Origin of the sequence: Streptosporangium sp. NPDC048047 (assembly GCF_040653115.1) — a bacterium.
Taxonomy (GTDB): domain Bacteria; phylum Actinomycetota; class Actinomycetes; order Streptosporangiales; family Streptosporangiaceae; genus Streptosporangium.
The window spans coordinates 1-56415 of the sequence record NZ_JBEZNH010000025.1 but is presented as its reverse complement, the minus strand read 5'-3'; the positions used below and the strand labels follow the sequence as shown (position 1 = coordinate 56415).

The window sequence follows — 56415 nt, the reverse complement described above, 5'->3', positions numbered from 1 at the left end:
GCGCCAGATCGCGTCGAACAGTCGCACGACGTCTTCGAACTCCCCGGCGTCGCGCAGTTCGCGCACGTCGAGGCCGCCCTCCTCGCCCGTGCCGGAGACCTCCGTGGCCAGCGCGCTCACCCCCTCGAAGGAGGGTAGCGCGGGTCCGCGGCACGGGCCCCTACGCCGCCTCGGCCGTCCGCGCCGTCTCCGCCTACTCCGCCTCTGCCCGGTCCGGTGCGGCCTCCCGGTCCGGTGCGGCGCCGGGGTGGGCGGTGAGGAACCGTTCGAGCACCTCCTCCGGGACACGGCCCCTGACCGGCACCTCCAGCCCCTGCTCGCGGGCCCATTCGCGGACGTCGGTGGTGGTGTGCCCGCGCAGGCGGACGGGGGCGTCGGCGGGCCGCCGCGAACGCGACGCCTGCCTGACCTCCCGGGAGCTCTCCAGGACCTTCTCGATCAGGCCGAGGGCCTCGCGCAGCCGCCGCTGGTTGTCGTCGGACAGGTCGATGGCGAAGGTCCGGTTCAGCAGGGAGAACTCCCGCTTCGTCACATCCGCGCTCTCGGAGTGGTCGAGGTCGTCGACCAGGATCACCTTCTGCGCCACGGCCGGCCCCTTTCCGGTGAACTGCGTTCCGTCTCGGTCACGAGCGGGCATCATGCCGCGCCCCGAGGCGCCGTTCACGTCCTTGATGGGGTTTTTGCCACTCCATGACCTATTGCCGGGTAGCCTCCCTGGGCATCCCCCGCGACCGGGTGGGACCGCCGCGTGACCAGGGCGGAACCCGTACGGTCGGGCGCGTCGTGCGACGGGAGCGGGCGTGCCGTACCGAAGAGCGGCTCTGGACGGCCCCCGAGGAGCAATGAAGGAAAGTTACAGGATTCTCACAACGTCTGGAGATTATTGACGTCCCTCACGGGCCGAACATAGGGTCCGGTCAACCCCGGCTAACCCGGCCACGTAAGCCCCAACGGAGTGGTTCATGAAGCGACTAGCGGCCGTAGCGGCACTGCTCGGCCTCGCCGCCGTCACGGCGTGCAGCGGCAACACCGACGACAAGTCCGCCGCGGGCGGCACGGGTGGCGGCGGTGGTCTCTACACCACGATCGACGGCACCAAGCCGGGCCTCGACGTCAACGGCCCGATCAACCCGTGGAGCCCCAAGGGCAACGCGTTCTCCGGCTACAACGTCATGAAGCTCGGCTGGGCGAAGAACCACCTGACCGACCCGAACCAGTTCTACCCGGGCATCGCGGCGAGCTGGGACATCGCGCCGGACAACTCCTCGATCACGCTGCACCTGCAGCCGAACAACAAGTGGTCCGACGGAAAGCCGGTCACCGCCGAGGACGTCAAGTTCTCCATCGCCCTCGCCTACACCCAGGGCAGCACGGCCTTCGCGATCACCCCGGGCGCGGCCGGCGCCGCCTCCGAGGTCGAGGTGGTCGACGACAAGACCGTCAAGATCTCCCAGGACATGAAGAACCCCAGCGTCACGTTCGTGCGCGGCGTCATGGACAGCGCGGTCGTGCCCAAGCACGTCTGGGAGAGCGTGCTGCCCGCCGACTTCTGGGACAAGCTGAAGGCCGCCCGCGGCGAGGGCGCCGACGCCGACAAGGCCCGCGAGGAGATCACCGCGCTGGCGGAGAAGGTCATCGCCTTCGCTCCGCCCAAGGACGTCTCCGCCGGCCCCTACACGCTGGAGCGGATGAACCCCGGCGAGGCGCTGCTGGTCAAGAACAAGAACTTCTACAACGCCGCCAATGTCGGCCCCGACCAGGTCAAGCTGCTCAACTACACCGGCAACGAGCAGATCTGGAACTACCTCATCGCCGGCAAGCTCGACAACGCGCCGTTCACCGCGGTGCCCGCCGACGTGATGAAGCGCATCGCGGCCACCCCGGGCAACGCCGTCGTCAAGGGCTTCTCCCCGGTGGCGCTGGGCCTGGCGTTCAACCAGACCAAGAAGCCCTACGACAACGTGCACGTCCGCCGCGGCCTGGCCTACCTGATCGACCGCGCCGAGATCACCAAGATCGCCTCGCCCGAGGGCGGCGTCGCGTCGGTCACCACCACCGGCATCCACCAGCAGCCCGCCGCCGAGTGGCTCGGCGACGAGCTGGGCAAGCTGGAGCCGTACAAGCTCGACGCCGCCAAGGCCGAGCAGGAGTTCAAGGAGGCCGGCCTCAAGAAGGAGGGCGGCAAGTGGACGCTGCCCGACGGCACGCCGTGGAAGTTCTCCATCAACGTCCCGGCGCCGTTCTCCGACTGGGTCTCCGGCGCCAAGGCGATCACCAGCCAGCTCAACGCGGCCGGGATCGACGCCGAGGTGCTGACCGTCGCCGACTACCCGATCTACCTTGAGGAGATCGCGGCGGGCAAGTACGACGTCGGGTTCTGGCTGACCGCGCTCGGCCCCGCGCCGTACAACATCTACCAGCGCCTCTACGGCGCCTCCAACGGCTGGGCCAACCTGGGCGGCAAGGTCAAGCACTCCGCGCCCGGCAAGAACGGCAACTGGATGGGCGGCCCGGAGACCATCGAGGTCGACGGCCAGAAGATCAACCCCGGTGAGCTCACCGCCAAGCTCAACTCCGCCCCCGAGGACGAGCAGAAGGCCATCGTCGGCCAGCTCGCCAAGGCGGCCAACCAGGACCTCCCGGTCATCCAGCTCTGGGACTACGTGAACACCCAGTTCATCAACACCAGCCGCTTCACCGGATTCCCGCAGAACGACAGCGACCTGCTCCGCCAGACGTCGGGCGTGTGGATCCAGCTCGGCATGGTCAAGAAGAAGTAGCAGCGTATGACGATGATCGCAAGAAAGCTCGCGGGCCACCTGGCCCGCGGGCTCGTCATGGTTCTGATAGTCACCACGGTCAGCTTCTTCGTCATCAGGAGCATCCCCGGTGACCCCATGGCCGCCAAGTACGAGAAGCTCGTCGAGCAGGGCATGTCGCCCGAGGCGGCGCAGCAGTCCGTCGAGGTCCTCTACGGCTTCGCCCCGACCGGCGGCATGTGGCAGCAGTACGTCGACTACATGAGCGGCCTGCTCCGCCTGGACCTCGGCCAGTCGCTGACCGTGCCGGGCGTGGGCGTGTCGACCGTGCTGTTCTCCGCCGCCAAGTGGACCATTCTTCCCGTGCTGGTGGGCACGCTGCTGAGCTTCCTGATCGGCGTCATCATGGGGGTCTACGCCGCCATCAGGCGCTCGGGCAAGCTCGGCGACATCCTTGCGATCTCCGGGTCGCTGCTGCACGGCGTCCCCCAGTACGTGCTCGCGCTGCTGCTGGGCGCCGTGTTCACCACGCTCATCCCGATCCTGCCCGCGGGCGGCACGGCCGACATCATGTTCGAGCCGGGCTTCAACGCCGGGTACATCGGCTCGCTCGTCTCGCACGCCACGCTGCCGGTGCTGACCTACGCGCTGGCCAGCTACGGCGGCTGGATCCTGGCGATGAAGTCGAGCGTGGTCACCGTCCTCGGCGACGACTTCATCCTCGCCGCCGAGCTGCGCGGCCTCAAACGCGGGTTCATCTTCCGCTACGTGGCCCGCAACGCGATCCTGCCGCTGTTCACCATCCTGGCGCTGTCGCTGGGACTGCTGTTCGGCGGCGCGATCTTCATCGAGCGGATCTTCAACTACCCCGGCCTGGGGCTGATGCTCATCAACAGCATCACCGAGCGCGACTACGCCCTGATGGGCGGCGCGTTCCTGCTGATCACCGGGGCGATCATCATCGCGAACATCGCGGCCGACCTGTTCTACACCGTGATCGACCCGCGGGTGCGCAGCGGAGAGGGGGCCGCATGACGGCGCAGACCATCACCGCGGCCGGCGGCGCCACCGCCGGCGGCCCGGTGGGCGGCGGCAGAGCCGCCCTGCGGCGCAACTTCTGGCGCGGCGTCTGGCGCGTGCTCAAGCGCAAGCCCAGCCGCATGCTCGGCGCGGTCATCGTGGCCGGGTTCGCGTTCATGGGAATCTTCGGGCCGATGTTCTACCCCGAGCACCTGCCCCGCGACACCAGCGCCCTGTACGCGCCGCCGAGCTGGGCACACCCCTTCGGCACCGACTTCGAGGGCACCGACGTCCTGTCGCTGCTGGTCACCGGCTCCCGGTACGTCCTGCTGACCGCCCTGGTCACCGCCGTCATCACGGTGGTCCTCGGCACCGGCATCGGGCTGTTCGCCGGGTTCCGCCGCGGACGCTGGGACACCGTGCTCATGCGGATCACCGATATGAAGCTCACCATCCCCGGCCTGCCGCTGCTGCTGGTGCTGTCGACGATCTGGAAGTTCAACAGCGCCCTGGAGATGGGCCTGGTGCTCGGCCTGCTGGGCTGGGGCGGCGTGGCGCGGGCCGTGCGCGCGCAGACGCTGTCGCTGCGTGAGCGCGGCTTCATCGAGGCCGCCCGCGGTCTGGGGCTGTCCACGACGCACATCGTCGGCAGGGAACTGCTGCCCAGTATGGCCCCCTTCATCGCGATGAACATGCTCATCGCCGTCACCGGCGCGGTCTACGCGCAGGTGGGCCTGTTCTTCCTGGGCGTCCTGCCGTTCGAGGCCAACAACTGGGGCGTGATGCTCAACCTCGCCGTGTTCGGCGGAGGCGCGATGTCGTCGCCGGCCGCGCTGCCGTACCTCATGGCGCCGCTGCTGGCGATCCTGCTGCTCACCCTGGGCATCGTGCTCGTCGTCGACGCGATGGACGAGATCTTCAACCCCCGCCTGCGTGAGGAGTGACGGGTGCCCACCACCGACAAGAACACCGGCAGGGCGACGCCGGGGGTGCGCGTCAGCGGCCTGACCGTCGTCTACCGGACACCGTCCGGGGAACTGCCCGCCATCCGCGGGATCGACCTGGAGCTGCCGCCCGGCACCATCACCGGCGTGGTCGGCGAGTCGGGTTCCGGCAAGTCCACACTGGCGCTGTCGCTGCTCAACGCCGTCCAGCCGCCCGGCCGGATCAGCGAGGGCAGCGTGGAGATCGACGGTCTCGGCGACGTCGTGACGCTGCGCGGGGAGGACCTGCGCAAGGCGCGCGGCCGGCACATCGGCTACGTCTTCCAGGCCGCCCAGAACTCCCTCAACCCGCTCAAGACCGTCGGCAAGCAGTTGCTGGACCTGGGCCGCTCGCACGGCGTCGAGGATCTGCGCGGCCTCGTGGCGGACGCCAGGGAGCTGCTGGGCCGGATGGGCCTGGACGGCGCGCGGGTCCTCGACTCCCACCAGCACGAGCTGTCCGGCGGCATGCGCCAGCGGGTCGGCATCATGCTGGCGCTGGTGCTCAACGCCCACCTGGTGGTGCTGGACGAGCCCACCACCGCCCTCGACATGATCACGCAGGCGAACATCCTGCGGATCGTCCGCGAGGTCCACGCCGAGCGCGGCCTCACCACGATGATCATCACCCACGACCTCGGCGTGGTCGCCGAGGTCGCCGACCGGCTGGCCGTCATGTACGGCGGGCAGATCGTCGAGCAGGGCCCCACCATGGACGTGCTGAGGGCGGCACGCCACCCCTACACCCAGGGCCTGCTGCGGGCCATCCCGCGCCTGGTGGGCGACATCGACGAGGCCAGCGCCCTGCCGGGCCGCCCCCCGACGCTGGGCACCATCCCGAAGCAGGGATGCGTGTTCCGGGACCGCTGCCCACGGCGCATGGACGTCTGCGAGACGGTGGAGCCGCCGGTCGTCGTCCGGGGGACGTCCATCGTGGCCTGCCACGCGGTCGAGGCCGAGGACCGCGCCGCGGACCGGGTCGAGGTCCAGGCGGAGGACCGCGTCGAGGACCGGGCCGGGGAGACGGGAGAGGCCGCGGCGCGGCAGACCGTGGGAGCGCGGGAGACCGCCGCGACGCCGGGAGCATCGGGGGAGCAGGCATGATCACCGGAACGGGCATCACCAGGACCTTCAAGCAGCGGGGCGGCGTGCTCGCCGGCCGCGAGGTGAAGGCCCTGCGCGGCGTCGACTTCGCGATCCCCAAGGGGGGCGCGGCGTCCTTCATCGGCGAGTCCGGCTGCGGCAAGACGACGCTGGGACGGATCATCGCCGGACTGGAGGGCTACGACGCCGGTGAGATCGTCATCGACGGCACCGCCATGTCGTCGCTGCGGCACCGGCAGCGCCAGCCGTACTTCCGGCGGATCCAGATGATCCACCAGGACCCGTACTCGGCGCTCAACCCGACCCGCACGATCCACCAGACGCTGGACGCGCCGCTGTCCCTGCGGGCCAAGCAGACCGGCCGCTCCCGCGCGTGGACCGACGAACGGGCCGGGGAACTGCTCGCCCTCGTCGGGCTGGACCCGGGCTACGTGCTGCCGCGCTACCCCCACCAGCTGTCGGGCGGTATGCGCCAGCGCGTGGTCATCGCCCGCGCGCTCACCGTCGACCCGGAGATGCTCGTCGCCGACGAGGCCGTCTCCATGATCGACGTGTCGCTCCGGCTGGGCATCCTGGCGCTGCTGAAGGACCTGCGCGAGCGGCTCGGCGTCAGCGTGCTGTTCATCACGCACGACGTGGCGACCGCCCGCTACATCGGCGACGACGGTGAGCTGTACGTCATCTACCGCGGCCAGGTCGTCGAGCGGGGCCACGTGGAGACGATCATCGCCGACCCGGTGCACCCCTACACGCAGTCGCTGCTGTCGGCCATCCCGGTGCTGCACGGGCTGGAGAAGCCGGGCGAGCAGCCCGTGGTGCCGACCGAGGCGCTGAACGAGAGCCACCACGACGCGGGCTGCCTGTTCGCGCGGCGCTGCCCGTTCCGCACCGACCGCTGCGAGAACGAGCTGCCGCTGCTCGGCCGGGGAGAGGGCTTCCCCCAGGAGTACGCCTGCTTCCACCCCGAGCGACGCGACGTCATCGCCACCCCGATCGGATGAGGACGAACCCCATGGGACAGCACGCCGCCTCCGCCCCGGACGCCGGGAACGCTCCGGCCACCGGGGCCGGTGGGGCCGCAGGCATCGTGGTCCGTACGGCCGGCCCGGCGGACGCGGCGGCGCTGCGCGAGATCGCCGCCGCCGCCCTCACCCTGGACGCCCCCGAGGCCCCGGAGCTGGTGGCGAGCCTGTCGTCGCCTCCGGCGGGGCGCAGGTGGACCGCGCTGGTCACCGCCGACCTCGGCGGCGTCGTCTTCGCGTCCGTGTCCCAGCGCGACCCCTCCGTCGGGCACATCGACCTGCTCGCCGTACGCCCGGAGGCGCGGGACGCGGGGCGGGGCCGCGCGCTGGTCGCCGCCGCCGAGGACTGGCTGCGGGCCGAGGGCGCCGCCGAGGCGCGCTTCGCGGGAAACCCGCCCTGCTACGCCTGGCCCGGGATCGACGTCCGTTACACCGCGGCGGCGGCGCTGGCCGAGAGCCTCGGCTACGAGCGCCACGACGTCGCCTGGAACATGACCGCCTCCCTCGGCGCCGACACCGACCTGTCGACCGACGCCGACGTCGCACGGCTGGCGGAGGCGGGCGTCACCGTCCACGCCGCCGGCCCCGGCGACCGCGCGGGGCTCGACACGGTGCTCGCCTTCATCCGGGAGCACTGGAACGACAACTGGGCGTGGGAGGCCGAGCACGCCGGCGGCTGCCACTACGCCGCCCGCGGCTCGGAGATCCTCGGCTTCGCCGCCTGGGGCGCCAGGCCCGCCTGGTTCGGCCCGATGGGCACCGCCCCCGCCGCGCGCGGGCTGGGTGTCGGCCGGGTCCTGCTGCGCCGCTGCCTGGCCGACCAGCGGGCCGCGGGCCAGGAGAACGCGGAGATCGGCTGGGTGGGACCGCTCAGGTTCTACTCCCGGGCGGCGGGCGCGCGCGCCGAACGGGTCTTCTGGCTCTACCGGCGCGCCCTGCGGTGACGGCCGGATGCCGGCGTCCCGGGTGCCGATGAGCCGGCTGAGCCGGCGGCCCGCCTCCCGGGCCGGGGCCGCGGCGTACGCCGCGAGCCCGGACCCGGCGCGGTGCGCCGCGCACCCGGCCGGGTGCTCCGCCGCGTCGCGGGACCCGGCCGGTGCGGGGGGCTCAGCCGTACAGGAGCGGCTCGCCGCCCGTCCAGACCTCCGGGTGGGCCGGGGCCGGGCACAGCCCGCGCGGGTCCTGCCCGGCGTCCAGGGTCCGGCGCAGCGTGTCCGACCCCCACAGCAGGTCGGCGAAGTACGGCCGGGCGGTCCTCCGCTCCGGTGCGGCGCCGTCCCCGCCCTGCCCGGCCTCCTCCTCAGGCACGGCGTCCCCGCGGCGCCAGCCGAACTCCTCCGGGTGCAGCGAGCGCGCCAGGTGCAGCATCGAGACCCCCGTCAGCACCGGCCGGAACGCCTCGGCGTCGTGCACGTGGAGCTGCACGCCCCGTACGGCCTGCCCCGCGTGCTTGCGGAAGGCCGGGGTGAACCACGCGTCGCGGAACCGCACCCCCGGCAGGTCCAGGGCGTTCAGCCCGGCGGCGAACCGCTCGTCGAGGTAGGGGGCGCCGACGAGTTCGAAGGGGCGGGTCGTGCCGCGGCCCTCCGACAGGTTCGTGCCCTCGAACAGGCCGGTGCCGGGGTAGACCAGCGCGGTGTCCGGGGTCGGCATGTTCGCCGAGGGCATCACCCAGGGCAGGCCGGTGGCCGCGTACGGCATGTCGCGCCGCCACCCCTCGGCCTCGACGACCAGCAGGTCGGCGCCGATGGAACGGTTGACGTGCCGCGCCAGCTCGCCCGCGGTCAGCCCGTGCCGCAGCGGGATCGCCGCGCGGCCCACGAAGCTGGCGAAGGCGGGGTCGAGGAGCGGCCCCTCCGCGACGGTCCCGCCGAGCGGGTTGGGCCGGTCCAGTACGGCGAAGCGCACCCCGAGCCGGGCGGCGGAGGCCATGAGGTCGTACATCGTCCAGACGTAGGTGTAGAACCGCGTCCCGATGTCGGCGATGTCGAAGACGAGGGTGTCGGCCCCCGAGGCCGCCACCAGCTCGTCCAGGGCCTCGCCCGCGGCGCCGTAGGTGTCGAGGACCGGCAGGCCGGTGGCCGGGTCGGTGCCCGCCTCCTCGCCGTAACCGTCCTGGGCGGCGCCGCGCACCCCGTGCTCCGGGCTGAGCAGCGCGGTCACCGGAACACCCGCCGACAGCAGGGCGGTCACGCCCGGGGTGAGGTCGGGCAGCACTCCGGTGGGGTTGGTGACGAGGCCGATCCGTCCGCCGCCGAGGAGGGCGGGGTCGTGAACAACTCGTTCGATTCCGGTCCGCACGAGTGACATCGCTCCATTCATAGAAGATAATTTGCAGAATAGAAGACTTTGGTGAAAATTAGCGACATGGGGCGTCATGATTGATCCACTCGCCGACCTGCCAACCGAGCAGAGCGATCCGCGCTACGGCCAGATCGACAGGCTCTCGACCGAGCAGGTGGCCAGGCTGATGAACGCGGCCGACGCCACGGTGCCCGCCGCCGTGGCCACCGCCGTACCGGCGATCTCGGCCGCCATCGACGCCGTCGCCGACCGGATGCGGCAGGGCGGACGTCTGATCTACGTGGGCGCGGGGACCTCCGGCCGGCTGGCCGTGCTGGACGCCTCCGAGTGCCCGCCGACCTTCGGCACCGATCCCGAGCTGGTGCAGGGCGTCATCGCCGGGGGCGAGCCCGCGCTGACCCGCTCGGTCGAGGGCGCCGAGGACGACGAGGCCGCCGGCATCGCCGCCGTCGCCGGCCTGGAGGTGGGCCCGCTCGACGCGGTGATGGGGGTCTCCGCCAGCGGCCGGGCGCCGTTCGTGATCGGCGCGCTCGGCGAGGCGGAACGCCGCGGCGCGCTGACCGTCGGCATGTCGTGCAACGCCGGCACGCCCCTGTCCGCGGCCGCCGCCCACCCGATCGAGGTCGTCGTCGGCCCGGAGGTGGTGACCGGCTCGACCCGGCTCAAGGCCGGGACCGCGCAGAAGCTGGTCCTGAACATGGTGTCCACCATCACCATGGTCAAGCTGGGCCGCACCTACGGGAACACCATGATCGAGGTGTCGGCGATGAACTCCAAGCTGGAGGGCCGGGCCACCCGCATGGTCTCCGATCTCACCGGCGCCGACCACGCCGCCGCCCGCGCCGCGCTGGAGGAGGCGGAGTGGAACGTCAAGATCGCGGTGCTGGTGATTGAGCACGGGATCGGCGCCGACGCGGCCCGGGACCTGCTCGCCGCGCACGGTGACCGGCTGGAGGACGCCCGCGAGGCGCGCCCGGCCGCCGGGGATCCCCGGGGCGGCGGAGCCCGGGTGGACGGAGCGCGGGTGGACGGAGCACGGGTGGGCGGTGGCCGGGCCGACGGCGACCGGGCCGACGGAGCGCGGCTGGACGGCGTGCCGGCGGGGGAGCGGGCCACCGAGGACGTGCGGCGTGCCTGACCGGCTCGACGGCATCCTGACGGCGGCCGTACCGGACGCCTGCTCGGCGGCGGTCGCCGTGATCGCCGTCGGCGGCGACGTGGTGGCCGCCGCGGCGGCCGGGGAACTGGTCCGCTACGCCGACGCCTCCGGGAAGCTCGCCGACGACCGCCCGCCCGCCCGCCGCGACTCGATCTTCGACCTGGCGTCCGTCACCAAGCTCTTCGTCACGGCCGTCATCCTGTCCCTCGCCGAGGACGGTCTGCTCGGCCTGGACGAGCCGGTCGCCGCCCGGCTGCCCGGCGCACGCACCGGGCTCACCATGCGGCACCTGCTCACCCACACCGCGGGCTTCCCGCCCAGCCGGGCACCCGGCCACGAGGCCATCGGCATGGGAGCCGCCTTCCGCGCCGCGCACCTCGACCACGTCCTGACCACCCCGCCGCCGCACCCCCTCGGTCACGGCTACGTCTACTCCGACGTCGGCATGATCACGGCGGGCCGGATCGCGGAGATCGCCGGGGGAGCGCCCCTGGACGAGCTGCTCCGCGCCCGGGTCACCGGTCCGCTCGGCCTGGCCGACACCGGCTACCGGCCCGCGGCGTCACTGCGCGACCGGATCGCCGCCACCGAGGACACACCCGGCCGCCCCGGCGGCGGATGCGTGCGCGGCGAGGTCCACGACGAGACCGCCTACGACCTCGGCGGCGTCGCCGGGCACGCCGGGATCTTCGCCACCGCCGACGACGTGCTGCGGTTCGCCGAAACCCTGCGCACCGGCGGCGCTCCGATCCTGCGGCCCGAGTCGGTCGCCGAGATGACCCGCGACCAGGGGGTGCGCGGCGCGGCCTTCCGCCACGGGCTCGGGGTGCGCATCGGCGACCCGGCCATCGTCGGCCCGCTCGCCGACGCCTACGGTCACTCCGGCTTCACCGGCACGTCGGTGGTGGTGGATCCGGACAGGGCGCTGACGGCGGTCCTGCTGACCAACAACGTCCACCCGCTCCGGGGCCGCGCCGGCATCCGCGACCTGCGCCACGCCGTCGCCGCCGAGGCGCTGCGCCTGTCGGCGGCCTGAATCGCCCGGGCGGGCGTCCGGAGGGCCTCCGCCGGACGACCGCCGAGGCCGCCTCGCGGGGGAGCCCTCCGGACGTCCCCGCGGGGTGTCAGAGGCGGGCTCCCACGTCCGCTCCGCCACGGGGACGCAGGAAGTCCGAGGGCTGGATGCTCCCGTCGGCGCGGCGGGGACCGGTCAGCGTCGAGGAGTCGGTGCTGAGCAGGGCGGCGTCGTTCCAGGTGCCGCCGAGGTCCCAGGAGTTGCCGCTGCCGGTCGAGGAGGAGCCCAGGTCCGCCTGCCTGCCGTTGCCCACCGCGAGGTCGTGGGTGAGGGTGCCGTCGGCGTCGGCGAGGTCGAAGCCGGTGCCGCCGTTGCGCCAGGCGGTGCTGTGGTCCAGCGAGATGGCGCCCGGGTTGGCGTTGTCGATGAACCCGCCGACCTTGTTGTCGAAGGCGACGCTGTTGCGCACCACGTGGGCCGCGGGCAGGTCCACGTCCCCGCCGCCCAGCTTGAAGCCGTTTCCGTCGCCGGTGTAGTTCGGCAGGTTCCACCGGTTGAAGCCGTTGCCGTAGGCGACGCTGTCTTCGATCAGGATCGGCGACAGGAACTCCCAGGCGTCGAAGCCGTCGTCGGAGTTGTTCCACAGCCGGGCGCCCCGCACGACGTTGCCGGCGCCGCTGCCCTCCTTGATCCCCAGGCCGTCGGCGCTCTCCCCGTTCTTGCGGGGGTCGCGGTTGCCGTAACTGTCGAGGTTCAGGATCAGGTTGCCGCCCGAGGCGCCCTGGATCTGCACGCCGGTCTCGTAGTTGTCGTGGACCGAGAGCCGTTCGAAGACACTGTCGTTGCACGGCGCGCAGTAGATCCCGTAGGGCCCGTTGACGATCTCCAGGCCGGAGATCCTCCAGTGCGAGGCCTCCATGTGGAGGACGCCGCGCTGCGCGGCCGGGATGCTGCCGCCGACCGGGGCGGGGGTGGCGGGCAACTGCTCGCCGTCGACGACCACGCGCTCGCCGTTGTAGGCGGTCAGGGTGATGGGCTGGTCGGCGGTGCCGCTCTTGATGATCTGGACGTTGGCGGCCGGGGTATAGGTCCCGCCGCGGACGGCGATGACGCTCCCCGGCCGGGCCAGATCGACCGCCCGTTGCAGGGTGGCGAGCGGGCGGTCCAGGGTGCCGGGGGCGGTGTCGTCGCCGCCCGGCGCGACCACCAGTGTGCCGGAGACGGGCGGCGTCGGGGTCGCCGTCGGGGTGGGGGACACCGTGGGGGTGGCGGTCGGGGTGGCCGTGGGGGTGACGGTCGGCGTCGGGGAGGAGCCCGCGCCGGTCACCTCGACGTCGTCGAAGGAGGCGGTCGCCCGGAAGGTCTGCACGCCGACGCGACCCCGGCCGGACTGGCTGGTCCCCGAGCCCACCGCGATGCCGTTCACCCAGCCGCGCACCGTCGTCCCCGTCGCCTCCAGGCGCAGGGTGTACCAGGCGCCGGTCGTGACGGGCAGCGCCAGCGAGCCCAGCACGCGCACCGCGCCGCTGCGCACCGCCTGCAGCTCGGCCCGGCCGTCGTTGACCAGGACCAGGCGGTCGAAGCTGGTGGAGGAGGTCGAGCGGGCGGCCAGGCCGACCACGCGGGCGGCCCCGTCGAAGGCGAGCGGCCGCACCCGCGCCTGGACGGCGTAGTCGGCCCAGGCGGAGGAGCCGGCGAATGCGCGTGCCAGGTCGCTGTCGAGCTTGGCCTGTCGCAGGGCCCTGGACCCGTCGGACACCACCGACCAGCTTCCCCCGGACTTGGACCAGTCGCCTGCCTCGCCGTCCTCGAAGTCGTCGTTGAACATCGTGGCGGCCAGCGCCGCCGAGGCGGTCGCGAGGGCCGCCACGATCAACGCGGCGGCGGTCGTGGCCGACACCCAGCGGGCCGCGGCGCGGCGCCCCGGCGCGCTGGATCTCGATGTGATGAGGGGCATGTCTCTCCTCGTGTGGCGGGACGGTCGTGGGCCATCGGTACGGTGCACGGTGGCGCACCGCCCGTCGGGTACCACATGCGCATCAGGTGGGAGACCCTGACCATCAACCGCCGGCGCGCACATGAGCGGAGCCGGGCCGGCCCCGCTTGGAAAGCGCTTTCACGTGATCTGAGCCGATATTAACCTGACGGCGGTCATCATGCGAGAGCTGATCCAGGATCACCCGCTCCTCGGCTCACGAGGCTTCGGCACCCGGTCCGCGCTCCGGAGCCCGGAGAATCTGTGATCATGGCGGGATGACACAGAACCCCTCTGCCGCCGCCGGGAGACCGACCCGCCGGGAGATCTCCGACGCCGTCGGCGGCATCGGCTGGCGGTACGTCCTGGGCGCGCTCCGCACGTCGGTTCTCGTGCCGTCACTGGCGAGAGGGGCCGACGTCGCCGTCCGGGCCGCCGCCGCGGCCGGTGACCGGGCCGACGGAAGCCTCTGGATGGACGTCCGCCGCGACCGGGTGGTCCTCACGCTCCAGTCGCTCGCGGCGGCCGGGGTGACGCCGGAGGAGATCGAGCTCGCCCACCTGATCTCCGCCGCCGTGGGCGGGCTGGGCCTGCGCACCGGCCCGGAGATCGCCGGCTCGGAGGTCACCGGTCGGGAGTCGCAGCCGGACGGGACCACCGCCGCGGAGATAAAGGAGACAAAGGAGACAGCGGAGACGGCGGACCAGGGCCTCCGGCCGGACGCCGCCGATCCGGAGACCGCCGGCCGGGGGAGCCGGTCGGACCAGATCCTCGAGATCGCCGTCGACGCGCTCGACATCGCCGCGATCCGCCCGTTCTGGAAGGCCGTCATGGGCTACGTCGACGAGGCCGGCGCGAGCGGCCCCGAGGACCCGCTCGTCGACCCGGTGGGTCAGGGGCCGGCGATCTGGTTCCAGCAGATGGACGCCCCGCGGCTCCAGCGCAACCGGATCCATCTCGACGTCTCCGTCCCCCACGACGAGGCGCCGCACCGCATCCGGGCCGCGCTGGCCGCCGGGGGAGTGCTGGTGTACGACTCCGAGGCGCCCGCCTTCTGGGTCCTGGCCGACGCCGAGGGCAACGAGGCGTGCGTGACGACCTGGCAGGGCCGCGACTGACCCGCCGCCCCGGGGCCACCGCACGGCACGGCCACCCCAATACGGGCCGAAGTCGCGTTACGCGTGCGGCCTGTCCGGAAAGCTCCGCGGGCGGTACGGCACGAGCCGCCCCGGGACCGTACGGTGCTGCCGGAGCGCGACCGCTGGCGTGCTCTCGCCCCGCGATGTGGCGACGCTTTCCGCGCTGAGGAGGCCGAGGCGGCGGACCGGGTCTTCGAGACCGGATACGCAGCCAACGCCGCGGCGCGGCCGGAGGGTTCGGGGGAGGCAGCGGCCCCAGCGGGCGCCGCGGAGGGGGAGACCGGAGGCGCGGCGGACGCGGGGACGACGCGGAACGCCGTCAACGCCGGTGACCGGGAGCGCCTCCCGGGAGCGCCTCCCGGGAGCGCCTCCTGGGGGAGCCGACGCTCCGCAGGGCGAGCCCGACACGGAGACGCTGGAGATGATGTCGCGGATGGGACGGAACATGGAGCTCTTCATCGGCTACCTGAATGCGGGCCAGTGCTCCGGTCTTCAGGCCGGAGGTGAAGGCCCGTGCGCGAGCGTCCGCTAGATGATCTATTCCAAGGGGTCAGTGATCGTAGGCGATCAGTGAGCGTAGGACGGTTTGTCCGGTGGTGTAGTTGTGCCAGATCGCGGCGGTCAGCGCGAGGATGCGTTGCATGACGCGGGCTATGACATCTTGGACACCCTCGGTCTCGTCTCCGCAGGCACCCCTTGGACCACACCACCAGGAGGAACCAGTGTCATACCCGCAACTGCTCACCCCCGAAGAGAAACTCGCCGACGCGAAGAAGCTGTTGAACCTTCCGCGTATCGTCGTGATCTGCGGCTCCACCCGCTTCATGACCGAGATGAACGAGGCCGATCTGCAGGAGACCACAGCCGAAAAGATTGTCGTCAAACCGGGTTGCGACATGAAATCGCCGCACGAACTCTGGTCCGATCCTGTCGAGGCCGAGACGCTGAAGGTTCGACTCGACGATCTGCATCGGGCGAAGATCCGGCTCGCTGATGAGGTGCTCGTAGTCGGCGACTACATCGGAGACAGCACCCGAGCCGAAATCGCCTACGCCCGGTCGCTGGGCAAGCCCGTGCGTTTCACGCACCCCGCAGTCGATCCTGACGTCTGACCGCCCGCTGTCACCTCGACAACCAGGGTCGGCAGCCCGCCGCCTGACCGTCTCACGGTAGCTTCGGCTGCCGCCCACCCCACATTGGCGTGGTCGTCGATGTGTTCATGGATCGCTCGGATTCTCATACATTCAGTCATGATCGAATGGCACAATGAGGGCTGTGCAGCTTCGTTACCAGTACCGGCTCTACCCGGACGCCGCCCAGCGCCAGTCGCTGGCGCGGGCCTTCGGGTGTGTGCGGACGGTGTTCAACGACGGACTGCGCGCACGTACCGATGCCCGAGAGGCCGGGTTGCCGTACGTCTCCGACGGGGAGCTGTCCAAGCGGGTCATAACGCAGGCCAAGATGACGCCGGAACGCGCGTGGCTTTCCGAGGTGTCGGTCGTGGTGCTTCAGCAGGCACTGGCGGACCTGAACGCCGCCTACCGCAACTTCTTCGCCTCGATCACCGGCAAGCGCAAGGGACCGAAGATCGCCCCACCTCGGTTCCGGTCCAAGAAGGATAACCGGCAGGCCATCCGGTTCACCAAGAACGCCCGGTTCGTGATCACCCCGAGCGGGAAGCTGTGCCTGCCGAAGATCGGGGACGTGGTCGTGCGCTGGTCTCGTAATCTACCCTCCGAACCGTCGTCCGTGGCGATCATCAAGGACGCGGCTGGACGGTACTTCGCATCGTTCGTGGTCGAGGTGAGTGATGAGCCGCTGTCGGAAACTGTATCCGAGGTGGGTGTCGACCTGGGTCTGACGCATTTCGCAGTGCTGTCGGACGGCCGGAAGATCGACAATCCGCGTTTCCTGCGCCGCGCCGAACGACGCCTGAAGAAAGCCCAGCAGAACCTCAGCCGGAAGGCGAAGGGGTCGAACAACCGTAAGAAGGCCGTCGTGAAGGTCGCGCGGGCGCACGCCCGGGTGGTCTATGCGCGCCGCGACTTCGCCCACAAGCTCTCCACGGGCATCATTCGCGACAACCAAGCGGTGTACGTGGAGAATCTGTCGGTGAAGGGCCTAGCGCGCACGAGACTGGCCAAGAGCGTCCATGATGCGGGTTGGTCGGTCTTTGTCGAGATGCTGGAGTACAAGGCTGCTCGGTACGGGCGGGCCTTCGCGAAGATCGATCGCTGGTTCCCCTCCTCGAAGCTCTGTTCTGCGTGTGGCAACCTCGCAGACCAGATGCCGTTGAACGTCCGGTCGTGGATCTGCGCCTGCGGCGTGGCCCACGACCGGGACGTCAACGCGGCGATCAATATCCTGGCCGCCGGGCGGGCGGACAGGCTAAACGCCTGTGGAGACCTGGTAAGACCACCGCTTGAGGTGGCGCGGGTCGACGAAGCAGGAAGCCTCAGGGGTGCCGCATGACGCGGTACGGGCTGAATCTCCAGCCTTGGGCAGGGGAGCGCGTCAAGAGGTCCCGTCGTTCTCCGGATACACCCCCGACCTCGACGCGCTCCACGCGTCCGGGACGCGGGTGGTGACGGCCGTGGGCGAGGCGTCGGAGGGCGAGCCGCCCCACCGGGCGGCCCTCACCCTGGCCGAGCGGCTGGGCGGGCGGTCCGAGACGTTCCCCGGCGACCACGGGGGCTTCGGCGCGGTCCCCGAGGCGTTCGCCGCCCGGCTGCGCGAGGTGCTCCAGGACTGACGGCGCCCCCCCGGCAAGAGCCTCGGCCTCGTCGCGGGGCTCAGGCCGGTGGCGTGCCGAGGAAGCGGCGCAGCTCGGCGGCCAGCTCCGCCGGGGCGTCCTCGGCCATGTGGTGGCCGGAGTCGATCGATGTGCCGCGGACGTCGCCGGCCCAGTCGCGCCAGATCGCCAGCGGGTCGCCGTAGAGGTCCTCCATGTCGTCCCGTTCGGCCCACAGGAACAGGACCGGGCAGGTGATCCTGCGGCCCGCCCGGCGGTCGGCGTCGTCGGTCGCCCGGTCGACGCCGAGTCCCGCGCGGTAGTCCTCGCACATCGCGTGGACGACGGCCGGGTCGTGGATCGCCCGCCGGTAGTCCTCGTACGCCTCGGCGCCCATCTGCTCGGGCGTCGCGCGGTACCAGGCGTCGGGGTCGGCGTTGATCACCCGCTCGGCGGGCTTGGCGGTCTGCCCGAGGAAGAACCAGTGCCACCACGCGGCGGCGAACCGGGCGTCGGCCCGGTCGAGCGCCTCGCCGATCGGCACCGCGTCCATCACGACGAGGCGGGTCGCGGCGTCCGGGTGGTCCATCGCCACCCGCTGCGCCACGTAGGCGCCCCGGTCGTGGCCCGCGACGGCGAACCGCTCGTGGCCCAGCGCGCGCATCAGCGCCACGCAGTCGCGGGCCATCGCCCGCTTGGAGTACGGCTCGTGGTCGGGGGTGGTCGGCGGCTTCGACGAGCGGCCGTAGCCGCGCAGGTCGGGGCAGACCACGGTGAAGCCGTCCGCGAGCAGCGGCGCGACCCGGTGCTAGGTCGCGTGGGTGCGGGGATGGCCGTGCAGGAGCAGCAGCGGCGGCCCGGAGCCGCCGTGCCGGACGAACAGCTCCGCCTCACCGGTGCCGATCCGCTCCTCGGCGAACCCCTCGAACATCCCGTGTCTCCCTCCGTCGCGGATCCGGCCGGACGAAAATGCCCCTTCCTGCCCACACGAACCTCAAACCGCCGCCCCGGCCGCACCTCCCGGATCCCATCGAGCGCGCGGCGGGCGATGGCTGTCCGACAACGGATGCCCGGCGGTAACATCGATGTCTGCCTGGGCGAACGGGAGGAGAAGATGGGTTACCGTCCGATGGCACTCGCCGACCTCGCCGCGCGCCTGGAGGCCAGCAGCGATGAGAGAATCCGCTGGAAGCTCGTTTGGGAGTTTCTGGAGGAGTATCGCTGGGAGGACCCTGACGCCCAGCCGGCGTTGTTCCTGGAGGAGCCGGAACCGGTGGGCGACGAACGGTGGGACGCGTTGCTGGCCGCTGTCGCCGAGCATCTCGCCGCCAAGCACGATCTCGCTCCGCCTGACTGGACGGCGCCGCGGGTTCTGCGGTCACCGTGGTTCCCTGCCGAACTGGCCAGCCAGCGCGCGGATGCGCTCGTCTGGGCGCCCGCCGCGTTCCGCAAGCACGGTGTCTACCTTTCACGCAAGGACCTTGAGGCCGCATGAACAGCGCAGATGACGGGCTGCTCGGCCGGGCGGAGCTTGAACGGGCTTTCACCGCACTCGGGGAGCGCCTGATGCGACGGGGAGTCGTCGCCGACCTCTTCGTCGTGGGCGGAGCCGCGATGGCGCTCGCCTACGACGCCGTCCGGGTGACCCGTGATGTGGATGCGCTTTTCGTGCCGCACGGAGTGGTTCTGGAGGAGGCGCGTCAGGTGGCCGAGGATCTCAGCCTGCCGCCCTGGTGGTTGAACGAGCAGGCCAGTCTACATCTCGGGGAAAGACGATCCCGGCAAGCGGAGAGTCTTCGACCATCCAGGGCTGCGTGTGATGGCGGCGTCACCGGAGCACATCTTCGCAATGAAAGCGATGGCCGCCCGTATCCGCGATGTGGACGATCTCCGGCACCTGGCCGGACTCGCCGACGTCACCTCCGTCGAGGACGCACTCCGCCTCTGCGAACGGTTCTTCCCCGGGGAGGAACCCTCCCCGAGAGCACAGGCGGTACTGGCTGATCTGTTCGGCTGAGGCTGCGGCGAACGATCCTCGTCCTACCCTTCAAGGGCGGCGGGGTGGTGCCTGGGGGCATGAGCCACCTGTGGACCGCGCGGTCGGGACCGCCGTTCTGTTGCGCGAGGTCGTGTCATCGCCGCGTCGCGGGACCGTTCCAAGCTGTTTTCCTGCCCTTCGGCTTGAAGATCTTTATGTGCAATTTCACATATGACATCTTTTTCTTGCGGGCGCTCGGCACGGGGCCGGGCACCGTTCCATGGGAGGAAATCGATGAACCAGATCGCCAAGCGTGGTCTCGCGTTCCTGACGGCGGGGACGGTCGTGGCCGGGGGGCTCGCCACGACCGCCCCCGCGTCGGCCGCGACCCTCACGACGACGACCACGTGCAGCGTCTCGGGACCGATCCAGGGCCTGAACGTCAAGGCGTGCGCGGACGTCACCGGCGACCAGGTACGTGTGTACGGGATCGTCGGCGCCCTCGGCATCTCCGAGCCGCCGGTCAACCCCCGCGACGTCGGCGCGGAGGTCTCCGGCGCGATCGTCGGCGGTCCCCTTCTCGGCTCCGGACGCCGGGCGCTGAGCATCTGGAACAACGTCTTCACCGTCGAGGGCGTCACCGCGACCGTGGCCTCCGGGTCCACGGTCCGCGCCACGGTGACGATCACCCCCGGCCCCACGGGGCCCGGCGGCGGAGGCGGCACGCCCCTGCCCGGTCCGACGTCCGTCTCCGTGGACGTGCCGGTCGTCTACTGACCGGCGGGGCGACCGGCCCGGGTGATCAGCTCGGGTGATCAGTCCGGATGACCGGCTGACGACCGGCCGGGGCACCGGGCCGGAGGGAGCGCGCGACCGCGGTCGCGCGCTCCCGCGCGTTCCGGGACCCAAGCGTTCCGGAACGCGCGTTCGGCTCCCACGCGTTCGACCCCACACGTTCCGGGTCCCGTGTGTCCGGGCCCTACGTGCTGCGGGGCCCACACGTTCCGGGTCCGAGGCTTCCGTGCGCTCCGGGCCCGGAACTCCCGCGCGCCTCCGTGCGCCCGGCGACCCCGGACGCACGGAGGCGCGCCGTCAGCCGGCGAAGTGGCAGGCCGCCTTCCTCTCCGCCGCGTCTCCCGCGTCTCCCGGGCCGTGGACCTCGAGGGGAGGGGCCTCGGTCCGGCAGACGTCCTGGGCCATGGCGCAGCGCGGGTTGAAGGAGCAGCCCGGAGGCGGGTCGGCGGGGCTGGGCGGGTCGCCCGGCAGGACGATCCGCTCGCGGGCGAGCTCCACCTCCGGGTCGGGGACCGGTACGGCCGACAGCAGCGCCCTGGTGTAGGGGTGGGCCGGGGCGGTGTAGACGGCGTCGCGTGAGCCGATCTCCACGACGCGGCCGAGATACATCACTGCGACCCGGTCGCAGACGTGCCGCACCACCGACAGGTCGTGGGCGATGAACAGGTACGCCAGGCCCAGCTCCCGCTGGAGGTCGGCCAGCAGGTTGACGATCTGCGCCTGGATCGACACGTCCAGCGCCGAGACCGGCTCGTCGCAGACGATCAGCCTGGGCCGGGACGCCAGCGCGCGGGCGATGCCGACGCGCTGGGCCTGGCCGCCGGAGAACTCGTGCGGGTAGCGGTCGGCGTGCTCGGCGCCCAGGCCGACCATCTCCAGAAGCTCGATCACGCCGCGCCGGTCCAGCAGCCGCGTCGGGCCGGAGACGATCCGCTCGACGGTCTGGCGGGGGTTCAGCGACGCGAACGGGTCCTGGAAGATCATCTGGATGTCGCGGCGGAACGGCCGCATGCCGCGCGGGCCGAGCCGGGTGATGTCGTGGCCGTCGAAGGCGACGGTGCCGCCGGTCGGCTCCAGCAGCCGGACGATCATCCGGCCGGTGGTGGACTTGCCGCACCCGGACTCCCCGACGAGGCCGAGGGTCTCTCCCGGCCACACGTCGAAGGTGACGCCGTCCACGGCCCTGACCCCGTTCCGCCTTCCGAAGGTCATCCGCAGGTCCCGTACGGACAGCAGCGGCGTGGACCGGGGCCCCGCTTCCGGCGCCGCGTCGGGTACGGCGTCCGGCGCGTCGGCCGGCCGGACGGGCGACGTCCCGGTCATCGCGGGCCTCCAGGGGTTTCGTCCAGGTGGCAGGCCGTACGGTGGACCGGCCCGGCCGGGGGGCCTTCCGGGTCCACCAGCCGGAGCACGCGGCCCGCACGGACCTCGTGAAATTCCCGGATCCCATGGAGCTCGCGGAGCTCGCGGAGCTCGGGCGCCTCGGTGACGCAGGCGTCGTCGGGGGTCGCGGCGTAGCGGGCGCAGCGGGGATGGAACCGGCAGCCGGACGGCGGCGCGAGCAACGACGGCGGGCTGCCGGGGATGGCCCTCAGCCGCTCCTTGGCCGCCGGTCCCGCCACGCCTCCGCCCGGCACGCCCCCGCCCGCCGGGCCCACCACGAGCCTGCTCGCCGTACCCCCGTCCGCCGGACCCGGAGAGCCCTCGCCCGCCGGATCCGGAGAGCCCTCCGCGACTCCGGCCGGCAGGCGGGGGGCGGAGGCGAGCAGCCCCTGCGTGTAGGGGTGCCGGGGAGACCTGAAGATCTCCCGCACCGGGGCGTGCTCGACGGTGTGGCCGCCGTACATCACCAGGACCTCGTCGGCGACCCGCGCCACGACGCCCAGGTCATGGGTGATCATCATGACGGCGATGCCGCGGTCCCGCTGGATCCTCCTGATCAGTTCGAGGATCTGCGCCTGCACGGTCACGTCCAGGGCGGTGGTCGGCTCATCGGCGATGAGCAGGTCCGGCTCGCAGGACAGGGCCATCGCGATCATCACGCGCTGCCGCATGCCGCCGGAGAAACGATGGGGGTGCTCGCCCGCGCGCCGCCTCGGCTCGGGGATGCCCACCTCGGCCAGCATCTCCACCGCGCGTTCCCGCGCCACCCGGCGCGAAACGCGCAGGTGCAGCCGGTACGCCTCGGCGATCTGCTCGCCGACGGTGTAGAAGGGGTGCAGGGACGACAGCGGATCCTGGAAGATCATCGCCATCCGCCGGCCGCGCAGCTCGCGGAGGCGGGAGGCGGGCGCGCCCACCAGCTCCTCGCCGTCGAAGACGATCGAGCCGGAGACGGCCGCCTCGTGGTGCAGGCCCATGATGGCCAGCGACGACACCGACTTGCCGGAGCCGGACTCGCCGACGACGCCGAGCGTGCGGCCCCGGTCCAGGTCGAAGCCGATCCCGTCCACCGCGGTCCCGGCGGGGAAGGCGACCCGCAGGTCTCTCACTCGCAGGATCACGCGTACCTCACACGGGGGTCGATCACCGCGTAGACGAGGTCCACGCCGAGGTTGGCCAGGGTGATGAAGAACGCCGCCAGCAGCGTCACGCCGAGCACGACGGGCTGGTCGGCCTTGAAGATCGCGTCGTAGGTGAGCTGGCCGACGCCGGGCAGGCCGAAGACGTGCTCGGTGATGACGGCCCCGGCGAGCAGCCCGCCCAGGTCCATGCCGAAGATCGTCACGATGGGGGTGAGCGCCGAGCGCAGGCCGTGCTTGGTGACGACGGTCCGCTCGTACAGGCCCTTGGCGCGGGCCGTCCTGATGTACGGCTCCGCCATCGTCTCGATCATCGAGGCCCGGGTGAGCCGGGCGTACATGGCGGCGTACAGGCTGGCGAGCGTCATCCAGGGCAGCAGCAGGTTGCCCGCCCAGGCGGCCGGGCCCTCGGCGAACGGCCGGTAGTCGGGGTAGGGCAGCCATTCGAGCCGCTGGACCAGGATCAGCAGCAGCATCATCGCGGTGAAGTAGACCGGCGCGGATGCGGAGGCCAGCGTGGCGGCCATGAGCGAGCGGTCGAGCGTGGTCCCCCGGCGCAGGGCCGCGACCAGCCCGACGGCCAGGCCGCCGGCCAGCCAGAGCACGGCCGAGCCGAGGGCCAGCGAGGCGCTCACCGGCAGGCGGTCGGTCAGCAGGTCCCAGACGGGCAGCGCGTTCTGGTAGGAGTAGCCGAAGCAGGGGACCGAGCACTCCAGCGCGGCCGGGCCGTCGCCCAGCGTCCGGCCGGTGAAGATCCCGGCCACGTAGCCGCCGAACTGCTCGTACACCGGCCGGTCCAGGCCCATCTGCGTCCGCACCAGCGCCACCTGCTCCGGGGTGCAGGTCTTGCCGCAGGCGTGGGTGGCCGGGTCGGAGGGCAGCACGTAGAAGACGGCGAAGGTCACCGCGCAGATGACGAGCAGCACGCCCGCCACCGCGGCGAGCCGCCGCAGCAGGTAGCGGGTCATCGGCCGCCTCCCTTCGGGTCGAGGGCGTCGCGCAGCGCGTCGCCCAGCAGGGTGAATGCCAGCACGGTCAGGAACAGGCAGACGCAGGGGATCATGAAGTACGTCGGCGCGACCTGGTACCAGAGCAGCCCGTTGTCGATCATCTGGCCCCACGAGGGGGTGGGCGGCCGCACGCCGACGCCGAGGAAGGACAGCGCGGCCTCGGTGCCGATGTTGGCCGGGATCGCCAGCGTCGTGTAGACGAGGATCGGCGCGGCGATGTTGGGCAGGATCTCCCGCAGCAGGATGTGCGGTCCCCTCGCCCCGTTGACCCGCGCGGCGTCCACGAACTCCCGGTGCCGGACGCTCATCGTCTGCCCGCGCACGATGCGCCCGACGTACGGCCAGCTGAACACGCTCATGATCAGCACGAGCAGCAGCACGCGGTCGGTGCCCGGCGCGATGGACAGCAGGGCCAGCATGAAGATCAGACTCGGGAAGGACATCACCAGGTCCATGATCCGGCTGAGCACGGTGTCGACCCTGCCGCCGAGGTATCCGGCGACCAGGCCGACCGCGGTGCCGGCGAGCACGGTGACGGCCGTCGCGGCGACCGCGATCAGCAGCGACACCCGCGCGCCGTACACGACGCGGCTGAAGACGTCGCGCCCGTTGCCCGGCTCGACGCCGAGCCAGTGCTCGGCGCCGATCCCGCCGAAGTCACCCTTGGGCACCCCGCCGAGCGCCTGGTCGATCGCGTTCTTGTCGAAGGTCTCGGGCTGCCAGCCGTTCAGCCCGGTCAGCAGCGGGGCGGCGAGCGCCGCCACGACGAAGACCGTCACGATGGCGAGGCCGAGGAGCGCGGCCGGGTCGCGCCGGAGCCGCTCGTAGGCGATGCGCCCGGGGGAGCGGCCCCGGACGGCGGGGGCCGCGACGGCCGTCGCGACCCCCTGCGGTGCGGCGGTGGTCACTTCCTGATCCCGAGGGTGGCGTAGTCGAACTGGCCTGACCAGATCAGGTGGCCGAACGCGCCGCCGACCTTGGAGCCGGTGAGCAGCGGCTTGCGGATCCAGAGCAGCGGGATCATCGGAGCCTTCTTCATGATCTCGGCGTCCAGGCCGACCCAGGCGCGGTCGGCGGCCTTGAGGTCGGTCATGGCCCGGATCCCGTCGATCCCGTCCATGGTCTCCTTGTCCCGGAACAGGGACACGTTGCCGCTGTTGCCCTTGTCGGTGATGGTGCGGCCGTCGAAGAGCATCGGGATGAACGAGGATCCGGACGGGTAGTCCTGGCACCAGCCGTACAGGGCCAGCCCGTCGAACTTGGCGGTGTCGCCGATGGTGTCGTAGTAGACCGACGGGTCGAAGGTGCTGATCTCGGTCTCGACGCCGACGCGCTTGAGCGACTCCTGGATCGCGGTGGCGGCCCCCTTGTCGCCGGTGGAGGCGTACAGCGTGATCCTGACCGGCGTCGCCACGCCGGACTCGGCGATCAGCGCCTTGGCCTTCGCCACGTCACCGGTCGGCGGGATCTTCAGGGTGTCCTGCGGGACGCCCGCGGACAGCGACGGCGGCAGGTAGGCGGTGGCGACCGTGCCGGCGGCCGGTCCGCCCTTGACGGTCTGGTACGCCTCCTTGTCGATCGCGTACTGCAGGGCCAGGCGGAACCTCGGGTCGTCGAAGGGCGCCTTGGCGGTGTTCATGGCCAGGGTGTCGGTGCAGCCCCGGATCTCGTTGTGGAAGCGCGCCTTGACCTTGGGGTTGGTGAGGATCTTGGCGAAGCTCTCGCCGTTGACGTCGGCGTAGGTGACCGCGGTCCGGTCCTCGCCCTGGTCGGCGATGAGCCGGTCCACGATCACGCTCTGCCGCAGGCCCTGCCTGACGACGACCTTGTCCGGCAGCGCCTTGCGGACCGGGTCGGTGGCGGGGTCCCAGTGCTCGTTCCGGCTGAGTACGAGCTGCTTGCCCCGGTCGTAGGTGTCGATCTTGTACGGTCCCGAGGAGAAGACGCGGTTGTCGTACCGTGCCTTGGTGTCCCTGCTCCGGGGCACCGGCGCGAAGGTCGGCAGGGTGGCGTAGTACGGGAACTCGGCGACGGGGCGGTTGAGGTGGAAGACGATCGTCTTGTCGTCGGGCGTCTCGATCGACTTCAGCGGGCCGTCCCGGTAGGGGCCCCGGTACTTCTCGCCGCCGGTCAGGACCAGGCGGGCGTAGTTGGGGCCGCCGGGCAGCTCGGGGGCGAAGGACCGCTCCACGTTGTACTTGACGTCGGCGGCCACGATGGGGGAGCCGTCCTCGTACTTGAGGCCGTCCTTGAGGGTGAAGGTCCAGGTCATGCCGCTGTCGGACATCTCGCCGACGGTGGTGGCGAGGTCCGGGACGATCTGCAGGCTGGCCGGTCCCGGCTCGGACCGGTAGGTGACGAGGGAGCGGTAGAGGTAGCGCAGGCCGAAGTCCATCTCCGGCATCGTCCAGTTGCGGGTCGGGTCGAGGTGGGAGAAGTCCTGGTTGGACAGGATCGTGAGCGTCCCGCCCCTGGTGGCCTCACCGGCCGGGGGCTGGGAGCCGTTCCCGGAACGCCCGGCGGCGGGCGTCCCGCCGCTGCCGCAGGCCGCCGTGCCGAGCAGCACCGCCAGCGCGAGAAGGCAGGGGGCCGCCGTGGTCTTCACGGACATGTGTCACTCCACGTCGTTGTGGGGGGAGAGCGCGAGTGACACGTAACATAGTAATGTGAAATATTACCGGCAATAGTGCGTTACCGATCCGTAATTCGCCCGATCCGGTGTTCCCTCCGTTTCCCCGGTCCCGACCGGCGGCTTTCCCGCTCCCGGGATCCGCGACCTCTCCGGTCCCGTCCGGTGGCTTTCCCGGTCCTGGACCCCGCGACCTCTCCGGTCCCGTCCGGCGGCTTTCCCGCCCTCCGGTCCCGCGGTTTCCCGTTCTCCGCCCGATGGCTTCCGGCCCCCGGCCGGACAACCCCGGTCCGGCCGTCAGATGAGCGGATGCACCTCGGGATGGGCGTTCCACCAGCGCCGGAACAGTGGATTGTCGTCCACGTGGTCGGTGTAGGCGTCGGCGAGACCGCGGTACAGCTCCGCCGCCTGCTCGGTGCCAAGCCGGTCCCGGCGCCAGGCCACGGTCAGCTTGGCGGTCTGCGGCTGACCGGCGAGCGGGCGGACGACCGTACCGGGCGCGGCGGGCCAGGTGGGATCGACCAGGCGGACCCCCAGGCCCGCCGCCACCAGCGGCCGGCCCGCGCCGCTCGGGGCGTCGTAGCGCACGTCGGGCTCGAACCCGGCCGCGCGGCAGGCGGCGCGCAGCGCGGCGAGCGAGCCGTCGTCGGCGCCCGGCGGGCTGATCCAGTGCTCGTCCCGCAGGTCGGCGAGCCGTACCTCCTCCCGTCCGGCCAGCCGGTGATCCGCCGACAGGGCGACGAATATCGGATACCGGGGGACGAGCGTACGGCCGGTGACCGGCGCCGTCAGCGTGACGTCGAACCCCTCGACGATGCCGAGCAGGGCCACGTCGAGCTGCCCCTGCGCGAGCGCCGTGGCCAGCACCGTCGCCGAGGGTTCGATGCGCAGCGAGATCTCGTGCCCGGGAAGCCGCTCACCGATCCGGTCGACGATGCTCCCCACGCAGGACAGGTGCGCGCAGCCCAGCCGGAGGGTCTGCACCGCGGTGGGGACGCGCAGGTCGCCGAAGAGCGCGTCCACCTCCGTCAGCACGATGCGGGCGCGGGCGACGACCTGCCAGCCCAGCGGGGTCGGCTGCACCCCGGAGTGGCTGCGCACGAACAGCGCCCCGCCGACGATCTCCTCGACCCGGCGTAGCTGGTTGGTCATGGCCGGCTGGGACAGGCCCAGCCGGGCGGCGGCGCGGGTGACGCTTCCCATCTCCGCTATCGCACAGATCGTGCGGAGATGCCTGATGTCGAGCTCCATAGCCAAGAATTATGTGACGGCTGATGACCATCGCATGAACTTCCCGAGCAAACTGCGACATAAGCGCGCGAACCGGTGAAGGCACCGGGACGCGGGACCCCATAGCGGGGAGCCGGCGCCGTCCTGCGGCGACGGCCCGCGCCCGGTCACGAGGCCACGGGAGACGTGCTCCCCGGTCCCTTCCGGGAGCGGAACCCCCCGAAAGGACGGCGACCCCCCCGACCCCGTGGGCCGCCTGCCCCTCACCACCTCGCCCCGGCTGACCGGGCCGATCTCGCGCGCCGTCGTGAACACCCCCCGGAGGTTCAGTTGTCGATCAAACCACCCCCCGGCGAACTCGGAAAGCGTCTGCGGTCGCTGCTCACACCCGTGTTCGCCCTGGGAATCGTCCTCCAGCCGCTGGCGGCGTCCCCCGCCTCCGCCGCGGCCCCGGTTCCCGCGATCGCCGCCCCCGCCCCCCGCACCGCCGACAAGCCCCCGCCCGTCGGCGTGGACGCGGCCGACGACGCCCGGCACGCGGACGCGTCCTCACGGAAGGTCGAGGCACGCCCCCCGAGGCCCGCGTCGGACGACGCGCTGCGGCGCACCGTCGACAAGCCCGCCCGCACGTCGGAGCATCCGCGCCCCTCGGCGAAGTCGTCGAAGACGGCGGCAGCCGCGGCGGCGTGCAACGCGAGCGACTTCACCAGCAGATCCGGCAGCGCCCTCGTCCAGCAGATCAAGTCCTCGACCACCGACTGCGTCAACACGCTGTTCAGCCTGACCGGCGGTGACGCCTACTACGCCTTCCGCGAGTCGCAGATGGCCAGCGTCGCGTACGCGCTGCGCGACAACGCCGTCAACTACCCCGGTGACAACAGCACCGGCACCGCCCAGCTCGTGCTGTACCTGCGCGCCGGCTACTACGTGCAGTGGTACGACTCCGCCACCGTGGGCACCTACGGCCCCACGCTGCAGACCGCCATCCGCTCCGGCCTCGACGGCTTCTTCGGCAACTCCAGGGCCTTCACGGTCAGCGACGCCAACGGCGAGGTCCTCGCCGAGGCGGTCACCCTGATCGACAGCGCCCAGCAGAACGACCGCTACCTCGGGGTCGTCAAGCGCCTGCTCAACGGCTACGACAGCTCCTACGACGCCCACTGGTGGATGCTCAACGCGGTCAACAACGTCTACACGGTGCTCTTCCGCGGCCACCAGGTCCCGGCGTTCGTCACCGCGGTCCAGGCCGACCCGAGCGTCCTGGACACCCTCAACGCCTTCGCGACGAGCCACCTCTCCCTGCTCGGCACCGACCGCAGCTACCTCGCCTCCAACGCCGGCCGCGAGCTCGGCCGCTTCCTGCAGCACACCGCCCTGCAGGCCAAGGTCCGGCCGATGGCCAAGGACCTGCTCTCCCGCAGCCGGATCACCGGCCCCACCGCCCCGCTCTGGGTCGGCGTGGCCGAGATGACCGACTCCTACGACAAGGCCAACTGCTCCTCCTACGGCACCTGCAACCTGGCGCAGACCCTGGCGGTCAACGTCCTGACCATCAACTACACCTGCAGCTCCAGCATCAAGATCCGGGCCCAGGACATGACGTCCACCCAGCTCGCCGACAGCTGCCGCAGCCTCACCAGCCAGGACGCCTACTTCCACAACCTCGTCAAGGACGGCAACCGCCCGGTCTCCGGCGACAACAACACCACCATCGAGGTCTGCGTCTTCGACTCCAGCACCGACTACCAGACCTACGCCGGCGCGATGTTCGGCATCGACACCAACAACGGCGGCATGTACCTGGAGGGCGACCCGTCCGCCGCCGGCAACCAGCCGAGGTTCATCGCCTACGAGGCCGAATGGGTGCGGCCGGCCTTCCAGATCTGGAACCTCAACCACGAGTACACCCACTACCTCGACGGCCGCTTCGACATGTACGGCGACTTCAACGCCAATGTCACCACGCCGACCATCTGGTGGATCGAGGGCTTCGCCGAGTACGTCTCCTACTCCTACCGCGGGGTCGTCTACGACGCCGCGATCACCGAGGCGGCCAGGCGCACCTACGCGCTCAGCACGCTGTGGAACACCACCTACTCCCACGACACCACCCGCATCTACCGCTGGGGCTACCTCGCCGTGCGGTACATGTTCGAAAGGCACCCCGCCGACGTCACCACCGTCCTCGGCTACTACCGCACCGGCAACTGGAACGCCGCCCGCACCTTCCTGACCGGCACCATCGGCAGCCGCTACGACAGCGACTGGCAGACGTGGCTGGCGGCCTGCGCGTCCGGCTCCTGCGCGGGCGGCGGCAGCGGCAACCAGACGCCGAGCGCGAGCTTCACCTTCACCGCCACCGGCCTCGCCGTGAACTTCACCGACACCTCCTCCGACCCCGACGGGACCATCGCCTCCCGCCGCTGGGAGTTCGGTGACGGGACGACGGCGACCACGGCCAACCCCTCGCACACCTACGCCGCCGCGGGCACCTACCCGGTGAAGCTCACCGTCACCGACAACGCGGGCGCCACCGGGACGAGCACGCAGCAGGTCACGGTGACCACCGGCGGAAGCAGCACCCCGGAGTGCACCGCCTCCAGGACCGACGAGCTGGGCAGGAACTGCCAGCGCAGCAACGTGTCGGCGACCGCCGGCGACTACGCCTACTTCTACCTCAACGTCCCCGCGGGCACCACGAAGCTGACCATCACCTCCTCCGGGGGCACCGGGAACGCCGACCTCTACTACAGCTCCGCCTCCTGGGCCACCACTGCGAACTACACGGCCCGGTCGGCCAACGCGGGCAACGCCGAGACCCTGACCGTCAACAACCCGCCCGCCGGCTACGTCTACATCAGCCTCCACGCGGCGCAGACCTTCAGCGGAGCCACCCTGAAGGTTCAGTACTGACGCCGGTACTGACACCCGCCTGAACCCCGCCGGGACCGGAACCGCGCCTCCGGCCCCGGCGGCCCGCCCGATCGGCCCGCCCGCCCCCTGCCGGGGCGTGCGGGCTCCGGCGGTGACCACGGCCCTGTCCGGAGGCAGGCGAATGGCCTGCCTCCGGACAGGGCACCCGAAACGGCTGAGGAGGTTCTCAGCGCCTCTCAGCGAAACCAAAGGCGCGGTGGAGCAGACTCCGAGGGTTTCTCCCCGGTTCGCGGAGGTTCGCGTGAAGCAGCGTTTCGACGACCGAGCGGTCGTGTCACCGCTCGGATGGTGGCGGCGGTGGGCGTCGTGGGCGGGTCACGCCGCGAGCGGGACGGCCGCCGTGTACGGCGGTGCGCTGCTGGTGGCCATATTCATGGGGTATCGGTCGTTCCTCGGCGTCACCGACCTCGGCCTGCCCGACGTCACGGTGCCGGGTGCGGTCGTGCTGCTCATCGGGTCCGTTGTCGCGGCCGCCACCGTGTGCCCGTGGGGTGCACGGTTACCACCCGGTGCCGTCTCAGCGGGGGCATGGGGGGTGGCGGCGCTGGCCCTGGTGGGGAGCTGCTGGGTGCTGCTCGACCTGGTCCAGCTGGTCCTGACCGGCGCCGTCACCGACCGGCACGGCGACAGCGACTGGGTGACCTTCGCCGAGCGGTCATGCCTGGCCGGAGTCGGAGCCCTGTTCGCGGCCACCGCGCTGGCGCACGCCCGTCGCAGCGCCGGCGTCTGCCCCCGGTGCGGCCGGGCGCATCCGCCGCGGACGTCGGGACGGCGGCATCCCGCACCGCACGCGGCACCCTCCGCGGTGCGGTGGATCGCCTACATCGGCTGCTGCGCGTTCCTTCCGTACCTCCTCCTGCACGTCCTCGGCGCGGCCGGTGTCCCCGGGATCGAACCCAACGGGTTCCGGCCGACCTGGTCCATGGTGCTGGCGGGAGCCGGTGGCGTCGGGCTCGCCGTGTTCCTGCTGCTGGGACTCGTCCGGCCGTGGGGCATGGTCTTTCCCCGCTGGACGCTGTGGCTCGCGGGCAGACGGGTGCCCCGGTTCCTGCCGTTGGCACCGGTCTGGGTGATCGCCCCGACCCTCGCCCTGTACGGCGTCGGGAGCGGAATCCTCGCGGGCGCGGGTCTTCTCAGCGACGACCTGTTCGGCATCGGCGGAGCGGCGTCGCTGGCGTTCGGCGGATACGGCTGGGCACTGGCCGTCGCCGCCGTCTCCTATCAGCTCCGGACCCGGCCCCTGTGCGTCCCGGCGGAAACGGCCACCGTCTGACAACCTCGGAGGGCCGTGCGCGTCGCCGCGGAGATCCCAGGGGTGGATATTTAAACGATGGCACTCACTTTCGGCATCAAGTGAAAAATATGGCGAATGCATTGATTGTTTTTTGTCCGCTGCGAGAGGCATGATCGGTGTAGTAGTTATTATTTCGTTATAATTTTCGGCGGTAGAGATTCTGCGGATGGCATGTGCGTCCTGACGGTGTGTCACCTCGCTTTCCGGAGGGCTCATGCGACGGGTTCCGGCTTCCCCCAAAGTGTCCTCGTGGCCGTCGGACACCTTCGTCGCGCGACTGCCCACAGAGGCGAGACGGACGTTGCTCGACCTTGGAACGGTCCGCACCTACCCGGCCGGCCACACGCTCATCCGTCAGGGCGAGCCGGGCAGTGTCGTCTTCGTCATCGTCCATGGTCTGGTCAAGGTGATCGCCTCCACCGAGAACGGCACGGAGTCATTGCTGGCCGTACGGGTCAGGGGAGATGTGATCGGTGACATGGCGGTGCTGGACGGCTCGGCGCGTTCGGCGACAGTGACCACCTGCGGGGTGACCTCCGCCAGGCTGCTCAAAGGGGAGGTCTTCCTCGGCTACCTGCGTCGCCATCCCTCGGCAGCCCTGGCTCTGAGCGTGCTGATGGGGGACCGGCTCCGCTGGGCGAACCAGCGGCGACTGGAGTCCGCAGGTTACGGCAGCGACGTGCGCCTGGCCCGGCTGCTGCTGGCCGTGGCCGCCCGGCACGGTCACCGGGTGCTCGAGGGCGTGGATCTGGGTGTCCCTCTCACCCAGGTGGAGCTGGGTGACCTGATCTGCGCGAAGGAGAGCACCGTACACAAGGCCCTGCGCGAGCTGGCGGAACAGGGGCTGGTGCTGCGGGTCGGGCATCGACGGGTCGTCATCAGCGACCTCCCCGGACTCATGGCCTTCGCCGACATGGATCCGCTTTCGCCGAATAATCCGCCCCCGAAGGCGTACTAATCCGGGTTTCCCGCCGTCGATCCTCCGCACACTCGGCACAGGCGCGCGACCACGCGGCCACGGAGTCAGGAGGAGACATGATCGACCAACGGGAACACCGCCTGATGATCACCTCGGACGTCGAGCGTTACGGCGACCGTAACGACGGCGACCAGGTACGGCTGCAGCGGATCCTCAAGGGGGTGCTCGACGTCGCCGCCGTCACCGCCGGACTGGAGCCGGACGAATGGAAGCGCCAGCCCCAGGGAGACGGGGAGTTCACCGTCCTGCCGCCCGGCACCGACGTGCCGACGATCCTCGGGTCGTTCGTCACCGCCCTCGCCGAGAACATCGCGTCGGTCAACCGGGGGCGTTTCCGCCTGCGGATGCGCCTGGCGGTGCATCACGGACCCATCCATGTGGACGGCGCCGCCGGCTCACCGGGCGGTCATGCCGTACAGTCCGGGCGGATGGTGGGGGCCGACGCGCTGCGCGCCGCCATGGCCGCGTGTCCCGAGGCGGATCTCGGCGTGATCGTCTCGGAGCGGGTCTTCGACGACTACATCGGGCAGGGGTACGGCGGACCCTCCGCCGAGGGGTTCCGACTCGTCCGCGCCAAGGACAAGACCGATGAGTACCGCGCCTACCTCCACCTGCCGGGGCACAACGTTCACCGGCTCCGCGAACTGGACCCCCATGACGCCGAGCCCAGGGTTTCGGAGGGAAGCGGGGAGCCGCAGAATCCTCAGGACAGGGACGGCCGCTCCGCGGACCGGGACCTGCACGGTGGCAACATCGTGAGCGGTGACAACCACGGCGGGCTGACCATGGGCGGCGACAACCACGGAACGGCCGTCAACGGCGGTGAGCACCACCACGGGGACCGTTCCGGGGTCACCAACCACATCAGCGGCAACGGCACGGCTTACTCGGCCGGCCGGGACGGCTATTTCGGTGATGCCCCCCGACGCAGGAGGCCGTCGCGATGACCGAGGCCACCTCTGGTGAGGACAGCGGCCCCGGCGACATCACAGAGGCCGGCTGGGACAGCGGCTGGACGACATGCCGCGCACCGACCCGGAGATCGTCTGTCGGTGGAGCGCCCACGCCGAGTTGGCTCTTCCTGAGGATGCCAGGCAGGTCAGACGCGATCACCTCAGCGCGATGTACCGGATCGAGGCCAGGGCGCTGGAGACGAGGCAGCGGGTGAAAAAGCTCCGGGAGGGCGGTGAGGTCTGGAAAGACCTGCTGAGGGAGGCTGGTACCGACCCCCTTGCCCGTTACGCCGTACGGCTGGCCGCCGGCGCCGAGGACGGGGAGATCGCCGACACCGTCGAGCAGATGCTCGACCAGCGCCGCAAGGACGCGGACGACTTGCTCCTCCTCGTCGCGAAGATCACCGAGGCGCAGCGGACGGCCGACGTCCATGAGATCGTCCTTGCCAGTGACGAGGCGCTGCGGACCGCCTTCAAGCGGCTCGGGATCCCTCTGCCGCAGAGTGATCCCGACGCCATGTTCGGCTCTCTCGACGAGGTCAGCCGGTCAGCGCCGTCAAAGCCAACCAGGCGACGGTGGCGACCGGCATCAGGACCAGCCAGGGCAGACCGCGTCTGATCCGCTCGTGTTTGGCCGTGGCGATGTCGGCGAACGTGGAGATCAGTGTCCACACCTCCCGCTGCTGCCGCGCCGCGTCGGTCGAGCCTGGTGGTCCGGGCCGGTGTATCAGGCCGAACCTGGTGGGGACGTCGGGGCCGAGCAGGCGAGGGCGAAGGGCGGCGAGGAGGTGGTGACCGGAGACCAGGCATCCGGTCGCGAAGACCACGGCCACCACGACCACGGTCACCGCCGCCGGTGTCCCGGTCGCCCAGATCTCCCGTACGGCGCCGGCCTGGGTGGCGGCGATCGCGGTGAACCCGAGATGGACGGTGGAGACGGTGGCCGCCTTGGCGTCGGCCTGCTGGACATAGCCGTGGAAGATGGTCAGTGCCTGCAGGGCGACGGTGAGCGACTCGGCTGCGCTCAGCTCGTCACGGGGTGTGCGTCGCGCCATCTGGGCCTCCGGAGGCGGTGGTGTCGGGACACCCCCAGCCTCCGTCGCGCCCATAGATGGGAACCCGTACTTTTACGGGCTTACCAGGTTTTTCAGGTTCCGTGAGCGAAGGCCCCGTACGGCGAGCGCCCCCTGTGAACGGGAGACACGAACGGCCGGTGTCGCCCCGGCCTACCTGTTGCGGCGGCGGGTGTCGGCGACGTACTCGTCCACCACCTCGCGGGTCGCCCGCAGCGCCGCCTCCGAGGTCTCGAAGGTACGCTGGGCGATGCCGACGAAGATGCAGTCGACGATCAGCAGCTGGCTGATCCGGCTGGCCAGCGCGCCGGGCCGGAACGCGGTCTCCCGGCCCGCCGAGACCAGGACGTGGTCGGCCAGCTCCGCCAGCGACGAGCGCGGGTTGTTGGTGATCGCGACCGTGGCCGCGCCCGCCTTGTGCGCCACCCGCATCGGCGCCAGCACGTCCGGCGTCTCCCCGGAGGTGCTCACCCCCACCGCCACGTCCTGCGGGCGGAGCAGGGCCGCGCTGGTCAGCGCGAGGTGGGAGTCGGTGAACGCGTGGCCGGACAGGCCGATGCGCATCAGCTTCTGCTCCATGTCGACCGCGACGAGCCCGGAGGCGCCCACGCCGTAGACGTCCACCCGGCGGGCCGCGGCGACGGCCTCGATCACCGCGCCCAGCCGGTCGGGGTTCAGCTGGGCCGAGGTGTCGGCCAGCGCCTCGGACTCGGCCCTGGCCACCTTGGCGATCACGTCGGTGAGCGGGTCGTCGGGTCCCAGGTCGCCGGGGACGAGCCGCTCGGGCTCCTCCCTGGCCACCGCGGCGGCCAGCGCGAAGCGGAGCTGGGAGTAGCCGGCGAAGCCCAGGGCGCGGGCGGTGCGCACGATCGTGGCCTCACTCGTCCCGGAGACCGCGCTGAACTCGGTGATGGTGCTGCGTGCGACCATGCCGGGGTCGTCGAGGATGAGGCGGGCGATGGCCTGGGCGGCCGGCGTCAGCGACGGCAGGACGGCCCGCACCGTGGCCACCAGGTTCCCCGGTGTGGGGTCGTCATGGTCGTTCATCGATTACCTCCAGCGTGGAGACCCGGTTCTCAGGCCGGAGGTCACCGCCCGGCTCGCCTCTCCTGTCGGGATCAAGCCTATTGTCCGCAGGTCAGCTGGAGAGCGACGATCCGGGCTGAAACCCGGGAAATACCGTGGGTCGCGATGTGGACGGCGCCGGCGGGCTCTCCGGGCACGCCGGTCTCGACCACGATCGCGTCGGGGCGCAGCCGTACGGCGCGGGCCAGGATCTCGGCCGCCCACGGCTGACGGTGGGCGTCGTGCGTCACCAGCACGAGCGGGCGGCCCTCCTCGCCGCCCTCGCCGAGGTCGGGCAGCTCGGGGGAGTCGGGGGTGACGGTGTGCCCGGCGGTGCCCGGCATCAGCTCGGTCATGGCGCCGAAGATGCCGGTGGGCGTGCCGGGGGCCACCGCGAGGTTGAGCCGCGGGGCGATGTCCACGATCAGCGGCGGGCGGGTGAGCGGGAGCGCGGGCGCGAGGCGGGCGTCCCGTACGGTGACCCGCAGGGCGGCGCGGGCGGCCTCCATCCCCAGCTCCCCGGAGCCCGTCCCGAGGTCGCCGGAGGCCTCCTCGCGCTCCCCGGCCACCTTGGCGCGGGCGGCGGCGTTCGCGGCGTGCCAGGCCGCCAGGTCCAGCACGCGCGCCGCGGCCTCGGCCAGTCGCTCCTCGGCCAGCTCGCCGCGGCGGACGGCCGTCACGATCGCGTCGCGCATCGCGAAGACGCTCTCCCCACCGGGGGAGGAGGTGCCCACGCAGATCGCGTCGGCCCCGGCGGCCAGGGCGCGGACGGCGAGCTCGCCGGGCGGGTGCAGGGCCGCCACGGCGCCCATCTCGATCGCGTCGGTGACCAGCATGCCGTCGAAGCCCAGCTCCTCGCGGAGCAGCCCGGTCAGGATCGGGCGGCTCAGCGTGGCGGGGCGGTCGGGGTCGAGGGCGGGCACCAGCAGGTGACCGCACATGACGGCCCGGACGCCGCTCTCGATGGCCGCCCGGAACGGCGGCAGGTCCCGTTCGCGCAGCAGGTCGAGGGAGGCGTGCACGGTGGGCAGCGCCAGGTGGGAGTCGGTGACGGTGTCGCCGTGGCCGGGGAAGTGCTTGGCGCAGGCGGCCACCCCCGCGCCCTGCATGCCCCTGACCCAGGCCGCGGTGTGCCGGGAGACCAGCGCGGGGTCGCCGCCGAAGGAGCGGATGCCGATCACCGGGTTGCGCGGGTCGGCGTTGACGTCGGCGTCGGGGGCGTAGTCCAGGGTGATCTCGGCCGCGGCGAGCATGCGGCCGATGCCCCGGGCGACCCGCTCGGTACGGCCGGCGTCGTCGGCCACGCCGAGCGCGAGGTTGCCCGGCCAGGAACTGCCGGCCGCCGCCTCCAGGCGGGTGACCGCGCCGCCCTCCTCGTCGACCGCGACGACCACGTCCGGGTTCTCCCGCCGCAGGGCGGCGACCAGTTCGGCGGTCTGCGCCGGGCCGGTGATGTTGCGGGCGAAGAGCACGGCGCCGCCGAGGCCCTCACCGAGCGCCCGCCGCAGCCACTCGGGCGGCTCGGTGCCGTCGAAGCCGGGCTGGAGCACCGTCATGGCCATCCGGGCCAGGCCGGGGTCGCCGGAGGACCCGCCGGGCCGGCCGGGACCGCCGGGGGACGTGCTGCCGGACATGTTCTCGCTCATCGCCACCTTCTCACCGGGACTCACCGGGACTCACCGGCTGTCCTGGGCAGGTTACACATCCATGACACTTTCTTTCATCTTCATTGCTTCAAAAGTAGATTTCTGCCATCCTCGCCGTCGAGACCCCCGCGATCGACCCCGTGTCCGGCCGAGGGCGTCGGCGGCGGCAGCGGGTCCGTGAGATGCGGCTCCGTGACCCGTCCGCCGCGATCCGGCCGAAGCGGGTCACGGGCGAACACCCCCTTGGAGTCCGCATGAGCTCACCCACCCGACGCACCGTCCTGCGCGGCCTCGCGCTCGCCGCCGCGGCGAGCGCCGCGCCCCTGCCCGCCTTCGCCTCCTCCGCGTCCGCCGCGTCCGCCCCCGACGGGTACGTCCCGCCGCTGCGCCAGATGCGCGGCATGTGGATCGCCTCGGTGGTCAACATCAACTGGCCGTCCAAGCCCGGACTGACCGTCGAGCAGCAGAAGGCCGAATACCTCGCCTGGCTGGACCTGGCCCAGGTCCGCAAGCTGAACTCGGTGTTCGTGCAGATCCGGCCGACGGCCGACGCCTTCTGGCCCTCGCCGTACGAGCCGTGGTCGCAGTACCTGACCGGGACCCAGGGGCAGGACCCCGGCTACGACCCGCTGGCCTTCCTGGTGGAGGAGACCCACCGGCGCGGCCTGACCTTCCACGCGTGGTTCAACCCCTACCGGGTGTCGATGCAGGCCGACCCGGCCAAGCTCCACCCCGACCACCCGGGCCGCAAGCACCCCGACTGGATCATCCCCTATGGCGGCAAGCTCTACTACAACCCCGGCCTGCCCGAGGTCCGCGCGTTCGTGCAGGACGCCATGATGGACGCGGTCACCCGCTACGACATCGACGGCCTGCACTTCGACGACTACTTCTACCCGGTCAACACCACCGCCTTCGACGACGCCGCCGCCTTCGCGAAGTACGGCCAGGGCTTCCCCGACCTGGCCGCCTGGCGGCGCAACAACGTCGACCTGCTGGTCTCGGAGATGCAGAAGCGCGTGCTGAGCGCGAAGCCCGAGGTCGCCTGGGGCATCAGCCCCTCGGGCATCTGGCGTAACAGGTCCACCGACCCGCTGGGCTCGGACACGGCCGGCGGGCAGTCCTACGACAACCTGCACGCCGACACCCGCGGCTGGGTCAAGAAGGGCTGGCTCGACTACATCGCCCCGCAGATCTACTGGTACATCGGCCAGTCGAACGCCGACTACGCCAAGCTCGTCCCCTGGTGGTCCGACGTGGCCGCGGGCACCGGCACCGAGCTGTGGATCGGCCAGGCGGCCTACAAGGCGGGCGCCGCCGGCCAGCCCGCCGAGTGGTTCCGCCCCGACGAGCTCTCCAACCACCTGACCCTGAACCGCAGCCACCCCGAGGTGGGCGGCGACATCTGGTACAACTCCGCCGACGTGCGCGAGGACCGGATCGGCTCGATCACCCGGACCGTGGCCGCCCACTACACCCGCCCCGCGCTTCCCCCGCTGCTGCCCAGGCTCGCGCACGGCAGGGCCCCGGAGCGCCCGGTGCTCGTCTGGGCCAAGAAGGAGGCCGACGACGTCGAGCTGCGCATCCAGGCCAGGGGCCACCGGGTGCCGTTCCAGTACGCGATCTTCCGGCTCGACCGCCCGGCACGGCCCGGGGACTTCGACGACGCCCGCAACCTGGTCGCGCTCGTCCCGGCCACCGGCAAGCAGGTGAGCTGGGTGGACGCCGAGGGCGGCCGGAACGCCCACTACTACGTCACGGCCGTCGACCGGGTCAGCCGGCAGAGCGCGCCGAGCGACGTCCGCCGCGTGCACTGAGCCCCGACCGGGGTCCCCGAGGGGACCCCGGGGGGACGCCGCGAGACGCCTCCGTGCCCGTCAGCGTCGCCGGGCACGGAGGACCAGCACCGCGGCGCCGAGAAGGGCCAGCCCCGCCGCGACGGCCACGCCGTACGGCGCCGGCCACCCGGACCCGGACTCCGCGCCGGACTCGACGGACGCGGTGGTCACCGCGGCGCCGGCGTCACCGGTGCCGGACGCCCCCGCGGTCCGGCCGGGCGGTGCCGCCGCGGGAGAGGCGGACGGGGTGGCGGGGCCGCCGGTGGAGCGGGCGGGCGGGGCGATCCCGGACGGAGGGATCCCCGGCGGGCGGATGTCCCCCCAGTAGTCCTCCTGCGGCTCCTGGGCGTCGATGGCCCGCCGGAGGTCGGCGGGGACCGGCCTGACCTTCAGGCTCCCCGGAACGGTGACGGTGCCGATCTCGTAGGGGGAGAACCAGCCCTGTACGGCCTCCACCTTCCAGGTGCCGCGGGGCAGGGACACCGCCACCGCGTAGTGGGCCGGCTCCCGCAGCTCCACCCCGGGGAAGTCGATGCTCTTCTTCCCCTGGGTGAACCTCAGCCCGACCTCGCCCAGATCCGCGCCCTCGTAGGGGTGGGTGCCGTGCTGGAGCATCCAGAAGCCGAGCACGTAGGGGGTCTGGGGGCGGATCTTCCCGGGGACCGGGTCCAGGTAGGTGACGGCCCAGCCGCCCGCGCGGGCGGGGGCCGCGAACGCCAGCACGGGCGCGAGGAGGAGCGCCGCGACGATCAGTATTCGTTTCATGCCTCAGATACCGCCGCCGGCCCGGAGAGGTTCCCGCGCGACGCGGCGGCGCCGGCTTCGATCACCGCGCCGCGCCGATCGAAGCCGGCGCCTTGCTCCGAGGCGCTCCGCGCGGCCGACGCCTCCCGTGCCGCTTCGCGCGGGTCAGACGGACGCGGCGGACAGGATCACGTCCACCAGCCTGTCCGCCGCGTCCGGCCTCCCGTGCGCCCTGGCCCGCCGTGCCATCGCCGCCCGCCGGGCCGGGTCGGTCAGGAGCGGGCCCACCGCCTCGCGCAGGGCGGCCGCCGTGACATCGCCGGTCAACGCCACCGCGGCCCCGGCGTCCTCCAGGTGGCGGGCGTTGTGCGCCTGCTCGTTCCCGGCCGACGTTGCGAGCGGGACGAACACCGCCGGCTTGCCGAGCGCGGTCAGTTCGGCCAGCGTCCCGGCGCCGCTGCGGGAGATCACCAGGTCGGCCAGGGCCAGCACGTCCGGCAGCTCCGGTCCGACGAACCCGGCCAGGTGGTAGCGGCCGGCCGCCTCCGGCGGAAGGGCCGCCGCGTTCCGCCGCAGCGCGTCGACGTGCGCGGAGCCGCACTGGTGGATCACGTTCGCCCGCTGCAGCAGCCACGGCAGCGCGTCACGGACCACGTCGTTGATCTGCTGGGAGCCCTGGGCGCCGCCCGTGACGTACACGGTCGGCAGGCGCCGGTCGAAGCCCCGCAGCCCCAGCGCCCCGACCGCCCTGCCCGCGTCCCCCGACAGCACCTCGGGGCGGACCGGGTTGCCCGTGACGACCCCGAGGGCGCGCACCCCCTCCGGGAGCAGCGGCAGCGACGAGTCCGACGACAGGGCGATGCGCGTCGCCCGCCGCGCGAGCCTGCGGTTGGCCAGTCCCAGCCGCACCGTCTGCTCGTGCAGCACCAGCGGCCGCCGGCACATGCGGGCCGCCAGCCCCGCCGGGACCGCGACGTACCCCCCGGTCGCCAGGACTACGTCCGGCTGGAAGCCCGCGATCACCCTCCTGGCCTGCATGACTCCGAGCGGCACGCGCGCCATGTCCCGGATGTTCGCCGGGGACAGCAGCTTCAGCGGATTGCTCGACCGGCGGATCTTGCCCGTGGCGACCGTCGTGAACGCGATCCCCTCGGCCGGGGCGACCCGTGCCTCCAGTCCCTCCCCGGTGCCGATCCACAGGACGTCCAGCGATCCGCCGTCCGCCGCGAGACGGTCCCGCAGCGTGCGGATCGCGGTCAGGGCCGGATACGTGTGTCCGCCCGTGCCTCCCCCCGAGACGATCAGCCGGAAGGGACGTGAGAGACGAGGAGCGTTGGTCATCGGATGACCCTACTGGCTGCCCGCGCCGCGGAGTGACGGCGGCGGGACGGCGGCGGTGTGCCGGCGGGACGGCGCGGCGACGGTGACAGGACGGCGCGGCGGCGGCACGGCGGCGACGGTGGCGACGGTGGCGGCACGGTGACGGACGGCGGCGGCGAGGCGGGGCCCCGCCCCGCCGAGGTCCCCGGGAGGCTCAGCCGATCAGGCGGCGGTGGGCGGCGAGCGGTTCGGGGACGGTGCCCGGAGCGGCCGCGTGCAGCGCGAGGGCGGCGGCTCCGGCGGCGCTGTCGCGGGCGGTGACCACGGTTCCGGTCAGTCCGGCGCGCACCTTCCCGGCGAGCAGCGTGGGCTCGGTGAGCAGCGATCCGGCCAGCACCAGCGGGCCCGAGACGGGGCCCAGCGCCCCCGCGGTGGCGGTCAGCCGCCGGGCGGCCTCGTCCAGGATCGCCGTGGCCGCGGCGTCGCCGTTCCGGGCGGCCTCCTCCACGGCCGGCGCCAGCCGCGCGAGCCACGCCGGGCCGGACTCGGCGATCCCGGCGTGGACCCGCCGCACGATCTCCTGCGCGGACGGCACCGGCTCAGCCGATCCCGGCCCCGGTCCGGCCTTCTGCGTCGGTCCCGTCGGTCCCGGCCCCTCCGGCGCGCCGCCGGCGAAGCAGCCCAGCAGCGCGGTGGGCGCCGCCCGCCCGTCGACCGAGGCCAGCACCGCCTGTACGGCGCGCCGCCCGATCCACGTCCCCGAGCCCTCGTCGCCGAGCAGCCAGCCGTATCCGTCGGCCCGGCCGGTGAGGCGCCGGTCGTCGATCCGGGCGGCCACCGCGCCGGTCCCGGCGATCAGGACCGCGCCGGACGCCTCCGCGGTCGCCCCGGCGAAGGCGACGAGCGCGTCGGAGACCACCGAGGGCCGTCCGGGCAGGCCGGCGGCCCGCCACGCCTCCGCGGTGACGGCCTCGGTCCGCTCGCGCGCCGAGTCCCCGCCGGCCAGGCCGAACACGCCGGCCGTCACCTCGCGGGGGTCGAGCCCCGCGAGCGCGGCCAGCAGCGCCCCGCGCAGGCTGCCGCCCGGGTCGGCGGCCGACAGGATGTTGGACCCCCCGCCGTATCCCCGCCCGGCGATCTCCCCGGTGACGGTCGCCACCACGCAGCGCGTGCTCGTCCCACCGCCGTCAACGCCGATGACCAATGCCGTCACGGAAGCTCCATCTGTAGCCAATCTTCTTACGGCTATATTGTCGTGAAAAAATCCTGCAAGGAGAAGACGTGCGGGTACTCGGTCTCATCTCGGGAACGTCTCACGACGGCATCGACAGCGCGGTGGTGGACTGGTCACTGGACGGCGACGTGCTCACCGGGGTGGTGGAGCACGTCGGCGAGCGGCCCTACGACGACGCGCTGCGCGCCCGGATCGTCGCCGCGCTGCCGCCCAGCCCGGCCGACATGGGCGAGGTCTGCCGCCTCGACACCCTGATCGGCCAGGCGTTCGCCGACGCCGCCGCCGGCTGCGGGCCGGTCGATCTCGTCTGCTCGCACGGGCAGACGCTCTACCACTGGGTGGAGGACGGGCGGGTGCGCGGCACCCTCCAGCTCGGTCAGGCCGCCTGGATCGCCGAGCGGATCGGTGTCCCCGTGGTCTCCGACCTGCGTTCGCGCGACGTGAGCGCGGGAGGGCAGGGCGCCCCGCTGGTCTCCTCCTTCGACCTGCTGCTGCTGGCCGGGCTGCCCGGCCGCGGCGGCGCCCTCAACCTCGGCGGCATCGCCAACCTGACCGTCCGGGAGGCCGGCCTCGCCTACGACACCGGCCCGGCGTCGGCGCTGGTCGACGCGGCCGTCGCGGCGGCCACGGGCCTGCCGTACGACGAGGACGGGCGGCTCGCCGCGGCCGGGACGGTGCACGAGGGGCTGCTCGCCGAACTGCTGGCCGAGCCGTACTACCGGGCGGCGCCGCCCAAGAGCACCGGCAAGGAGCTGTTCCACCCCGGTTACCTCGACGCCGTCGCCGGGCCGTACGGCCTGGCCCTGCCCGACCTGGTGGCGACGCTGACCGCGCTGACCGCGGAGACCGCCGCCGCGGAGATCCGGCGGCACCGGCTCGGCACCGTCGTCGCCTCCGGCGGCGGGACGCGCAACCCGGTCATGATGGCCATGCTGCACGAACGCGCCGGTGAGGCGCGGGTCGTGCTCAGCGACGAGCTCGGCGTGCCGTCCGGCGCCAAGGAGGCGATCGCCTTCTCCTTCCTCGGCTGGCTGACCGCCCACGGCCTGCCCGGGACCGTCCCGGGCTGCACGGGCGCCTCGGGGCCGCGGGTGCTCGGCAGCGTCACCCCCGGCCGGGGCCCGCTGCGGCTGCCCGAGCCGCCGCCCCGGGCGCCCTCCCGCCTCCGCCTGAAGACCGCTTCCGCGTGAAGGCCGCCTCCGCATGAAGACCGCTTCCGCGTGAAGGCCGCCTCCGCATGAAGACCGTGTGACGACCGCGACCGCGTGACGACCGCTTCCGTACGGCGGCCGGTTGCGTGCCACGGCCGGCCGCCGTACGGCGGTCCCGTCGCGCCGCCGGTCATTTGAGCGCGCCGGCCGTCAGCCCGGCGACGATGCGCCGCTGGAAGACGAGCACCAGCACGACCAGCGGGATCGTGACGAGCACGCCGGCGGCCATCTGGGTGCCGAACGGCGTGTCGAACTTGGCCGCGCCGCTGAACTGCGCGATCCGGACGGTCGCCGTCTGCCGGTCCTCGGCGTTGACCATGGTGACCGCGATGATGAACTCGTTCCAGGTCGCGATGAACGCCAGGATCGCCGTGGTGAAGACGCCGGGGGCGGCCAGCGGCAGCATCACCCGGCGGAACGCCGCCAGCGGCGTGCATCCGTCGATCATCGCGGCCTGCTCCAGCTCGTACGGCATCTGCCGGAAGAACGTGGTGAGGTTCCACACGGTCAGCGGCAGCGCGAACGACATGCTCGGCACGATCATCGCCTGGTAGGTGTTGATCCAGCCGATCGAGGTGAACAGCTTCAGCAGCGGCACGATCAGCAGCGCGCCCGGGAACATCGACACCGCGATGATCAGCGCCAGGATGACGTTCTTGCCGCGGAAGGTCAGCCGGGCCAGCGCGTAGGCGGCCATGACGCCGATCAGCAGCGTGGCGGCGGTGGTCACCCCGGCGACGACGAGGCTGTTGAGCAGCGCCCGGCCGAACCCCAGACCGGGGTCGAAGACCGCCGAGTAGCTCTCCAGCGACCACGGGGTGGGCACCGGTGACTTGTCGTAGATGTCGCTGGTGCGGCGGAAGCTGGAGACGATCATCCAGTAGAACGGCACCAGGCAGTACAGCGCGATGCCGATCATGCCGCCGTCGCGCAGGGCGCCGCGCACGTCAGGACTCCTTCCTTCGGGCTCGCACGTCGCTCAGCAGGTCGGCGCCGAGCAGCCGGACGAAGACGAACGCGATCAGGGCGATGTAGCAGAACAGCGCCGTGCCGTACGCCGAGGCGGGCCCGTAGTGCACGCGCGTCGCCTCGTCCCAGACCAGCGCGGACAGCGTCTCCACGGAGTGCTTGCGCGGCCCGATCAGCACGTACGGCAGGTCGAAGATGCGCAGCGCGTCCATCATGCGGAACAGCACCGCCACCAGCAGGGCGGGTCTGACCAGGGGGAGCGTGATCCGCCAGAACGTCTGCCGGGCCGAGGCCCCGTCCACCCTGGCCGCCTCGTAGACGTCGCCGGGGATGATCTGCAGCCCGGCCAGGACCAGCAGCCCGACGAAGGGCGCGGTCTTCCAGGTGTCGGCGACGATCACGACGAGCTTGGCGTAGACCCCCTCGGCGGTCCACAGGATGTCGGTGCCGAGGAGCGCGTTGGCGACGCCGTCCGTCTGGAAGATCCACCGCCACATGAGGCCGGAGACCGCGGTGGGCACCGCCCACGGCACCAGGATGCTTGCCCGCAGGATCGCCCGGCCGCGCAGCGCCCGGTGCATCACTAGGGCCATGGCGACGCCGAGGACGACCTCCAGCGAGACGGTGGCCACGGTGAAGAGCGTGGTGTTGAACATCGCGTTCAGGAAACGCCCGTCCAGCACGCCCGCGTAGTTGGCCAGTCCGGTGAACCGCTCGCCCTTGATCACGAACCCGTCGGCGTCCAGCGTCTCGCCGCTGGTGTAGAACGACTCCCGCGCCGCGGCGAGCAGCGGGTAGAGCACCACCAGGGCCAGCACGGCCAGGGTGGGGGACAGCATCAGCGCCGCGGTCCAGGACCGGCCGTCGCGTACGGCGCGCTCGGGTCCTCCGGACCGCCGGACGGGCCCGGAGCGCCGCTTCGTGGTGACCGTGGCCACCGCTCACCTCCTGCTGAGGTCGGGGGGTGCTTGCCAGGGACGGACACGGCGGGCGCCGTCTTCCGGAGAACGACACCGTTCTCCGGAAGACCGGGGCCGTTTCCCGGAAGACCGGTTCCGTCCTCCGGCGGGCGCCCGCCGCGTCCGGTGGTTCACTTCAGCAGGCCGGTCAGCGCGGTCTGCAGCTCGGTCAGCGCCTGGTCGGCCGGCTTGGTCCCGGAGACAACGGCGTAGGCCGACTCCTGGATGGCGGCGGTGACGTCGCCGTACTTGACGGCCTTCGGCCGCGGCTTGGCGGCGAGGATGCCGTCCTTCAGGGCGGGCAGGTAGGGGTACTTCTTGATCAGCACGGGGTCGTCGTAGAGCGAGGCGCGGGCCAGCGGGGTGGAGCTGATCAGCGCGAACTCCTTCTCCTGCTCGGCCGAGGTGAGGAAGGCGATGAAGTCCTTCGCCGTCTCCTTGTGCTTCGAGAAGGAGGAGATCGCGAGGTTGTTGCCGCCGAGGGTGCCGGCGCCGGGGCCGTTCAGGCCCGGCAGCGGCGCGACGTCGAACTTCCCGGCGACCTTGCTGGAGCCGTCGGTCTTGCCGGACAGCTCGTACATGTAGGCCCAGTTGCGGTAGAAGAGCAGCTTGCCCTCCTGGAAGGCGTTGCGGCCCTCCTCCTCCTTGTAAGTGATCGCCTCCTTGGGGATCATGCCGCTCTTGAAGCCGTCGGCGATGAAGGCGGCGCCGGCCCTGGCGCCCTCGCTGTCCAGCGAGGGCTTGCCGGACGCGTCGAGGAACTCCCCGCCCGCGGAGTTGACCGCCTCGGAGAAGTTGACGGTGAGGCCCTCGTACTTGTCGAACTGGCCGCCGTAGCAGCTCATGCCCTTCTGCTTCGGCAGCACCCTGTCGCAGATCGTCTTCATCTCCGCCCAGGTCTTCGGAGGCTCGGAGACGAGGTCCTTGCGGTAGTAGAGCAGGCCGGTGCCGGTGTACATCGGCATCGCGTACAGCTTGTCGCGGTACTTGCCGGTGTCGACCGCGGGCGGCAGGAAGCCGGAGACGTCGAACTCGTCGGCCGGCAGCTCGTCGACCCACCGGTTGGCGGCGAACTCGGCGGTCCACACCGCGTCGATGAGGACGATGTCCAGCGAGTCCGACGCGGTCTGGGCGTTCTGGATCAGCTTGCGGCGCTGCTCGTCGGCGCTCTCCGGAAGCAGGACGGAGGTCACCTTCTCGCCGGGGTGCGCGGTGTTCCAGGTGGCGATGGCCTTCTCGGTGGCCTCGGCCTCCAGCTTGCCGCTGGCGAAGGTGATCGGCCCGCGCCCGCCGTCGGCCTGCGGCGCCGCCGCGTCACCGGAGCCGCCGCCGGACCCGCCGGATCCGCCGTCGGAGCCGCAGGCGGCCGCGCCGCCCAGGACGGTGACCAGCGTCAGGCCGAGCACCAGTTTCTTAGCCTGCATGTGAGCTTCCTTCCAGGGTGACGGTTTCTCCGGTGAGCCGGGAGCGTTCGGCGGCCCAGGCGATGAGGTGGCTGTGCAGGCTCTCTCCGGGAGAGGACAGCACCCGGCCGGGGTCGCGGGTGCGGACCGCGTCCAGGAACGCCTCGACGAGGCCCCGGTCGCCGCCGCCGTGCCCGTCCGAGGCCGACGCGCCGCCCTCCGGGACGGTCTCGATCGTCTCGGAGGCGCCGGTGACGAAGTCGTGGACGGTGATCCGGGCACCGTCGCCCTCGATCGAGCCGTGGGTGCCGAAGACCCGCGTCTGACGGAAGTCCAGGGGGGTGAAGGCGGTCATGGTGAACGCCGCGGTCGCGCCGCCGTCGAACTCCAGGTTCACCACTTGGTGGTCCACCACGTCGTTGTCGCAGGCGTAGACGCAGCGGCCGTAGGGGCCGGTCCGCAGCGCCTCGGTGACGCCCTCCGTCGTGACGTCCTCGGTGAGCACCCGCAGCGGCCACTTCTCCCAGGAGGGGTCGCCCACCATGGGCAGGTAGGTGCGCGGCGCCGAGTAGGGGCAGCCCGGCTCGACCGGGCAGTCGAGGCAGCGGTCCGCGGCGCCCTCGGGGCGGTTCCCCGCGTGGAAGTGGGCGAGGCCGCCGAAGGAGGAGACGCGCCTGACCCGCCTGCCGGTCAGGTGGACCAGCCAGTCGAGGTCGTGGCACGACTTGGCGAGCAGCATGAACGTCGACTCGTCGCTGCGCCGCCAGTTGCCCCGGACGTAGGAGTGGGCCTGGTGCCACCAGCCGACCGGCTCCAGGTGCTGGACGCTGACGATCTCGCCGATCCGCCCGGAGTCGATGATCTCCTTCAGCGCCTTGCTGTAGGGCATGTAGCGCATGACGTGGCAGACCGCGAAGATCGACGCCGAGCGTTCGGCCGCGTCGACGATCCGGCGGCAGTCGTCCTCGGAGACCGCCATGGGCTTCTCCAGGAGGATGTCGTAGCCGAGCTCGGCGAACCTCGTCGCCGGCTCGACGTGGTCGGCGTCCTGAGTGGTGATGACCACCGCGTCCGCCTGCCGGGGAAGCCGGGCCAGCTCCCGCCAGTCCTCGTACGGCACGGCCGTCGGGTGTTCGGCGGCGACCCGGGAACGGCGGGCGGCCACGGGATCGGCGACCGCCACGATCTCCGCCCCGGCGGCTGCGGCGTGGCGGGCGTACACGGTCCCCCGGGAACCGGCGCCGGCCAGGGCGAGGGTCACCGCTCGCGTCATGAGTCCTCCACTTATGTAACTCGTTGACGTATGTCGGCCGATGCTAGAATCACTGTCTAGCGGGGTCAATGGGGTGGTCTGGTAACATTTATGAAACGGAGTCTCGTAAGTGGCTGACATGCGTCCGGGGGACCCGTCACTGCTTCGGCGGGTCAACACCCAGATCACGCTCCGGGCGCTGCGGAGACAGGGCGTCGCGACCCTCACCCAGCTGGGCCGCATCACCGGGCTCTCCCGGCAGACGGTCGAGACGGTGCTCGACGAGCTGGGCGGGCGCGGCTGGGTTCAGGAGACCCCGCCGGACGAGGGGGCGATGGGCCGCCCCGCGCGGCGTTTCCGGTTCCGCGCCGACGCCGGCTACGTGCTCGGCGTGGACATCGGGGCCAACAAGATCCTCGCGGCGCTCGCCGACCTCAACGGCGAGGTCGTGGCCGTCGAACGGGTCGCGGTCGACGGTGGGGCGCCGGCTCCCGAGCGGCTGGGGCTGGCGGAGCGGACCGCCCTGGCCTGCGTCGACGGCGCCGGTGTGCCGAGGGGGCGGGTCTGGACGGTCGCCGCCGGCACCTCCGGCATCATCGACCGGTCCGGCAGGGTGTCGCTGTCCATCGTGCTGCCGGGCTGGACCGGGGTCGACCTGGCGGCCGTCGCCGGCCGCTGGCTGGGCTGTCCGGGACTCGCCGAGAACGACGCCAACCTCGCCCTGCTCGCCGAACACTGGCGCGGCAGCGCCCAGCACGCCTCCGACGTCGTCTACCTGCTCGTCGGTCACCGTACGGGAGCGGGTGTCCTCATCGCCGGGCGGCTGCACCGCGGCCGGGGCGGTGGCGCGGGCGAGATCGGCGCCCTGCGCCAGGTGGCCTGGGAGAGCGGGTCCGTCGAGCTGACCCGGGACGCCGCGGCCGACGAGGTCTTCGTGGCGGCCGGGGCCGGCGACCCCGGCGCGCTGCGGATGGTCGACCGCTTCGCCGCGAACCTCGCGGTGGGCGCCTCGGCGCTCGTCCTGGCGATCGATCCCGAGCTCGTGGTGGTCGGCGGCGGCTGCTCGCGCGCCGGGGACGTCCTGCTGACGCCGCTCCGCCGCCACCTCGACGAGCTGTGCCTCACCCCGCCCCAGGTGGCGCTGTCCACCTTCGGCGACGAGAGCGTCGCACTCGGCGCGGTCCGCCTCGCCCTGGACCACGTCGAGCGGGAGGTGCTCGGCCTGTAGGGGGCCTTCGCGGCCGGGTGTCAGCGGTGTCAGCGGTGTCAGCGGTGGCAGTCGCGCCCGCCGTGGTGCCTCTTCACCCGGTGTGTGAAGGACCTGTGGTGCCCGGCGTGCCGGCCGTTCATCCGGATGCCCACGTCCGACCGGTTGCGGGTGATGCTCTCGGCGCTGCCGCGGCCCCGCTGGAGATCGCGGCCCTTCTGCCGGCCGGGGTCGCGTTCCGGGTCCCGGGACTGCGACGACCAGACGCTCCCCGGGACGACCGGGCCGGGCGTGGGCGTCGGAGTCGGGGTGGGCGTCGGGGTCGGCGTGGGGGCCAGGCAGTCCAGGGTGGTGCCGAACTGGAAGTCGTGGATCTCCCCGCCGTTGTTCTGCGCGTCGCCGTGGACGAGGGAGCGGACGATGACGTTGCCTTCGATGTTGGAGGAGTTGAGGTCGGTCAGCAGGGCGTTCGGCGCGTAGATCGTCCCCTCGACGGTCCCGCCCTGCCCGACGGGCAGGGCGATCGACGTGGCGTCGGGGAAGTTGAACAGGATGTACCGGGCCTGCTCCCCGCCGACGCCGGCGAAGTTCGGCGCGACCCAGTCGTAGACGCCGCCCTCGGCCGTCGTGTCCACGACGACCATGAGCGGTGAGGTCGCCGTCGGCTGGTTGTCGAAGATCAGGGTGGAGATGTTGTTCAGGTTCTCGCCGGCGATCTGGATGACGTTGGTGGTGGCCTCCGTCAGGCTGATCCGCACGGGGGAGCCCGGGGGTATCACCCCGCCGGGGAACGGCCGGCCGTTCCCGTCGCGCAGCACGACGTTGTTCTCGCACTCGGCCAGCTCCGCGGACCGCGCCCGGTAGGTCTCGAAGAGCTGCTGGAAGTCGAAGATCGTGGCCGGGCCCACCGAGGCGACGGGCTGGCGGACGTTCAGCTCCACCCGCTTGGGATCCTCGTAGTCCCCCGTGGAGTTCACCCGCGTGTTGGCCGGCACCTGGTTGTTGTCGGTGTCCATGACGACGGAGTCCGCCAGGGAGCCGATCTTGACGTATCCCTGGGAGAGGACCGAGACACGGCCGGTGGGGGTGCTCTGGTCGAAGGCGACCCGGCCGCCCACCACCAGCGCCGTCGGCCGGGCGTCGCCGTCGACGACGTAGGAGCCGGCCGTGGCGAGGGCGACCCGGTAGTCGCCGGTCATGATGAGGTTCCCGCCGATCGCCAGCGTGCCCTCGTTCTCGTTGCTCGTCAGCGTGGCGTCCCCCTCCACCATGACGGTGAAGCCGTTGTTCCCGGCGATCGGGTTGATCGGTTCCATCGCCGAGGCGGGGGCGAGGGCGAAGGCACCCGCGCCGATGCCGCAGGCTCCCAGTCCCAGCCAGTACCTCAGAGCACGCATGAGTTCCCCGTACATGATCCGTCTCTCCGGCCGAGTCTGGAGAGAGGGGCCGTGTCCCGCTCCGCGCCGCGCCGCGCGCCGGGCGTTCCTGGAGGGAACCTGGTGCTCCTCTGTGAAAGATGTGACGTACGTCATGTTCGGGGCCTGTTCCCCAGGGCAGGGTCAAGCGACGTGATGGAGCGCGAAGTCCGGTGGCGTGTGTCGCGGCGGCGCTCGGGAGGACGTCCACCGGCCCTGTCCGGGCGGTAGACGGGGTCGCGGCGTGGCGACAGAATGGGGTCGGGGATGAAGATCATTGGAATCGCGGGCGGCCTGCGTCCGGGAGCGTACGTCGGGAGGCTGCTGGAGGCGTCCGGGCGCGAGCTGCCGGCCTCGGTGGGATTCGACACGTGGGAGGGCCTGGAGGAGGTGCCGCCGTTCGAGGACGGCCCGCTCCCGGGTCCCGTGGAGGAGCTGTGCCGGGCGCTGTCCGCCGCGGACGGCGTGCTGATCGCCGCTCCGGCGCACAGCGACCTGCCTCCCCAGCTCCGTCACGCCCTCGACTGGGCGGCCTCCGGGCGCGGCGGCGCGGTCCTGGTGGACAAGCCGGTCGGCGTGGTGACCGCCTGCCTGCGCCCGTACGAGGCGATCTGGACGCAGATCGAGTTGCGCCGCGCCCTCGGCGCCGCGGGCGCCGTCGTGCACGGCGTGGACCTGCCGGTGTCGCCGGCCGCCGGCCGGTTCGACGAGGCCGGGCGGGTCGCCGACCCGGAGCTGCGTAACCGGCTCCGCCAGGTGCTGCGCCACCTGTGCGCCGCGCCGCAGGGCGCCACGGTGCCGCAGCCGTCCAAGCCCCTGGAGCCGTCCAGGACTCCGCAGCCGTCCGAGGCCCTCCAGCTCTCCAAGCCTTCGCAGGCTTCCAGGCCGTCGGCGATCGCCACCCGGATGGGGTGAGAGCCGCCGGTCCGACGCTCCGCCCGCCGTCCCCGCCCGGCCCGGGGGCGGCGAGGGCGGAGGCCCGGGTGTCAGAGGCCCGGGTGTCAGAGGCCCGGGTGTCAGAGGCCCGGGACGCCCGCGAGGCCGCGTTCGACGTCCAGGACGGTCCGGTGGAGATCCCGGGCGAACGCGCCGACCCGGTCGGGGCCGAACCTGGCCGAGGGGACGGCGATCGACAACGCCGCGACCGCGGTTCCCCGCCCGTCGTGCACGGCGGCCCCGACGGCCGAGACCCCCTGCTCCGTCTCCTCGACGTTGAGGGCGTACCCGCGGGCCCGGACCTCGTCGAGCTCCCGCGTCAGCCTGGCGAGCTCCGCCTCCGTCAGGTCGGGGCAGACCTCCCCGAGCCGGTCCGCGGGCAGTACTGCGAGCAGCGCCTTGCCGCCCGACGCCCGGTGGGCGGGCAGGATCGAACCGCGGCGGTCGCCGACGTGCAGGATCTGCGGTGACTCCGCGCTCGACAGGAAGCGCACCTCCGCGCCCACCCGGATCATCAGGTTGACGGTCTCGTGGACCCGGCCGCAGAGCGCCTCCATGTGGGGCTGGGCGACCTCGCGCAGCCGCCGGAGGGCGGAGCCCCCGACGCCGCCGGCGGAGGAGAGGAACGGCCCCGGCAGGTAGGTGTGGTTCTCGTCCTGCACGGCGAAGTCGCGGTAGACCAGCATCGCCAGCAGCCGATGCGCGGTCGAGCGGGCGATGCCCAGCTCCTTCGCGGCGTCGGTGACCTTGAGCCTCCCCTGGTCGCGCAGCATGTGCAGCAGGAGGAGCACGTTGTCGACGGAGCCCAGCGCGTACGCCGGCTTGTTCTTCATAGAAGAATGCTAGTGCGTCATGCAGAACAGGTCGATAGCTTGAGGCCATGAATCCAAGTGAGGACGCCGCCCTTGGGCGGCTCTACGCCGATTTCGAGGCCGAACACCTCCTTCCGCTGTGGACGCAGGTCGGCGACCTCATGCCCCCGCACCCCCGGCCCGAGGCCAGACCGCACGTGTGGGAGTGGAAGAGACTCCACCCGCTGGCCCGGCGCGCCGGCGACCTCGTGCCGGTGGGCCGCGGCGGGGAGCGCAGGGCCATCGCCCTGGCCAACCCCGGGCTGGGCGGCCGGCCCTACGCCACCCCGACGCTGTGGGCGGCGATCCAGTACCTCGGCCCGCGTGAGGTCGCCCCCGAGCACCGGCACACCCAGAACGCCTTCCGCTTCGTGGTGGAGGGTGAGGGGGTCTGGACGGTCGTGGACGGCGACCCCGTGGCGATGCGGCGGGGCGACTTCCTGCTCACCCCCGGCTGGCGCTTCCACGGCCACCACAACACCACCGACGAGCCGATGGCCTGGATCGACGGGCTGGACATCCCGTTCGTCCACTACATCGACAGCTCGTTCTTCGAGTTCGGCCCGGAGCAGGTCACCGACACCTCGACGCCGCCGTTGTCCCGCTCCGAGCGCCTGTGGGGGCATCCGGGCCTGCGGCCGCTGTCCGGCCTGGACGCCAGGCCGCACTCGCCGATCGCCGCCTACCGCTGGGAGCACACCGACCGCGCGCTCGACGAGCAGCTCGCCCTGGAGGACGAGGGCCACGCCGTCACCGTCGAGCCGGGGCACGCGGCCGTCCGCTACACCAACCCCACCACCGGCGGCGACGTCATGCCGACCATCCGGGCCGAGTTCCACCGGCTCTGGCCGGGCACGCGCACCAGGACCCGGCGCGAGGTCGGCTCCTCGGTCTACCAGGTGTTCGACGGCGAGGGCACGGTGACGCTGGACGGAGTGGAGCACCGGCTCGGCCGCGGCGACCTCGTCGTGGTGCCCTCGTGGTCGGCGCTGACCGTGCGGGCCGACTCGCGGTTCGACCTGTTCCGCTTCAGCGACACCCCCGTCTTCGAGGCACTGCACCAGTTCAGGGAGGAGATCGGATGAGGCTCGCCACGCTGCGCCTGCCGGGCCGTACGGTGGCCGCGCGGATCGAGGGGGACCTGGCCGTGGAGCTGGACGCCGCCGACGTCGGCGAGCTGCTCGCCAGGCCCGGCTGGCGCGAGCTCGCCGCGGCCGGGGGAGGGGCGTCGCACCCGCTGTCCGGAGTCGGCTACGCGCCGGTGGTCCCGCGGCCGGGCAAGATCCTGTGCGTCGGCCTGAACTACCGGACCCACATCCTGGAGATGGGCCGTGAACTGCCGCGGCACCCCACGATCTTCGCCAAGTTCCCCGAGGCGCTGGTCGGCCCGTACGACGACATCGTCCTGCCCGCCGTCTCGTCGGAGATGGACTGGGAGGCCGAGCTGGCCGTCGTGATCGGCGACACGGTACGGCACGCGAGCCCCGAGCGGGCGCGGGCCGCCATCGCCGGCTACTCCGTCCTCAACGACGTGACGGCCCGCGACTACCAGTACCGGACCGTGCAGTGGCTGCAGGGCAAGACCTTCGAGGCCACCACGCCGTTCGGCCCGGTTCTGGTCACCCCCGACGAGATCGCCGGGGACCCGTGGCCGTCGTGCGAGATCTCCTGCGAGGTCGACGGGGAGACCGTGCAGCGGGCCGGCACCGCCGACCTGGTCTTCGGGCCCGCGGAGCTGGTCTCCTACCTGTCGGAGATCCTGACCCTGCGTCCCGGCGACGTCATCGCCACGGGGACCCCCGGCGGGGTGGGGCACGCCCGAGACCCGAAGCGTTACCTGGCCGGCGGAAGCCGGATGGTCACCCGGATCGCCGGGATCGGCGAACTGGCCAACACGGCGCGCCGCGATGGCTGACGCCCGCGACCCCGGCGCCGGGAACCCCGGCGCAGAAGACCCCGGCGTTGAGGACCCCGGCGCGGGGAACCCCCGAACCGGGAACCCCCGAACCGGGGACCCCGGCGTCGGGACGGCCCTGGAGTGGGCCTGCCACGGCACGGTGTTCTTCACGGCCGCCCTGGACACCGCCGACCTGGACGGGCCCACCCCGCTGCCGGGCTGGACCGGCCGCCACCTGGCGGCCCACGTCGCCTTCAACGCCAGGGCGCTGACCCGGCTCGTCCACTGGGCGCGAACGGGGGAGGAGACCCCGATGTACCCCGGCGGACCTGAGGCGCGCGACACGGAGATCGTCGAGGGGGCCGCGCTGGAGCCCGCCGAGCTGCGCGGGCTGGTCGCCCGGACCGCGGCGGAGCTGGAGGCGGCGCTCACCGGGCTGTCGGACCTCCAGTGGCGGACGAGGGTCGTCACCGCCCAGGGCCGGACCGTCCCGGCGACCGAGATCCCGTGGATGCGGAGTCGCGAGGTGTGGGTGCACGCCGTCGACCTGGGCGCGGGCGCGAGCTTCGACGACTTCCCCCCGGAGTTCGTGGACGCGCTGCTGACCGACGTGATGGAACTGCGGCGCCGGCGCGGGCAGGAGCCCTCGCTCACCCTGGCGCCCGTCGACCGCGACCGGACCTGGAGCGCGGGCGAGCCCTCACCGCCCCTCACCGCGCCGGCCGCGCGCCTCGCCGCCTGGCTGACCGGGCGCGGCGCCGCCCCGGGCGGGGCGCCGCGCGACCCGGGCCGCTGGCTCTAGGAGATCTGGGAGGAGTGGAAGTGCATGTGAAGCGTGCCGACGTGATCGTCGTCGGAGGCGGGATCGGCGGGCTGGCCGCCGCGTACGCCCAGGCCAGGGCCGGCCGCGCCGTACGGCTGCTCGAACGGGCCGACGAGTTCGGCGAGGTCGGGGCCGGGCTGCAGCTCGGCCCCAACGCCACCCGCGTGCTGGCCGGCTGGGGCCTGCTGGACGAGGTCGCGGCGAAGGGGGTGCTGCCGAGGCGGCTGGTCTTCCGCGACGCGGTCAGCGGCGAGGAGCTCACCCACCTGGACCTCGGCGAGGGGTTCCTGCGGCGCTACCGCGGCCCCTACGTCGTCGTCCACCGCAGTGACCTGCACCGCGTCCTGCTCCAGGAGTGCGAGCGCGAGGGAGTGGACCTGGTCGGGGGATGCCACGCGGAACGGGTGGAGCACCTGCCCGCGGGCGCGCGCGTCGTCTGCGCCGACGGCTCCGCGTACGAGGGCGACGTGGTGCTGGGGGCCGACGGGCTGGGGTCGGGTCTGCGGGCGGGGTTCGTCGCCGACGGCCCGGTGGACTCCGGATTCATCGCACACCGGGGCACGGTGCCCGTCGCCGGCCTCGGCGTCCGCCTCGACGAGGTCGTCGCCTGGCTGGGCCCGGACTGCCATCTCGTGCAGTACCCGCTGCGCCGGGGCGCCCTGCTCAACCAGGTCGCGGTCTTCCGCGGCCCCGGCGACCCGGAGGCGGCTTTCGAACGGTGCTGCGACGAGGTGCGCGGCGCCCTGGCGCACCTGTGGCGCGACCGCCACTGGAACATGCTCGACCGGGAACCGGCGGGCACCTGGGTCGACGGCAGGGTCGCGCTGGTCGGCGACGCCGCCCACCCGATGCTGCAGTATCTCGCCCAGGGCGCCTGCCAGGCGCTGGAGGACGCCCAGGTGCTGGCGGAGCAGTCGGCGGGGCACGCCGGCTCGTGGGACGACGCGCTCGCCGCCTACCAGAGGATCCGCGTCCCGCGCACGGCCCGGGTGCAGGCCACCGCCCGCGTCTGGGGCGACATCTGGCACGTCGACGGC

General features: G+C 72.2%; 52 protein-coding genes (1 of these 52 only partly in view). 28 read left to right on the top strand and 24 right to left on the bottom strand.

All coding sequences use genetic code 11. The features are described 5' to 3' along the window. Both AB0D67_RS21885 and AB0D67_RS21880 read right to left on the bottom strand, forming a co-directional pair. A protein-coding gene (locus AB0D67_RS21885) for a GNAT family N-acetyltransferase (protein ID WP_362938512.1) crosses the window boundary here: on the bottom strand, positions 1-120 show its start. Its footprint begins 714 nt before the window's first position; only the first 120 of its 834 coding nucleotides appear in the window; the start codon lies at positions 118-120; its stop codon lies off the left edge, out of view. 73 nt (positions 121-193) lie between these two features. Continuing rightward, positions 194-586: an Lsr2 family protein gene (locus tag AB0D67_RS21880; RefSeq protein WP_362938509.1), complete on the bottom strand. Its 393-nt coding sequence runs from the start codon at positions 584-586 to the stop codon at positions 194-196. A 376-nt stretch (positions 587-962) separates the two neighbouring features. Here AB0D67_RS21880 and AB0D67_RS21875 point away from each other — a divergent pair, with 376 nt between their 5' ends. Genes AB0D67_RS21875 through AB0D67_RS21850 form a run of 6 tightly spaced genes read left to right on the top strand, consistent with a single transcriptional unit; the run spans position 963 to position 7832 of the window. Then, positions 963-2780, top strand: coding sequence for an ABC transporter substrate-binding protein (locus tag AB0D67_RS21875; protein ID WP_362938506.1), 1818 nt, complete (start codon positions 963-965; stop codon positions 2778-2780). Between the two features lie 12 nt (positions 2781-2792). Next, positions 2793-3794, top strand: a complete 1002-nt coding sequence (locus AB0D67_RS21870) for an ABC transporter permease (protein ID WP_362938503.1) — start codon at positions 2793-2795, stop codon at positions 3792-3794. Next, the gene (locus tag AB0D67_RS21865) at positions 3791-4723 is read left to right on the top strand and encodes an ABC transporter permease (RefSeq protein ID WP_362938500.1); all 933 of its coding nucleotides are present in this window, start codon (positions 3791-3793) and stop codon (positions 4721-4723) included. Before AB0D67_RS21870 ends, AB0D67_RS21865 begins: the two co-directional genes overlap by 4 nt. A gap of 3 nt (positions 4724-4726) precedes the next feature. After that, complete coding sequence (locus AB0D67_RS21860) at positions 4727-5866, top strand: ABC transporter ATP-binding protein (RefSeq protein WP_362938497.1); 1140 nt, start codon at positions 4727-4729, stop codon at positions 5864-5866. Next, the gene (locus tag AB0D67_RS21855; protein WP_362938494.1) at positions 5863-6867 is read left to right on the top strand and encodes an ABC transporter ATP-binding protein; all 1005 of its coding nucleotides are present in this window, start codon (positions 5863-5865) and stop codon (positions 6865-6867) included. Before AB0D67_RS21860 ends, AB0D67_RS21855 begins: the two co-directional genes overlap by 4 nt. 11 nt (positions 6868-6878) lie before the next feature. Further along, on the top strand, positions 6879-7832 hold the full coding sequence (locus AB0D67_RS21850; protein WP_362938491.1) for a GNAT family N-acetyltransferase: 954 nt from the start codon (positions 6879-6881) through the stop codon (positions 7830-7832). A gap of 163 nt (positions 7833-7995) precedes the next feature. Here the strand turns inward: AB0D67_RS21850 and AB0D67_RS21845 are convergent, their stop codons facing one another. Continuing rightward, positions 7996-9198: a DUF1343 domain-containing protein gene (locus AB0D67_RS21845; protein ID WP_362938488.1), complete on the bottom strand. Its 1203-nt coding sequence runs from the start codon at positions 9196-9198 to the stop codon at positions 7996-7998. A 67-nt stretch (positions 9199-9265) separates the two neighbouring features. Between AB0D67_RS21845 and murQ the strand changes: the two genes are divergently transcribed. Continuing rightward, a complete protein-coding gene (gene murQ, locus AB0D67_RS21840) occupies positions 9266-10330 on the top strand; it encodes an N-acetylmuramic acid 6-phosphate etherase (RefSeq protein WP_362938485.1) in 1065 nt (354 codons plus the stop codon). Beyond that, positions 10323-11387 carry a serine hydrolase domain-containing protein gene (locus tag AB0D67_RS21835; RefSeq protein ID WP_362938482.1) on the top strand — a complete coding sequence of 355 codons (1065 nt, stop codon included), beginning with the start codon at positions 10323-10325 and terminating at the stop codon, positions 11385-11387. The genes murQ and AB0D67_RS21835 overlap by 8 nt, the downstream gene beginning before the upstream one ends. An 88-nt stretch (positions 11388-11475) precedes the next feature. Here AB0D67_RS21835 and AB0D67_RS21830 read toward each other — a convergent pair whose 3' ends face one another. Then, on the bottom strand, positions 11476-13323 hold the full coding sequence (locus AB0D67_RS21830; RefSeq protein ID WP_362938479.1) for a right-handed parallel beta-helix repeat-containing protein: 1848 nt from the start codon (positions 13321-13323) through the stop codon (positions 11476-11478). 296 nt (positions 13324-13619) lie between these two features. On the opposite strand from AB0D67_RS21830, the gene AB0D67_RS21825 reads away from it, so the two are divergent. The 4 genes from AB0D67_RS21825 (at position 13620) to AB0D67_RS21810 (ending at position 17232) form a co-directional block, all read left to right on the top strand. Then, complete coding sequence (locus AB0D67_RS21825; RefSeq protein ID WP_362938476.1) at positions 13620-14459, top strand: VOC family protein; 840 nt, start codon at positions 13620-13622, stop codon at positions 14457-14459. Positions 14460-15202: 743 nt separating this feature from the next. After that, complete coding sequence (locus tag AB0D67_RS21820) at positions 15203-15592, top strand: hypothetical protein (protein ID WP_362938473.1); 390 nt, start codon at positions 15203-15205, stop codon at positions 15590-15592. A gap of 163 nt (positions 15593-15755) precedes the next feature. Further along, on the top strand, positions 15756-16952 hold the full coding sequence (locus tag AB0D67_RS21815) for a transposase (protein WP_362938470.1): 1197 nt from the start codon (positions 15756-15758) through the stop codon (positions 16950-16952). Between the two features lie 25 nt (positions 16953-16977). After that, entirely contained in the window at positions 16978-17232 is a 255-nt protein-coding gene (locus tag AB0D67_RS21810) for a hypothetical protein (protein ID WP_362938467.1), read from the top strand. 40 nt (positions 17233-17272) lie between these two features. Here the strand turns inward: AB0D67_RS21810 and AB0D67_RS21805 are convergent, their stop codons facing one another. Both AB0D67_RS21805 and AB0D67_RS21800 read right to left on the bottom strand, forming a co-directional pair. Beyond that, positions 17273-18004 (bottom strand): alpha/beta hydrolase, encoded by a 732-nt coding sequence (locus AB0D67_RS21805; protein WP_362938630.1) that lies wholly within the window; start codon positions 18002-18004, stop codon positions 17273-17275. A gap of 15 nt (positions 18005-18019) precedes the next feature. Continuing rightward, positions 18020-18142, bottom strand: a complete 123-nt coding sequence (locus AB0D67_RS21800) for a hypothetical protein (RefSeq protein ID WP_362938464.1) — start codon at positions 18140-18142, stop codon at positions 18020-18022. Positions 18143-18277: 135 nt separating this feature from the next. Here AB0D67_RS21800 and AB0D67_RS21795 point away from each other — a divergent pair, with 135 nt between their 5' ends. The 3 genes from AB0D67_RS21795 to AB0D67_RS21785 all read left to right on the top strand — a co-directional run bounded on the left by AB0D67_RS21795 (position 18278) and on the right by AB0D67_RS21785 (position 19966). Continuing rightward, positions 18278-18706: a hypothetical protein gene (locus AB0D67_RS21795; protein ID WP_362938461.1), complete on the top strand. Its 429-nt coding sequence runs from the start codon at positions 18278-18280 to the stop codon at positions 18704-18706. 363 nt (positions 18707-19069) lie between these two features. Continuing rightward, positions 19070-19228 carry a hypothetical protein gene (locus AB0D67_RS21790; RefSeq protein WP_362938458.1) on the top strand — a complete coding sequence of 53 codons (159 nt, stop codon included), beginning with the start codon at positions 19070-19072 and terminating at the stop codon, positions 19226-19228. A 255-nt stretch (positions 19229-19483) separates the two neighbouring features. Then, positions 19484-19966: a hypothetical protein gene (locus AB0D67_RS21785; RefSeq protein WP_362938455.1), complete on the top strand. Its 483-nt coding sequence runs from the start codon at positions 19484-19486 to the stop codon at positions 19964-19966. Positions 19967-20281: 315 nt separating this feature from the next. Here AB0D67_RS21785 and AB0D67_RS21780 read toward each other — a convergent pair whose 3' ends face one another. The 6 genes from AB0D67_RS21780 to AB0D67_RS21755 form a co-directional block, all read right to left on the bottom strand. Beyond that, a complete protein-coding gene (locus AB0D67_RS21780) occupies positions 20282-21307 on the bottom strand; it encodes an ABC transporter ATP-binding protein (protein ID WP_362938452.1) in 1026 nt (341 codons plus the stop codon). Beyond that, positions 21304-22488, bottom strand: a complete 1185-nt coding sequence (locus AB0D67_RS21775) for an ABC transporter ATP-binding protein (RefSeq protein ID WP_362938449.1) — start codon at positions 22486-22488, stop codon at positions 21304-21306. Before AB0D67_RS21775 ends, AB0D67_RS21780 begins: the two co-directional genes overlap by 4 nt. Continuing rightward, a complete protein-coding gene (locus tag AB0D67_RS21770) occupies positions 22485-23474 on the bottom strand; it encodes an ABC transporter permease (RefSeq protein ID WP_362938446.1) in 990 nt (329 codons plus the stop codon). The genes AB0D67_RS21775 and AB0D67_RS21770 overlap by 4 nt, the downstream gene beginning before the upstream one ends. Then, a complete protein-coding gene (locus tag AB0D67_RS21765; RefSeq protein WP_362938443.1) occupies positions 23471-24424 on the bottom strand; it encodes an ABC transporter permease in 954 nt (317 codons plus the stop codon). Before AB0D67_RS21765 ends, AB0D67_RS21770 begins: the two co-directional genes overlap by 4 nt. Further along, on the bottom strand, positions 24421-26127 hold the full coding sequence (locus AB0D67_RS21760; protein ID WP_362938440.1) for an ABC transporter substrate-binding protein: 1707 nt from the start codon (positions 26125-26127) through the stop codon (positions 24421-24423). The genes AB0D67_RS21765 and AB0D67_RS21760 overlap by 4 nt, the downstream gene beginning before the upstream one ends. Before the next feature lie 315 nt (positions 26128-26442). Beyond that, positions 26443-27396, bottom strand: coding sequence for a LysR family transcriptional regulator (locus tag AB0D67_RS21755; RefSeq protein ID WP_362938437.1), 954 nt, complete (start codon positions 27394-27396; stop codon positions 26443-26445). Positions 27397-27705: 309 nt separating this feature from the next. Between AB0D67_RS21755 and AB0D67_RS21750 the strand changes: the two genes are divergently transcribed. The 5 genes from AB0D67_RS21750 to AB0D67_RS21730 all read left to right on the top strand — a co-directional run bounded on the left by AB0D67_RS21750 (position 27706) and on the right by AB0D67_RS21730 (position 34154). Next, positions 27706-30288 (top strand): collagenase, encoded by a 2583-nt coding sequence (locus AB0D67_RS21750; RefSeq protein ID WP_362938434.1) that lies wholly within the window; start codon positions 27706-27708, stop codon positions 30286-30288. A 262-nt stretch (positions 30289-30550) separates the two neighbouring features. Beyond that, positions 30551-31582: a hypothetical protein gene (locus tag AB0D67_RS21745; protein WP_362938431.1), complete on the top strand. Its 1032-nt coding sequence runs from the start codon at positions 30551-30553 to the stop codon at positions 31580-31582. 322 nt (positions 31583-31904) lie between these two features. Continuing rightward, positions 31905-32561, top strand: a complete 657-nt coding sequence (locus AB0D67_RS21740) for a Crp/Fnr family transcriptional regulator (RefSeq protein WP_362938428.1) — start codon at positions 31905-31907, stop codon at positions 32559-32561. 77 nt (positions 32562-32638) lie between these two features. After that, positions 32639-33529 (top strand): hypothetical protein, encoded by an 891-nt coding sequence (locus AB0D67_RS21735; RefSeq protein ID WP_362938425.1) that lies wholly within the window; start codon positions 32639-32641, stop codon positions 33527-33529. A 73-nt stretch (positions 33530-33602) separates the two neighbouring features. After that, on the top strand, positions 33603-34154 hold the full coding sequence (locus AB0D67_RS21730) for a hypothetical protein (RefSeq protein ID WP_362938422.1): 552 nt from the start codon (positions 33603-33605) through the stop codon (positions 34152-34154). Here AB0D67_RS21730 and AB0D67_RS21725 read toward each other — a convergent pair. From AB0D67_RS21725 to AB0D67_RS21715, 3 genes are all read right to left on the bottom strand, one after another. Then, a complete protein-coding gene (locus AB0D67_RS21725) occupies positions 34075-34590 on the bottom strand; it encodes a hypothetical protein (RefSeq protein WP_362938419.1) in 516 nt (171 codons plus the stop codon). The genes AB0D67_RS21730 and AB0D67_RS21725 overlap by 80 nt on opposite strands. Before the next feature lie 171 nt (positions 34591-34761). Further along, a complete protein-coding gene (locus AB0D67_RS21720) occupies positions 34762-35655 on the bottom strand; it encodes a MurR/RpiR family transcriptional regulator (RefSeq protein ID WP_362938416.1) in 894 nt (297 codons plus the stop codon). 77 nt (positions 35656-35732) lie between these two features. Beyond that, positions 35733-37319 carry a glycoside hydrolase family 3 N-terminal domain-containing protein gene (locus AB0D67_RS21715; protein ID WP_362938413.1) on the bottom strand — a complete coding sequence of 529 codons (1587 nt, stop codon included), beginning with the start codon at positions 37317-37319 and terminating at the stop codon, positions 35733-35735. Positions 37320-37573: 254 nt separating this feature from the next. Here AB0D67_RS21715 and AB0D67_RS21710 point away from each other — a divergent pair, with 254 nt between their 5' ends. Beyond that, positions 37574-39136, top strand: a complete 1563-nt coding sequence (locus AB0D67_RS21710; protein WP_362938410.1) for a family 10 glycosylhydrolase — start codon at positions 37574-37576, stop codon at positions 39134-39136. A gap of 60 nt (positions 39137-39196) precedes the next feature. On the opposite strand, the gene AB0D67_RS21705 is transcribed toward AB0D67_RS21710, so the two are convergent. From AB0D67_RS21705 to AB0D67_RS21695, 3 genes are all read right to left on the bottom strand, one after another. After that, positions 39197-39922 (bottom strand): hypothetical protein, encoded by a 726-nt coding sequence (locus AB0D67_RS21705; RefSeq protein WP_362938408.1) that lies wholly within the window; start codon positions 39920-39922, stop codon positions 39197-39199. Positions 39923-40066: 144 nt separating this feature from the next. Beyond that, positions 40067-41242, bottom strand: coding sequence for a UDP-N-acetylglucosamine--N-acetylmuramyl-(pentapeptide) pyrophosphoryl-undecaprenol N-acetylglucosamine transferase (locus AB0D67_RS21700; protein WP_362938405.1), 1176 nt, complete (start codon positions 41240-41242; stop codon positions 40067-40069). Positions 41243-41435: 193 nt separating this feature from the next. Next, positions 41436-42434 (bottom strand): BadF/BadG/BcrA/BcrD ATPase family protein, encoded by a 999-nt coding sequence (locus AB0D67_RS21695; RefSeq protein WP_362938402.1) that lies wholly within the window; start codon positions 42432-42434, stop codon positions 41436-41438. 68 nt (positions 42435-42502) lie between these two features. Between AB0D67_RS21695 and AB0D67_RS21690 the strand changes: the two genes are divergently transcribed. Beyond that, on the top strand, positions 42503-43645 hold the full coding sequence (locus AB0D67_RS21690; protein ID WP_362938399.1) for an anhydro-N-acetylmuramic acid kinase: 1143 nt from the start codon (positions 42503-42505) through the stop codon (positions 43643-43645). A 151-nt stretch (positions 43646-43796) separates the two neighbouring features. Here the strand turns inward: AB0D67_RS21690 and AB0D67_RS21685 are convergent, their stop codons facing one another. The 4 genes from AB0D67_RS21685 to AB0D67_RS21670 form a co-directional block, all read right to left on the bottom strand. Beyond that, positions 43797-44612 carry a carbohydrate ABC transporter permease gene (locus tag AB0D67_RS21685; RefSeq protein WP_362938396.1) on the bottom strand — a complete coding sequence of 272 codons (816 nt, stop codon included), beginning with the start codon at positions 44610-44612 and terminating at the stop codon, positions 43797-43799. A 1-nt stretch (position 44613) separates the two neighbouring features. Further along, positions 44614-45573 (bottom strand): sugar ABC transporter permease, encoded by a 960-nt coding sequence (locus tag AB0D67_RS21680; RefSeq protein ID WP_362938393.1) that lies wholly within the window; start codon positions 45571-45573, stop codon positions 44614-44616. A gap of 152 nt (positions 45574-45725) precedes the next feature. Then, positions 45726-47018 (bottom strand): ABC transporter substrate-binding protein, encoded by a 1293-nt coding sequence (locus AB0D67_RS21675; RefSeq protein ID WP_362938390.1) that lies wholly within the window; start codon positions 47016-47018, stop codon positions 45726-45728. Then, entirely contained in the window at positions 47008-48270 is a 1263-nt protein-coding gene (locus tag AB0D67_RS21670; RefSeq protein ID WP_362938387.1) for a Gfo/Idh/MocA family oxidoreductase, read from the bottom strand. Before AB0D67_RS21670 ends, AB0D67_RS21675 begins: the two co-directional genes overlap by 11 nt. 118 nt (positions 48271-48388) lie before the next feature. Between AB0D67_RS21670 and AB0D67_RS21665 the strand changes: the two genes are divergently transcribed. Then, positions 48389-49477, top strand: a complete 1089-nt coding sequence (locus AB0D67_RS21665) for an ROK family transcriptional regulator (RefSeq protein ID WP_362938627.1) — start codon at positions 48389-48391, stop codon at positions 49475-49477. Positions 49478-49515: 38 nt separating this feature from the next. Here the strand turns inward: AB0D67_RS21665 and AB0D67_RS21660 are convergent, their stop codons facing one another. Further along, entirely contained in the window at positions 49516-50853 is a 1338-nt protein-coding gene (locus tag AB0D67_RS21660) for a choice-of-anchor A family protein (RefSeq protein WP_362938384.1), read from the bottom strand. A gap of 285 nt (positions 50854-51138) precedes the next feature. On the opposite strand from AB0D67_RS21660, the gene AB0D67_RS21655 reads away from it, so the two are divergent. Continuing rightward, complete coding sequence (locus tag AB0D67_RS21655; RefSeq protein ID WP_362938381.1) at positions 51139-51786, top strand: NADPH-dependent FMN reductase; 648 nt, start codon at positions 51139-51141, stop codon at positions 51784-51786. Positions 51787-51887: 101 nt separating this feature from the next. Here AB0D67_RS21655 and AB0D67_RS21650 read toward each other — a convergent pair whose 3' ends face one another. Beyond that, positions 51888-52640: an IclR family transcriptional regulator gene (locus tag AB0D67_RS21650; RefSeq protein WP_362938378.1), complete on the bottom strand. Its 753-nt coding sequence runs from the start codon at positions 52638-52640 to the stop codon at positions 51888-51890. Between the two features lie 47 nt (positions 52641-52687). Between AB0D67_RS21650 and AB0D67_RS21645 the strand changes: the two genes are divergently transcribed. The 4 genes from AB0D67_RS21645 to AB0D67_RS21630 all read left to right on the top strand — a co-directional run. Next, entirely contained in the window at positions 52688-53743 is a 1056-nt protein-coding gene (locus tag AB0D67_RS21645) for a cupin domain-containing protein (RefSeq protein ID WP_362938375.1), read from the top strand. Beyond that, positions 53740-54573 carry a fumarylacetoacetate hydrolase family protein gene (locus AB0D67_RS21640; protein ID WP_362938372.1) on the top strand — a complete coding sequence of 278 codons (834 nt, stop codon included), beginning with the start codon at positions 53740-53742 and terminating at the stop codon, positions 54571-54573. Before AB0D67_RS21645 ends, AB0D67_RS21640 begins: the two co-directional genes overlap by 4 nt. After that, positions 54566-55357, top strand: a complete 792-nt coding sequence (locus AB0D67_RS21635; protein ID WP_362938369.1) for a maleylpyruvate isomerase family mycothiol-dependent enzyme — start codon at positions 54566-54568, stop codon at positions 55355-55357. The genes AB0D67_RS21640 and AB0D67_RS21635 overlap by 8 nt, the downstream gene beginning before the upstream one ends. Before the next feature lie 20 nt (positions 55358-55377). Continuing rightward, the coding region (locus AB0D67_RS21630; RefSeq protein ID WP_362938366.1) for an FAD-dependent monooxygenase at positions 55378-56415 on the top strand (1038 nt) is incomplete at its 3' end.

Bases quoted from the DNA above. Each gene is read 5' to 3' on its own strand.
- AB0D67_RS21875 (WP_362938506.1), top strand. From the start codon at position 963: ATGAAGCGACTAGCGGCCGTAGCGGCACTGCTCGGCCTCGCCGCCGTC.
- AB0D67_RS21870 (WP_362938503.1), top strand. From the start codon at position 2,793: ATGATCGCAAGAAAGCTCGCGGGCCACCTGGCCCGCGGGCTCGTCATG.
- AB0D67_RS21865 (WP_362938500.1), top strand. From the start codon at position 3,791: ATGACGGCGCAGACCATCACCGCGGCCGGCGGCGCCACCGCCGGCGGC.
- AB0D67_RS21855 (WP_362938494.1), top strand. From the start codon at position 5,863: ATGATCACCGGAACGGGCATCACCAGGACCTTCAAGCAGCGGGGCGGC.
- AB0D67_RS21850 (WP_362938491.1), top strand. From the start codon at position 6,879: ATGGGACAGCACGCCGCCTCCGCCCCGGACGCCGGGAACGCTCCGGCC.
- AB0D67_RS21845 (WP_362938488.1), bottom strand. From the start codon at position 9,198: ATGTCACTCGTGCGGACCGGAATCGAACGAGTTGTTCACGACCCCGCC.
- murQ (WP_362938485.1), top strand. From the start codon at position 9,266: ATGATTGATCCACTCGCCGACCTGCCAACCGAGCAGAGCGATCCGCGC.
- AB0D67_RS21830 (WP_362938479.1), bottom strand. From the start codon at position 13,323: ATGCCCCTCATCACATCGAGATCCAGCGCGCCGGGGCGCCGCGCCGCG.
- AB0D67_RS21825 (WP_362938476.1), top strand. From the start codon at position 13,620: ATGACACAGAACCCCTCTGCCGCCGCCGGGAGACCGACCCGCCGGGAG.
- AB0D67_RS21800 (WP_362938464.1), bottom strand. From the start codon at position 18,142: ATGTTCGAGGGGTTCGCCGAGGAGCGGATCGGCACCGGTGAGGCGGAG.
- AB0D67_RS21795 (WP_362938461.1), top strand. From the start codon at position 18,278: ATGCCCGGCGGTAACATCGATGTCTGCCTGGGCGAACGGGAGGAGAAG.
- AB0D67_RS21790 (WP_362938458.1), top strand. From the start codon at position 19,070: ATGGCCGCCCGTATCCGCGATGTGGACGATCTCCGGCACCTGGCCGGA.
- AB0D67_RS21785 (WP_362938455.1), top strand. From the start codon at position 19,484: ATGAACCAGATCGCCAAGCGTGGTCTCGCGTTCCTGACGGCGGGGACG.
- AB0D67_RS21780 (WP_362938452.1), bottom strand. From the start codon at position 21,307: ATGACCGGGACGTCGCCCGTCCGGCCGGCCGACGCGCCGGACGCCGTA.
- AB0D67_RS21770 (WP_362938446.1), bottom strand. From the start codon at position 23,474: ATGACCCGCTACCTGCTGCGGCGGCTCGCCGCGGTGGCGGGCGTGCTG.
- AB0D67_RS21760 (WP_362938440.1), bottom strand. From the start codon at position 26,127: ATGTCCGTGAAGACCACGGCGGCCCCCTGCCTTCTCGCGCTGGCGGTG.
- AB0D67_RS21755 (WP_362938437.1), bottom strand. From the start codon at position 27,396: ATGGAGCTCGACATCAGGCATCTCCGCACGATCTGTGCGATAGCGGAG.
- AB0D67_RS21735 (WP_362938425.1), top strand. From the start codon at position 32,639: ATGATCGACCAACGGGAACACCGCCTGATGATCACCTCGGACGTCGAG.
- AB0D67_RS21730 (WP_362938422.1), top strand. From the start codon at position 33,603: ATGCCGCGCACCGACCCGGAGATCGTCTGTCGGTGGAGCGCCCACGCC.
- AB0D67_RS21725 (WP_362938419.1), bottom strand. From the start codon at position 34,590: ATGGCGCGACGCACACCCCGTGACGAGCTGAGCGCAGCCGAGTCGCTC.
- AB0D67_RS21720 (WP_362938416.1), bottom strand. From the start codon at position 35,655: ATGAACGACCATGACGACCCCACACCGGGGAACCTGGTGGCCACGGTG.
- AB0D67_RS21715 (WP_362938413.1), bottom strand. From the start codon at position 37,319: ATGAGCGAGAACATGTCCGGCAGCACGTCCCCCGGCGGTCCCGGCCGG.
- AB0D67_RS21710 (WP_362938410.1), top strand. From the start codon at position 37,574: ATGAGCTCACCCACCCGACGCACCGTCCTGCGCGGCCTCGCGCTCGCC.
- AB0D67_RS21705 (WP_362938408.1), bottom strand. From the start codon at position 39,922: ATGAAACGAATACTGATCGTCGCGGCGCTCCTCCTCGCGCCCGTGCTG.
- AB0D67_RS21700 (WP_362938405.1), bottom strand. From the start codon at position 41,242: ATGACCAACGCTCCTCGTCTCTCACGTCCCTTCCGGCTGATCGTCTCG.
- AB0D67_RS21675 (WP_362938390.1), bottom strand. From the start codon at position 47,018: ATGCAGGCTAAGAAACTGGTGCTCGGCCTGACGCTGGTCACCGTCCTG.
- AB0D67_RS21670 (WP_362938387.1), bottom strand. From the start codon at position 48,270: ATGACGCGAGCGGTGACCCTCGCCCTGGCCGGCGCCGGTTCCCGGGGG.
- AB0D67_RS21665 (WP_362938627.1), top strand. From the start codon at position 48,389: ATGCGTCCGGGGGACCCGTCACTGCTTCGGCGGGTCAACACCCAGATC.
- AB0D67_RS21660 (WP_362938384.1), bottom strand. From the start codon at position 50,853: ATGCGTGCTCTGAGGTACTGGCTGGGACTGGGAGCCTGCGGCATCGGC.
- AB0D67_RS21655 (WP_362938381.1), top strand. From the start codon at position 51,139: ATGAAGATCATTGGAATCGCGGGCGGCCTGCGTCCGGGAGCGTACGTC.
- AB0D67_RS21650 (WP_362938378.1), bottom strand. From the start codon at position 52,640: ATGAAGAACAAGCCGGCGTACGCGCTGGGCTCCGTCGACAACGTGCTC.
- AB0D67_RS21645 (WP_362938375.1), top strand. From the start codon at position 52,688: ATGAATCCAAGTGAGGACGCCGCCCTTGGGCGGCTCTACGCCGATTTC.
- AB0D67_RS21640 (WP_362938372.1), top strand. From the start codon at position 53,740: ATGAGGCTCGCCACGCTGCGCCTGCCGGGCCGTACGGTGGCCGCGCGG.
- AB0D67_RS21635 (WP_362938369.1), top strand. From the start codon at position 54,566: ATGGCTGACGCCCGCGACCCCGGCGCCGGGAACCCCGGCGCAGAAGAC.